The sequence below is a fragment of the Pseudobutyrivibrio ruminis CF1b genome (genome assembly GCF_000424005.1).
GTDB lineage: Bacteria > Bacillota > Clostridia > Lachnospirales > Lachnospiraceae > Pseudobutyrivibrio > Pseudobutyrivibrio ruminis_C.
The window spans coordinates 172424-230094 of sequence record NZ_AUJB01000009.1 but is presented as its reverse complement, the minus strand read 5'-3'; the positions used below and the strand labels follow the sequence as shown (position 1 = coordinate 230094).

56 protein-coding genes (2 of these 56 running past the window's edge) are annotated in these 57671 nt (G+C 40.9%); 14 read left to right on the top strand and 42 right to left on the bottom strand.

The window, feature by feature from the left end; translation table 11 throughout:
• The 15 genes from G592_RS0107735 to G592_RS0107660 all read right to left on the bottom strand — a co-directional run.
• Positions 1-326, bottom strand: the 5' portion of a protein-coding gene (locus G592_RS0107735) for an HD domain-containing protein (protein ID WP_028247322.1). The gene continues 238 nt to the left of window position 1, outside the view; 326 of the gene's 564 nt are visible here — the first part of the coding sequence; it begins with the start codon at positions 324-326; its stop codon lies beyond the left edge, outside the window.
• A 146-nt stretch (positions 327-472) separates the two neighbouring features.
• Positions 473-2824 (bottom strand): VirD4-like conjugal transfer protein, CD1115 family, encoded by a 2352-nt coding sequence (locus tag G592_RS0107730; RefSeq protein ID WP_028247321.1) that lies wholly within the window; start codon positions 2822-2824, stop codon positions 473-475.
• An 87-nt stretch (positions 2825-2911) separates the two neighbouring features.
• Entirely contained in the window at positions 2912-4360 is a 1449-nt protein-coding gene (locus tag G592_RS0107725) for a hypothetical protein (RefSeq protein WP_028247320.1), read from the bottom strand.
• A gap of 13 nt (positions 4361-4373) precedes the next feature.
• Positions 4374-5612 carry a C40 family peptidase gene (locus G592_RS17540; protein WP_028247319.1) on the bottom strand — a complete coding sequence of 413 codons (1239 nt, stop codon included), beginning with the start codon at positions 5610-5612 and terminating at the stop codon, positions 4374-4376.
• Positions 5602-8094 carry a VirB4-like conjugal transfer ATPase, CD1110 family gene (locus G592_RS0107715; RefSeq protein ID WP_028247318.1) on the bottom strand — a complete coding sequence of 831 codons (2493 nt, stop codon included), beginning with the start codon at positions 8092-8094 and terminating at the stop codon, positions 5602-5604. The genes G592_RS17540 and G592_RS0107715 overlap by 11 nt, the downstream gene beginning before the upstream one ends.
• Positions 8051-9085, bottom strand: coding sequence for a hypothetical protein (locus G592_RS0107710; RefSeq protein ID WP_028247317.1), 1035 nt, complete (start codon positions 9083-9085; stop codon positions 8051-8053). Before G592_RS0107710 ends, G592_RS0107715 begins: the two co-directional genes overlap by 44 nt.
• A gap of 9 nt (positions 9086-9094) precedes the next feature.
• On the bottom strand, positions 9095-9316 hold the full coding sequence (locus tag G592_RS0107705) for a hypothetical protein (protein ID WP_028247316.1): 222 nt from the start codon (positions 9314-9316) through the stop codon (positions 9095-9097).
• Between the two features lie 539 nt (positions 9317-9855).
• The gene (locus G592_RS17535) at positions 9856-10023 is read right to left on the bottom strand and encodes a hypothetical protein (RefSeq protein ID WP_155942173.1); all 168 of its coding nucleotides are present in this window, start codon (positions 10021-10023) and stop codon (positions 9856-9858) included.
• Positions 10007-10753 carry a M15 family metallopeptidase gene (locus tag G592_RS0107695; protein WP_278244633.1) on the bottom strand — a complete coding sequence of 249 codons (747 nt, stop codon included), beginning with the start codon at positions 10751-10753 and terminating at the stop codon, positions 10007-10009. The genes G592_RS17535 and G592_RS0107695 overlap by 17 nt, the downstream gene beginning before the upstream one ends.
• Positions 10729-11940: an ABC transporter permease gene (locus G592_RS0107690; RefSeq protein WP_028247314.1), complete on the bottom strand. Its 1212-nt coding sequence runs from the start codon at positions 11938-11940 to the stop codon at positions 10729-10731. The genes G592_RS0107695 and G592_RS0107690 overlap by 25 nt, the downstream gene beginning before the upstream one ends.
• Before the next feature lie 2 nt (positions 11941-11942).
• Positions 11943-12815 (bottom strand): ABC transporter ATP-binding protein, encoded by an 873-nt coding sequence (locus G592_RS0107685; RefSeq protein ID WP_028247313.1) that lies wholly within the window; start codon positions 12813-12815, stop codon positions 11943-11945.
• Positions 12799-13551, bottom strand: coding sequence for a hypothetical protein (locus G592_RS0107680; RefSeq protein WP_028247312.1), 753 nt, complete (start codon positions 13549-13551; stop codon positions 12799-12801). The genes G592_RS0107685 and G592_RS0107680 overlap by 17 nt, the downstream gene beginning before the upstream one ends.
• Complete coding sequence (locus G592_RS0107675; RefSeq protein ID WP_028247311.1) at positions 13548-14066, bottom strand: RNA polymerase sigma factor; 519 nt, start codon at positions 14064-14066, stop codon at positions 13548-13550. The genes G592_RS0107680 and G592_RS0107675 overlap by 4 nt, the downstream gene beginning before the upstream one ends.
• 342 nt (positions 14067-14408) lie before the next feature.
• Complete coding sequence (locus tag G592_RS17005; protein WP_196801826.1) at positions 14409-15923, bottom strand: ABC transporter permease; 1515 nt, start codon at positions 15921-15923, stop codon at positions 14409-14411.
• A gap of 10 nt (positions 15924-15933) precedes the next feature.
• Complete coding sequence (locus G592_RS0107660) at positions 15934-16653, bottom strand: ABC transporter ATP-binding protein (protein WP_028247309.1); 720 nt, start codon at positions 16651-16653, stop codon at positions 15934-15936.
• Between the two features lie 1189 nt (positions 16654-17842).
• Here G592_RS0107660 and G592_RS0107650 point away from each other — a divergent pair.
• Complete coding sequence (locus G592_RS0107650; RefSeq protein ID WP_002584949.1) at positions 17843-19063, top strand: MFS transporter; 1221 nt, start codon at positions 17843-17845, stop codon at positions 19061-19063.
• 80 nt (positions 19064-19143) lie between these two features.
• Here G592_RS0107650 and G592_RS0107645 read toward each other — a convergent pair whose 3' ends face one another.
• Entirely contained in the window at positions 19144-19944 is an 801-nt protein-coding gene (locus G592_RS0107645) for a helix-turn-helix domain-containing protein (protein ID WP_002575858.1), read from the bottom strand.
• Positions 19945-20054: 110 nt separating this feature from the next.
• Between G592_RS0107645 and G592_RS0107640 the strand changes: the two genes are divergently transcribed.
• Genes G592_RS0107640 through G592_RS15930 form a run of 3 tightly spaced genes read left to right on the top strand, consistent with a single transcriptional unit; the run spans position 20055 to position 22252 of the window.
• Complete coding sequence (locus G592_RS0107640) at positions 20055-20759, top strand: response regulator transcription factor (RefSeq protein WP_028247308.1); 705 nt, start codon at positions 20055-20057, stop codon at positions 20757-20759.
• Positions 20759-21910 carry a sensor histidine kinase gene (locus tag G592_RS0107635; protein ID WP_028247307.1) on the top strand — a complete coding sequence of 384 codons (1152 nt, stop codon included), beginning with the start codon at positions 20759-20761 and terminating at the stop codon, positions 21908-21910. The genes G592_RS0107640 and G592_RS0107635 overlap by 1 nt, the downstream gene beginning before the upstream one ends.
• A 48-nt stretch (positions 21911-21958) precedes the next feature.
• Complete coding sequence (locus G592_RS15930) at positions 21959-22252, top strand: DUF4368 domain-containing protein (RefSeq protein WP_081660341.1); 294 nt, start codon at positions 21959-21961, stop codon at positions 22250-22252.
• A 31-nt stretch (positions 22253-22283) separates the two neighbouring features.
• Here G592_RS15930 and G592_RS0107625 read toward each other — a convergent pair whose 3' ends face one another.
• The 16 genes from G592_RS0107625 to G592_RS0107550 form a co-directional block, all read right to left on the bottom strand.
• Positions 22284-23729 carry a hypothetical protein gene (locus G592_RS0107625; protein ID WP_155942172.1) on the bottom strand — a complete coding sequence of 482 codons (1446 nt, stop codon included), beginning with the start codon at positions 23727-23729 and terminating at the stop codon, positions 22284-22286.
• Between the two features lie 11 nt (positions 23730-23740).
• Positions 23741-24709, bottom strand: coding sequence for a hypothetical protein (locus G592_RS0107620; protein ID WP_028247305.1), 969 nt, complete (start codon positions 24707-24709; stop codon positions 23741-23743).
• Positions 24706-26376 (bottom strand): hypothetical protein, encoded by a 1671-nt coding sequence (locus G592_RS0107615; protein WP_028247304.1) that lies wholly within the window; start codon positions 26374-26376, stop codon positions 24706-24708. The genes G592_RS0107620 and G592_RS0107615 overlap by 4 nt, the downstream gene beginning before the upstream one ends.
• Positions 26373-26861, bottom strand: a complete 489-nt coding sequence (locus G592_RS0107610) for a hypothetical protein (RefSeq protein WP_028247303.1) — start codon at positions 26859-26861, stop codon at positions 26373-26375. The genes G592_RS0107615 and G592_RS0107610 overlap by 4 nt, the downstream gene beginning before the upstream one ends.
• Positions 26858-28099 (bottom strand): ATPase, T2SS/T4P/T4SS family, encoded by a 1242-nt coding sequence (locus G592_RS0107605; RefSeq protein WP_028247302.1) that lies wholly within the window; start codon positions 28097-28099, stop codon positions 26858-26860. Before G592_RS0107605 ends, G592_RS0107610 begins: the two co-directional genes overlap by 4 nt.
• Positions 28100-28140: 41 nt before the next feature.
• The gene (locus G592_RS0107600; protein WP_028247301.1) at positions 28141-29997 is read right to left on the bottom strand and encodes a relaxase/mobilization nuclease domain-containing protein; all 1857 of its coding nucleotides are present in this window, start codon (positions 29995-29997) and stop codon (positions 28141-28143) included.
• Positions 29998-30048: 51 nt separating this feature from the next.
• Complete coding sequence (locus tag G592_RS0107595) at positions 30049-30303, bottom strand: SpoVG family protein (protein ID WP_028247300.1); 255 nt, start codon at positions 30301-30303, stop codon at positions 30049-30051.
• 14 nt (positions 30304-30317) lie between these two features.
• Positions 30318-30686, bottom strand: coding sequence for a SpoVG family protein (locus tag G592_RS15925; RefSeq protein ID WP_051194810.1), 369 nt, complete (start codon positions 30684-30686; stop codon positions 30318-30320).
• Between the two features lie 11 nt (positions 30687-30697).
• Positions 30698-31714 carry a DUF5688 family protein gene (locus tag G592_RS0107585; RefSeq protein WP_028247299.1) on the bottom strand — a complete coding sequence of 339 codons (1017 nt, stop codon included), beginning with the start codon at positions 31712-31714 and terminating at the stop codon, positions 30698-30700.
• A complete protein-coding gene (locus G592_RS17950) occupies positions 31707-31835 on the bottom strand; it encodes a hypothetical protein (RefSeq protein WP_267287588.1) in 129 nt (42 codons plus the stop codon). Before G592_RS17950 ends, G592_RS0107585 begins: the two co-directional genes overlap by 8 nt.
• 95 nt (positions 31836-31930) lie before the next feature.
• On the bottom strand, positions 31931-32887 hold the full coding sequence (locus G592_RS15920) for an ArdC-like ssDNA-binding domain-containing protein (RefSeq protein ID WP_051194809.1): 957 nt from the start codon (positions 32885-32887) through the stop codon (positions 31931-31933).
• Positions 32888-32891: 4 nt separating this feature from the next.
• Positions 32892-33182, bottom strand: a complete 291-nt coding sequence (locus G592_RS0107570) for a hypothetical protein (protein WP_028247298.1) — start codon at positions 33180-33182, stop codon at positions 32892-32894.
• Positions 33183-33297: 115 nt separating this feature from the next.
• Positions 33298-33864, bottom strand: coding sequence for a JAB domain-containing protein (locus G592_RS0107565; RefSeq protein WP_036952187.1), 567 nt, complete (start codon positions 33862-33864; stop codon positions 33298-33300).
• On the bottom strand, positions 33839-33964 hold the full coding sequence (locus G592_RS17945; RefSeq protein ID WP_278244632.1) for a hypothetical protein: 126 nt from the start codon (positions 33962-33964) through the stop codon (positions 33839-33841). Before G592_RS17945 ends, G592_RS0107565 begins: the two co-directional genes overlap by 26 nt.
• Complete coding sequence (locus G592_RS0107555) at positions 33948-34259, bottom strand: hypothetical protein (protein WP_028247296.1); 312 nt, start codon at positions 34257-34259, stop codon at positions 33948-33950. Before G592_RS0107555 ends, G592_RS17945 begins: the two co-directional genes overlap by 17 nt.
• Before the next feature lie 12 nt (positions 34260-34271).
• Complete coding sequence (locus G592_RS0107550) at positions 34272-35648, bottom strand: hypothetical protein (RefSeq protein ID WP_028247295.1); 1377 nt, start codon at positions 35646-35648, stop codon at positions 34272-34274.
• A 483-nt stretch (positions 35649-36131) separates the two neighbouring features.
• Here G592_RS0107550 and G592_RS0107545 point away from each other — a divergent pair, with 483 nt between their 5' ends.
• The 4 genes from G592_RS0107545 to G592_RS0107530 all read left to right on the top strand — a co-directional run bounded on the left by G592_RS0107545 (position 36132) and on the right by G592_RS0107530 (position 39348).
• Positions 36132-36725, top strand: a complete 594-nt coding sequence (locus G592_RS0107545; protein WP_081660339.1) for a restriction endonuclease subunit S — start codon at positions 36132-36134, stop codon at positions 36723-36725.
• Between the two features lie 72 nt (positions 36726-36797).
• Complete coding sequence (locus G592_RS17525) at positions 36798-37868, top strand: restriction endonuclease subunit S (protein ID WP_242830152.1); 1071 nt, start codon at positions 36798-36800, stop codon at positions 37866-37868.
• Between the two features lie 44 nt (positions 37869-37912).
• Complete coding sequence (locus tag G592_RS15910) at positions 37913-38500, top strand: restriction endonuclease subunit S (protein WP_028247293.1); 588 nt, start codon at positions 37913-37915, stop codon at positions 38498-38500.
• Complete coding sequence (locus G592_RS0107530; RefSeq protein WP_028247292.1) at positions 38413-39348, top strand: site-specific integrase; 936 nt, start codon at positions 38413-38415, stop codon at positions 39346-39348. The genes G592_RS15910 and G592_RS0107530 overlap by 88 nt, the downstream gene beginning before the upstream one ends.
• Positions 39349-39438: 90 nt before the next feature.
• Here the strand turns inward: G592_RS0107530 and G592_RS0107525 are convergent, their stop codons facing one another.
• The 9 genes from G592_RS0107525 to G592_RS0107485 all read right to left on the bottom strand — a co-directional run bounded on the left by G592_RS0107525 (position 39439) and on the right by G592_RS0107485 (position 50671).
• Positions 39439-42522, bottom strand: coding sequence for a type I restriction endonuclease subunit R (locus G592_RS0107525; protein ID WP_028247291.1), 3084 nt, complete (start codon positions 42520-42522; stop codon positions 39439-39441).
• A complete protein-coding gene (locus tag G592_RS16990) occupies positions 42523-43812 on the bottom strand; it encodes a restriction endonuclease subunit S (protein ID WP_028247290.1) in 1290 nt (429 codons plus the stop codon).
• Positions 43805-46402 (bottom strand): type I restriction-modification system subunit M, encoded by a 2598-nt coding sequence (locus G592_RS0107515; protein ID WP_028247289.1) that lies wholly within the window; start codon positions 46400-46402, stop codon positions 43805-43807. Before G592_RS0107515 ends, G592_RS16990 begins: the two co-directional genes overlap by 8 nt.
• Before the next feature lie 21 nt (positions 46403-46423).
• Positions 46424-47575: a hypothetical protein gene (locus G592_RS0107510; RefSeq protein WP_028247288.1), complete on the bottom strand. Its 1152-nt coding sequence runs from the start codon at positions 47573-47575 to the stop codon at positions 46424-46426.
• Positions 47576-48013 (bottom strand): hypothetical protein, encoded by a 438-nt coding sequence (locus G592_RS0107505; RefSeq protein WP_028247287.1) that lies wholly within the window; start codon positions 48011-48013, stop codon positions 47576-47578.
• A gap of 8 nt (positions 48014-48021) precedes the next feature.
• On the bottom strand, positions 48022-48177 hold the full coding sequence (locus G592_RS17520) for a hypothetical protein (RefSeq protein ID WP_155942170.1): 156 nt from the start codon (positions 48175-48177) through the stop codon (positions 48022-48024).
• Between the two features lie 95 nt (positions 48178-48272).
• Complete coding sequence (locus G592_RS0107495) at positions 48273-49292, bottom strand: restriction endonuclease PLD domain-containing protein (protein ID WP_028247286.1); 1020 nt, start codon at positions 49290-49292, stop codon at positions 48273-48275.
• Between the two features lie 12 nt (positions 49293-49304).
• A complete protein-coding gene (locus G592_RS0107490; protein WP_028247285.1) occupies positions 49305-49964 on the bottom strand; it encodes a nitroreductase family protein in 660 nt (219 codons plus the stop codon).
• On the bottom strand, positions 49961-50671 hold the full coding sequence (locus G592_RS0107485) for a helix-turn-helix domain-containing protein (protein WP_028247284.1): 711 nt from the start codon (positions 50669-50671) through the stop codon (positions 49961-49963). Before G592_RS0107485 ends, G592_RS0107490 begins: the two co-directional genes overlap by 4 nt.
• 318 nt (positions 50672-50989) lie before the next feature.
• On the opposite strand from G592_RS0107485, the gene G592_RS0107480 reads away from it, so the two are divergent.
• The 6 genes from G592_RS0107480 to G592_RS0107455 all read left to right on the top strand — a co-directional run bounded on the left by G592_RS0107480 (position 50990) and on the right by G592_RS0107455 (position 57237).
• A complete protein-coding gene (locus G592_RS0107480) occupies positions 50990-52096 on the top strand; it encodes a tyrosine-type recombinase/integrase (protein ID WP_051194808.1) in 1107 nt (368 codons plus the stop codon).
• A gap of 139 nt (positions 52097-52235) precedes the next feature.
• Complete coding sequence (locus G592_RS0107475) at positions 52236-54125, top strand: tyrosine-type recombinase/integrase (RefSeq protein WP_196801825.1); 1890 nt, start codon at positions 52236-52238, stop codon at positions 54123-54125.
• Positions 54122-55609 carry a tyrosine-type recombinase/integrase gene (locus G592_RS0107470; RefSeq protein ID WP_028247281.1) on the top strand — a complete coding sequence of 496 codons (1488 nt, stop codon included), beginning with the start codon at positions 54122-54124 and terminating at the stop codon, positions 55607-55609. Before G592_RS0107475 ends, G592_RS0107470 begins: the two co-directional genes overlap by 4 nt.
• Entirely contained in the window at positions 55609-56001 is a 393-nt protein-coding gene (locus G592_RS15900; protein ID WP_051194807.1) for a DUF6262 family protein, read from the top strand. Before G592_RS0107470 ends, G592_RS15900 begins: the two co-directional genes overlap by 1 nt.
• Before the next feature lie 22 nt (positions 56002-56023).
• Complete coding sequence (locus G592_RS0107460; RefSeq protein ID WP_028247280.1) at positions 56024-56929, top strand: ParM/StbA family protein; 906 nt, start codon at positions 56024-56026, stop codon at positions 56927-56929.
• On the top strand, positions 56929-57237 hold the full coding sequence (locus tag G592_RS0107455; protein WP_028247279.1) for a hypothetical protein: 309 nt from the start codon (positions 56929-56931) through the stop codon (positions 57235-57237). The genes G592_RS0107460 and G592_RS0107455 overlap by 1 nt, the downstream gene beginning before the upstream one ends.
• A 41-nt stretch (positions 57238-57278) precedes the next feature.
• On the opposite strand, the gene G592_RS0107450 is transcribed toward G592_RS0107455, so the two are convergent.
• Positions 57279-57671 carry the 3' portion of a hypothetical protein gene (locus G592_RS0107450; protein WP_028247278.1) on the bottom strand. 300 nt of this gene lie beyond the right edge of the window, so 393 of the gene's 693 nt are visible here — the last part of the coding sequence; its start codon lies off the right edge, out of view — the gene reads right to left on this strand; the stop codon is at positions 57279-57281.

Below are 57671 nucleotides of genomic sequence, written 5' to 3'. Positions count from 1 at the left end.
GCTATGTCTTCAGATAATTCTGCAGGAAGCGTTTTTACCCACTGATTTAATAATGAATCTTCAACTTCTCTATCAGAGTCAGTCTTTACAAAAGTTGGAATATCGCCTGTAAAGCACTCGCCAAGATCATGTATAAGGCACATATCAACTACCTTATCTATATCTATATCTTTAAATTCGTGTCTTAACAAAAAAGCCATAAGCGAAATACGCCAACTATGTTCAGCTACGCTTTCTGTCCTGCGTTTTGTTGTTGTGCAATGTCTTGGGGTATCTTTTAGCCTTTCCGCAACATGCAATATTTCCAAATACTCTCTAGCATCCATAGTTATCCTCCCATTCGTTGTGCCTGTCCTACAAACGTCGATTTGTTTAATAAAACAATTCTAATTGTTCCCTCTGCAAAAATAAAGCCCACATTGCTGTGAGCATTATTTTCTATCCATATTTAACTGTGAATAGCAACACTACCTTAAGCAATCCCCATCTGTTTGATGAAATCTCTTATTTCCTCTGTATCCGAGTGCTGATTGAAAAGCTCTTTAATCTCTTCAAAGCTATATCCTGCTAAAACCAAGGGCTTTAAAAACCGGACATGGATGTTAGAAAAGCCATCATTGATAAGACTTCTAACCACTCTGCAGCGTTCACGATATACGGACTCTTCACAATCACTTCCGTCAGCGTTTTTCCGAAACTCATCCAAGGTGATTTTTTTCATCATGGCATGTTTCTCGTGATACTTTTCCGCATTCTTTTGAAGCATCTTTCTTTCATTTGCAGAAAGCACAATGTTTTCAGGCTTTACCTGCATATTAATAGCCTGATGATACGCGATTGCCTCATCTACTGTGATGTGGATAATCTCTTCTCCCTGGGCCAGTAACTTCTTAGCCTCCGCCTTTGCTCTTTCTCCTGAAAAGAATACCGGTGATAAGTCTGCCCGCTTCTCTTTTCTGATCTCCTGACGCTTCTTGGGATCATATGGATTGTGCTTTCGGCATAGAAGCTTTACAAAATCCGTTCTCTCCATACGGCACTTGGTCTGATATAAGGGATCGGCGCCCTTTACTACAATGGCACACTCCCCGTCTTTCTTCATAGCAAAGATATCTTCTGCTGATAAAAGACTCTTTTGCATGACATCCTCTGATCTGGAACTCTGCCCCTTATAATCCTTAGCATCAGACTCACTTGCCTTATGAATGGTCTGCGTACCAAAGTGTTTTGATAGATATTCACATGAATCCATATCCGGAGCTCCAAGTATATCTATGATGGAACAGTTACCGATAAGGTCTTTATCCATATCAAACTTTGGGAACTTCCTCTTAAGCTGAATCAGGTTCTGCACAATAATGACCGCACTCATGTTACGGCTACGCATGGTGGAAAGCTTTTCTACAAAGGAATCCGGCAATGTGACATTTGCAAACTCATCCATAAGAAACGTCAAATGCTGAGGCAATGTTTCATGGAGGCTTGGATCAATGGCTGTCAGATGGTAAAGTTCATCAAAGAATAACGAATATACCATTGAAGGGATCCAGTCATAATACCTCTTATCTTCACTTGTTACGATAAAAAGTATTCTCTTTCCTGTAGATGCTTCCTTGCATGGCTTTGAATACCCAAAACTCTTTGCAATCTGTATCTCATCCTCAGATAACAGGTCTATAACACATTCAAGCTTCATATATCTGCAATGTGCATCCAAAGATGCCACAATAGAGCTTGTAGTCTCTGCTGCTCCGTTATAATACTTTTCGATTGCAACATAGCCGGGGAAGTCCGACTCCATATGTCTTTCCTCTTTCCAGTTACTCTGTGCTTTCTTTGCGATATCAAGAATGCCGCCTTCCCTGTTATCAATGGAGCCATCCTTATTTGTATATACGCAGGTCGCATCAAGAAGCTTTACAAAGGTCTTCCAGTTCTGATCTTCCTTCGGATAATAGTAATGAATCAGATAAATGATACTCGTAAGAAGCACTTCTGCCGATTGCTCGAAGAACTGATCATTTCCTCCACTTTCCTCTGCAGGAGTTGTTGCTTTCATAAGGATTCCAGCAATGCTCATGATATCAGACTCGTTTCTGATGTATTCAAACGGGTTAAAGTGGATACTCATAGGCATGCCATCTTCAGATTCTACGTTCATGACCATGACTTCATAGCCGTTGTCCTCAAAATATTGTCCTGTCTGCTTAAAAAGTTCTCCTTTGGGATCTGTCACAAGAAAATTTCCGCAAAGCTGGGATAACATCGGACGTGCAAGCCTGAATGATTTACCGGATCCTGGAGGTCCTACTACAAGCATATTTAAGTTTGAAGTCCTCTCATTATGAATCGAAAGATATACCCCCTCTGCAATCCAGTAATTTGCCGTATTTACACGAAGGGGATGATCAAGATGAACATCCCCCGTAACAACATCAACAACGTTGCTCTCATCATGGTTTGCAAAGAGCTTTGTAAATTCCTTGGCATCTCCCCACTTGGCTTTACCAAATTCTTCTCCGGCAAATGGATGCTCTATCTTCGTAAAAATTATGATAAATGCCATAGACCATCCAATCACAAAGGTCAATACAATTTTCGGTGTTGCTGGTGTGACTCCTACTATAAAATGGTGCTGCTCTATAATGAAGGACTGAAAATTGTTCATGAACTCATTAAGATTATTCCCGTCCATCCACACAGCTCCCAAAAGAAAGCCAAGATATACACAAACAAAAACACCAATCGCATATATGATAAGCGTCTCTTTAACGCTCCTTGTATGCTTTTTTACCGGTCTTTCTCTTACAAACAAATCGCTCATAGACCTGCCTCCTATTCGTAAGCCTGATTCATGGCACTTGCTATAAGAAGAAACCCCAAGATACTTAGTGTGATCATAGCCCCCTCCTTATCTTGCAGCAGCCTTGGTAATAGCCTTTGCAGCGCTTTCTGACTTTGCTTTTCCTTCAAGTGCCTTAAGGATTTCATCTCCAGTGAGAGTCTTTTCCTTTCCATCAGCGCCGATAAAGGAATACTTCTCGTCAGAGCGGATTGAAATCTTTGCACTATCAGAATCGATGCCTACAAGAGACACTCCTTCCACAAGACCATCATCCAGCTCTAAAGACAAAATCCTGTTTTCACTTGGCATGATAGATTCCGATGGAACCGTGACAGTAGAATAAAAGCTTCTTGCATATGCCTCACGCTGAGCCGCATCATTTCTTGCCTGGTCGATCATGATCTGTGCTTCGCCTGAAATTTCATGCCCACCTTCCTGGGCACTGGTAAAATTTGTATCAAACCCAAGAATATAGTCATGAAGGTTTTCTTCACTTCTCATAACCGTCATAGGCTGATCTTTCATCATACCTGCATTTTTAAGGATTTCAGGCAGTTTTTCATTCCATGCCTCCATCGTAAGGCCTCTGTCTGATACAGGCTCGAACTTTGCTCCCGTTACAGGGTCTGAGACTTCATAGACAGAAAAGACCATGCCCTTATCATCCACTTCAAAGCTTCTCTTTACTGTGATAAGGGTGTCATCCCCGGTCTTTTGACTGTAATAGAGCTCTTTCGACTCTGGAACAAGCCCTGAATCACGGATAGGATACATGCAATCTTCGGGCATAAACTCTCTTACAACTCCACATGTCTGAGCCTGCAACATTGCAAGTTCAGGATTATCCAAAAACTCTGTGCCTTCCGCCTGCTTAAGATACTCCGCAAAATCAAGGACATTGTTTCTATCCATCTTTTCCTTGGACTCTGCCAAAAGCTCACTGTTCTGCGATTTACCCTGTTCAAGTGCTTCAATCTCTTTCTGAATCTCGTCCTTTTCTTCCTGGGTCTCAGCATTTGCAAGTCTTTCCTTCGCATCAGCGATTTTCTCATCATATGACTTATCCTGTGCTTCCTCACTTGCAACACGCTTTCTCATGTAAGACTTGATCTGTTCATCATGGATTCCGAAGTCCTGTGCAAGCACGGCAACAGGAACGTAATCATCATTTGGATTAAGATCCGGCATGATACAGTATCTGAGATTATTCTTCTGACAATAATATTCAAACGGGCTGATAAAGCCTTCTCCCTTTACATCAGGATCATTTGTAATATTGATTGTTGGCTCGAACATTTCCTTGGGAAACTCCAAAATAGGAGCCATCCCTTCACTTGCTTCCTGAATCTTCTGCCAGGAGCAGCTTCCGGGCTTATTAAGCCATTTCTGGTGATTCCACTCATGCAAGGACTTAACGCCGCTTACCATAGCTGCAATCATCGCCTTTGTTCCTTTCAAAAGGTAATAAATCCCCTTATATTCAAGATCTACAACCTGAGCAATTTCATCTGCCATTTCACATTCCTCCTTATGGTCTTAATACTAAAATCACGTTTTTTGTTCTAAGTGTCTGATATACAACGCCGTGGTCTTCATTTAGGGCTTCCACCACTTCGCCGTTTCCTACATAAACTGCCACATGGTATATGCCAAGAAACCTTCCGTTGTCATGTCCTCCATAAAAGATCAAATCTCCCGGCTCCATATCTCTTACATCAAGCCTTGTGGAATTTACGACCTCTCCTTTGCTGTATAGCTTACTTGCCTCAGCCGCAGCAGTCGGAGGATATCCGCCTCCATAACTTATGTCCACGCCGCCTGCCTGCCAGCTATAGTAAGCAAGGGATGAACAGTCATATGCATAGCCGCTTGCTCTGTTTGCCTGAGAATACGGATATCCAACTCTTGAAAGAGCAAACCTGATAACTTCCTCTTGTCTCCCTGTAGCTCCTGAATCATCCACAATAGCGTCTATTTCTTCATCTGTAAGGCTTTCTTCTGAAAGAATCCTTCCTCGTCCTGAAAACCTTGATACAAATCCTGTAACTGTGGTACTTACGCTGTTTATGGAAGTAAACATGCCAACCACCAAAGATACAAGGATCATAAATACGATAAGAAACATCAAAACAACCATTACATGCGGTGCAATAAGGGCTGCTATCTTGGCAAAAAGCCCCTTTAAGTACGTAGCAGGATTAAGAATCTCTGTCACTACTCTGACTGCCCCGGTATTTCCGTCCTTAAGTGCATCCCCTGTTGCTTTATCAGAGCCGAGGTCATTTCCTATCATGCCTTTTGCCCTAAGCATCTTGGCTACGGCTGTTTTATTTGCTGCCGCTCTTTTCTCCTTGGATACTGACTTCTTTGAAACATCTTTCGATACAGACTTTCCTGCATCGGCTTTTTCTGTACCCTTCTCTGGCTTCGAAGGAGTCTGTGCTGATGCCTCTGCCCCGATAGTCTTTTGGGGCGGGCTCTCAACTTTGGCTTCTTTCCTATTAACGTCCGTTCCTTTCGCTTTCTTCTCATCTATAAAAGCCTCCTTCTGCTTTAATTTAAGGAACTTCTTCATTTCCTTCGCTTTTGCGTTATGCTTATTTGCAGAAAGGGAGGCTACTCCGCTTAGTGTAAGATCCACTTTTGCAGATGCATCCTCCCCATCTCCTTTAGAAAACCTGGAGGCTTCACCTGCGGCAAAGTTAAGGGCATAGTCTTTGAATTTCACATCACTTGTAAACCGTGCTCCTTCCTCTTTAAACCCCATAGCCACCTCCGTCTGTGTTTACGATTTCATAAATTTCTGATTCCTTGCTCATCCTCATATCAAAGGGAACTGTTACGCTTCCCATCTTAAGAAGCCCTGTTCCGCTCTCTGCATTGTCAACAAAATTGAACATGGCAGGAGATATACTCGGCAAGAACTCCATAAGCTTTTTCTTATCCACGGATGACTGTGATAAAAGTGCAAAATACTCCGTATTTGAAAGAATCGCTGAAATCTTTCCGGCATTCTCATCATTCAAAAGATCAGACATGTTCTGAGTTATGCCATTTAAGATACCGCTCATCTTTCGAATCTCTTTCCAGAGCTTCAAAATAAAGTTTGCTACCTGGTCAACTGCCAAAAGCTCATGAAACTCATCAATATAAAGATGTGTCCACCTGCCGACCTTGGCATTTACCTTGATCTTGCCCCTTAATGTTTCCATCATGATGAGCATGCTGGTGATACGAAGATTGTCCTTGAGCCCTGCTATATCAAATGCAATCAACCTGTTACTAAGATCTACATTTGTCCTGTGGTTAAACAGATTCAGTGACCCGTTTACAAAAATCTCCATTGCTGCCGCCAAATGGTCTGCAAGGTCTGTTCCTTCATCCAAAAGCCCCTGATATACATCCTGCAGTGTCGGTGAATAGGCTCTTACCTGCTCTTCCTTGGATAAATCCTCTGAAAGACTTACCTCTGTGATCTCTTCCTTCATAAACTCCGGCACTTCATATTCGGCTGCTTTTTCTGTCTCCCCGTTAAGGCGTTTTCTCATGCTATAATTTGCCGAGTAGACCTTATCAATGACTCTATCAACAACGCCCTGCTCCTCTGCTTCCATATCTCTTTTAAGAAGTGAGGATATCAGCGTTAAAATAAAGTCTGCCTTTTCCGAAATAATCTCCCGAAGACCGGCATAGTCCACTCCATCAAAATCCACATCCATCGGGTTAAGGTAAAACTCCTTCTTTGAGTCAAAGCAGATAACTGTACCATGCATCCTCATAACAACAGGTCCGTATTCCGACTGCGGATCCACAATTAAGATCTGGTCTGTGGGATTGTTAAGATACATCGATATCATCTCACTCTTGGAAAACACGCTCTTACCTGAGCCGGACTGTCCAAGAATCATGCCATTATGGTTTTTCAGCTTCTTCTTATCTGCAAAGATTGCATTCTGTGAAAGCTGGTTGATGCCGTAATATACGCCGTTCTCATCATTAAGCTCCTGAGTCTTAAAAGGCATGAACATCGCAAGGCAGCTTGATGACAGATTCACTACTCTCTTAAACTCCTGTATTCCATATATAAGTGCAGAGTTAAGCGCCTCCTTTTGCATTGCAAAGCAGCTCTTAAGCGTAAGGCTTTTAAGAGAAGCAATATTCTTAAGCTTATCCTCGATCTGCACCAGTTCTTCTTTTGAATCAGCTAAAAACAACACAAGAATTGTTGTATTGAAGTAGTGGTCATCTAAGCTATCCAGTTCCTTCATAAACTGATCAAGCTTTTCTTTCTCGTTTAAAAGCTTCTGAGATGCATCCGCAAGATAGTCATTATTGTTACGGTTTCTTTGCTTCTCCCCCTCAATCTTCATACCCACTGCCATGTACTTTCTTGAAATCTCCTGCTTAAAGCCTGAAATATCAAGGAGTTCATTATTGACTGTTACATAGCTGGTACAGTTGATCTTGGAAAGAGAAGTTATGATGTCAGATTCCAAAGCCTTTGGGTAATCCTCGATATACATCACTTTTCCGTAACTTCCATTTAATACAAAGCTCTCATTATCAAACTCGATTGCGGCCGGAGACAGGATATTGATAAAATCCTGCCCCATAGATACCGCTTTCTGAAAGGAGAACCTATATCCGCTTTCAAGTCCTGTATGCATGAAGTTATAGATGAGCTGCATTCTTTCATCTATGGAAAGGGACTTCATAGATGATCCCTGCATACCGTTAAGCCCAAGTCCTATAAACGCTGACCTTATCGCACCTTCTATAGACATAAAAGTTGCCTTGGCATCTTTCACTCCATCCGCTGAAATGGTAAGCGTCAGATAGATAGTCTGATATAGCCCCTGCTTGGCATCAGATAGCTTTTCTCTGATTACCTGATTGTAGGAGTCTCTAAGTCTGTCATCCGCATCCCCACGTTTTTTATAAAGAACCTTTTCGTGAAAGCTCTTCTCATCCACGTGTTCATTGGCAATGCTATATGAAAACCTGCAGGGAATACCCTTTAATACCTTTGAAAAACTGACAATGATGGATTTCTGCTCCTCATCAGTCACACCTGCAAAGTTGATATCACTTAGCATGTATGTCTTTGAATACTTTCCTCCAGGCAGGGTAAATATGCCGCTCTCTTCAATAGCCTCTACAGAGAAGATATCCTGAACGCTATTTACTTCTGCGCAAACAGGAGTGTCATACATCTTCGTCTGCTCGTACTTCGTTTTGATTACCGCCATATTCCCTCCTAAAAATCTCATTCATTGTTTCTACGCCTACATTCCTTAGGTTCTTGTAATCCAAAAGTCCAAGTGAAATCTGTGATAAAAAGCTGTCTTTCTGTCCTCCGAATACCGGAGAAATCAGAAAACCTGCTCTTGCAAAGATGGTATCTACCGTCTTTTTTATGATCTCCATTGCATCCTTTGAATCACAAAGAAACGTAAGCTGTCCTGATACATTCAAAAATTCCTGTACCGAGTCACGGTTTAGAGTCCGTGAGTATCTTTTTTCAAGTGTTCTTACATAATCTTCCTTGTCGAGGTCACTTATCCCAACAAGATCAAATGTCACAAATACCGGGCATCCAAGTTCTTTTAAAAGTGACAGGGTATCCCCGGAAACCTCATCCGGGTATTCCATGAAAAACATGCTCATCCCGAAAGAACCTTCAATCTGGAAATGATCTCTATCTTCCACAATCTCCGGAGATATCTCCTTTAGTAAATCCCGCTTTGCACGGACGAATGATGCATAGGAAAATGACCTCTTTTCTCCACCAAGCTGCATAAGAATTACCTTTATCGCTTCGTCTACGGTTAAAGACCGTACCCCTATCATTTCCTGTAATATCACTTCATCTTCTTCAAACTGTTCCCGTACCGGCTCGTAAATATCACCCTCTGCAATAAGTGAGACAAAAGCCCTCGCTGTGTGTGATTCTCCTTTTGCAGGGGCAATTCTTTCCGTGATACGGATTCTGGATTTTACCTTTAGTGCAGCCTTTACTGCATCCTTAATGCTTCCTGTCACTTCAAAGACTTTGACCCATCTGCCGCCGTCAAAGCAAAAGGCACCGGACGGATCAAAACTAAGGAATCCCATGCTATTTGCAGATTTTTTCGGTGCGGAGATAAGCATCCTGTTTGCTTCTTTGATCAGGCGCTTTCTCTCTTTTTCCGCCTTTTTTTCCTCCCTGCTTCTCTCCACCCGTTCCTTTTTCTTTGTCATAGCTCCTCCTTACTTTCCGTCAAACCACTGATTGATCAGGGTTGTGATCTTGTTCTGGAAATTTGGAAGCAGAGTCTTTGTACCGAAGATGTACAAAAGACCAGCAATTCCGGCTGCTACTGCGATGATGATGAACATAATGATGATCTGATCTACAGCAGGCTTCTTCTGCGCAAGTCTCACCTTCATACCGATCAACATCTCATCAAGCTTTGAAACTACCTTTCTCATATCCGTTTTCTCCTTTCGTTTGGTAGGACTTCCTTGCCCTTCGTAAGTTATGTGGGACACCGAGAGCCCTAATCCGAAACTGGAAGATAAAAAATTGCAAAAAAATACCCCGAACCATGATTTCTCATGATTCGAGGTGTATTCCCTCAAAGGTTCACATTATCTTCCGATTTAACCTACTTGAACAAAGTAAGTACCCGTGGAGCCTATACATATGGGTTTTCAATTCCTGGAGCTTACCAGTTTTACTGCCTAATTAGATAAATTTTAAAACGTAAGATCCATAAAACATCCTCCAATCTGCTATTTTGACACAGAATAACAGAACTTATTTCTCCTGTTCGCAAAACGAAACAGACTGGTAGAAATTCGATACCAAGACGCAAAAAAGCCCGCATTCATCGGCTCATCACCGACAATCACGGGCACCTTGCCTCACATCAAAATAATACAAGCATTATCCAAAATACGGACAATGCCTGTGTTTCTATGAAACGTAATAATCAACTATAATATCTCTATGAATTCTTCGAACAGAACTATATTTTTATTCTTTCCACCGCCCCCTTCACTCTCAGATATATCCTCTCTTTTTCCTCTTCCGAAAAAGAAATCCGGTCAAATTCCGCTGCCAAGCTCTCCGCCAAGTATTCATCCTCTTCCGCCGTCTGATTCTTATAGGTCTCCTCCTTAATACCTTTTCCCAACATATTCTTCCAGCGTAATCCCTTCCTCATAGATCTCTTTCGCAACCTCCTTCCCTACATACCTGTAATGCCACGGTTCATAATCAATCCCGGTAATATCCTCTTTACCCTGCGGATACCTGAGGATAAACCCATATCTCCAAGCATTTTCCGCCAGCCAATTATAAACCTCTTCGTTACTTGATCGCTCCTTATCAGCATTGATATCTACTGCCAGGCCTAATTCATGTTCGCTGGTTCCCGGAATTGCGACCCATTGCTCGGCCATTTCCTCTGCTTTTCTTCTTCGATATCCCTCACGCATAAAAGCAGCGACTTTATCTTCAAAAACCTCTACTTGTTCCTCATGGGTTCTGAAGCCTTCTCTTACAACCGGGAAGACATCTTCTTCCCTGGCATCGTCAAACATTGACTGCAGATCGGGATAAATCCTGCTATCCACCCTCTGACCGTTGGACAACAGTGTAAATTCTATGTCGAAATCATCCGGTAACGGATTCCATTTGTTTACCAGTATAAGATTCCACGGAATATCCTCTGTCTCAACAACCGCATCCCTGTCAGTATCTCCATCATAGTCCAGAGAATCTCCTTCATAGCAATGTATTACATGTGCGACCAGAAAAACGCATAAAAACACAAACAATCCAGTCCAGATTGCTCTTATCCTTCTATTTTTCCTTCTTCTACGTCTTCTGCCGCTGTTCAGCTTTTTTGTATCTTTGCCCAACGAGAGACTGTGACAGGGATACATGCAATCATAAAAATCAATGGTGTCCAAAGCTCGACATATGGCAACCACACAGCTTTTCCAAATATATTCAGGGTATTCATTCTGAATATGTCAGCAGAACTTCCTGCCATCGGTATGAGACTTACTATAAGCTGCAGAGTATATGGCAGATACTCAGATATCACCATCGGTACAAATAACAAGGCAAATCCGCCGACGATAGACAGCAAATCATTTTTTGACAGTGATGAGATCAGCATTACCAGCCCAGCAAATCCCAACGTTCCAAATAAAGCAAACAAGTACTCATAAATCTCTGCTTGAGCCATATTCATCGGTGCGATCGCGATCATCTTTATACACTGAATTGGTGTATCCCATCCAGATGCCCCCAAATAAACCATCTGAACAATGATATTCGGAATAGCAATGAGCAGGAATATCTCTATCGTAAAAGAAAAGCCCACAGCCAACTTTGCAAGAGCATCTTTCCTCCACCCCTGCTTCATCGTTAGGATCATTGCTCCGGTTTTGGTCTGCCATTCACCTGAAAACATCGGCGCCAGACAGACGACTAGCACGATTGCGATCATCAATCCAAAATCCGGAAGCGAATCCCCCAAAACGGTTCTCCAGCCTTCCGTCCAGACGTATGAAAACGGAATCTCAACCTTTTCATTCATAGATAACAGGTATTCTTTCTCATCACCTTCAATCCCTGAAGCATCCATGAATGCTTCAATTGCTTTATTCCGCCGCTCATATATGTCCGTCAGTTTTTCTGGATCCACATAACTCAACATTAATAAATACGTGTCAGATTGTTTCAGTTCCGGAAATAGGGTTTCCAGCCAGGATGTCTTTACGCTCCAATCCGTTTTCTTGGTTTCATCATATGATCCGTTCTTCTCTATACTCTGGTAATCCGATACCATATCCGATAAAGTTTCATCCGTCAGCACTCCGTGGAATTGCTCGGCATATTCCTGTCGCTCCCGTATTACCTCATACCCGTCAAAGTGGTTCCCGAACGCGCTTGTAACATCCTTAGGGCTGCCAAAGGTGAACCACTGAAATTGAAGTATTCCGGCAAAAATGATCATATATACAAAGCATAAAAGCACGCTAATCCTTACATACTTTTTGCTCCACAGTTTTTTATGTTCTGCTAGGAAGATTTCCATTTTTATTCGCTCCTTTCTGTCGGGAAATGGTATAAATACAGGTCTTCCAGTGTTGCCGGGACGCAAGTTGCGGATTCAGAGGGAGAGTTTTCACTGATTATCCTGAGTATTGTCTTGTCATCCTCTCTCCTTAAGTTAGCAACTGTCATTTGCTCTTCCCATCTTCCCGTTTCTGAAGGATTCACGGCTATCTCCCATACATGTCCCTGTGCCTCTTTCACCAGCTCCCGAATGCTCCCCTGCGAAACAAAGCTCCCCTGTTTCATCACAAAAACTTTGTCTGCGATAGCTTCAACATCAGAGACAATATGTGTGGATAGAATAACGATCCTGTCGTTTGCAAGTGAAGATAAGAGATTACGGAATCTCACCCTTTCCTTTGGATCCAAACCTGCTGTCGGTTCATCAAGGATCAGTATTTTCGGATCATTAAGCAGCGCCTGTGCTATACCCAGCCTCTGTTTCATTCCCCCAGAAAAAGTCCTGATTTTCTTCTTTGAAACTTCAGAAAGTCCCACCACATTCAGCAGCTCCTTTATTTTCGCTGTTGCTGCATGTCTTGGAATTCCCTTCAGAACAGCAATATATTCCAGATAATCTTTCGCTGTATAACTCGGATAGTATCCAAAGTCCTGCGGCAAATATCCCAAAAGATCCCGATAATCAGCCCCCATATCCGACACATTCTGCCCATCCAGCAACACTTCTCCGCTGCTTGGTTCTAAAATCGCGCAGATCATCCGCATCAATGTCGTTTTACCTGCACCGTTGGCTCCCAAAAGCCCATAAACTCCAGGCTGTAGCGTGGCACTTAAATGGTCAACTGCGATTTTGCTCCCAAATGTCTTTGTCAGTCGATCAAGCGACAAAACCATATATTTTTCCCTCCTTAACATACGAGATAAGATACTCCATCTCGCGAATAAAAAAGACTCCAAATACAATAAAGCAGATCATCCATACGCCTACCGCTGAACCCACATACAGTCCCGGTATGGCAAACGCTGTAATGCCCCATAAAAAACTTGCTGTGAGCGCCACCATAGCTGAACTGATAATCTTCCCCTTTCCGCTTCGTATCATCCTTAACATTGCCGTTACGCATAGCATATAAGGAACAAACACATATAGTATCAGGTTTAACAATCCCATCCCTGACCGGAAACAGCAGATTTCTACAGCCAGCAACACTGTAAAACATATGATATCTGCCGCACCAATGATTATCAGTCTGGCAAGAAGCAGCTGCGCATATGAATTTCTTGTCGCAAGTTCTATCTCACTCATATGGTTTATCTCTGCCCGGAACAAAACCGGAAGTGCGGCAAGGATAAAAAATGGAATAAAAACAGGGATCAGTTTTGGATAATCACTCACCATCTGAATGATCAAACATATGATGACTAATGTAACCATCTGTCCGCCCAATATGATCTTCCCATTCATGCGTAAAACCTCAGATAAAAAATCCAGAAAACTGCTTCGTGGCCTTGATGCAGTAGCATTTTCTCTTGTAATCCTCCGGCATTCGGCAATGGTCTCTTCCATCTTTTGTGTATTCTCTGTTCCCTCGTATGAACTAAGGCATTTCTTTATTTGATCTACTCTCATCTATTTACTCCCTTCTGACGCAAGGTCTTTATGGCCAGATTCACCCTGCTTTGCACAGTTCTATACGGAATATTCAAGATTTCTCCTATCTCGCGATAAGAGAAGCCTTCCATGTAATGAAGGATGATCGCTTCTTTTTGTTCGTCGGGCAACCCGGACAGTAGCCTGTAAAGTTCATCCTCATCCTCCACATGCCTGATACCGTCATATTCGTCACCAATTTCGCTGATATCTATGTCCGGTTCATATTCAATCCGTCGTTTCCGAAGTTCATCAATACATACACTTCTCGCAACACAGAAAAGCCATGCCTTAAAGTGCCCTCTGTTTCTGTATTGGTCAAGGCTCTTGAATACCTTGAGAAATGTTTCCTGCGTCAGATCCTCAGCCAGATCATTGTTACTGCATTGCCATCTGCAGAATCTCATGACCTGAGCATAAAACTTTCGTACCAGTTCCTCCGCAGCGTCCTCATCCCCGGCGCGGATCCGCTTTATCAATAAATCGTCTTTCATGTAATTCTTGTTCTCCTAAGTGATCACTCTATATATTAAAACGAAAAACACATTTGATTTGATTAGTTTTTTCAAAAAATTTTTTTAAACATAAAAATCCCGCAGCCACCGGCTCATCACCGACAACCACGGGCACCTTGCCTCACATCATTTTACACCCCAAAATGTATCACAAACTTCCGCTCCCTCTCTGCGACCACCAGCATTTCCATCAGCCGTCTCATTTCAGGAACACCCCCGCCTCCCGTAATCACAGTTATGGCTTCCATATAAACAAGCCCTCCGCCATCGCTATAGCCTTTGTCAGTTCAAGCAACTTCTGATCAGGCTTATATTAATGATTTATTCGTTAGTTCTAACATCGACATGGCTCAAATATAAAATAGCGGCCATGATAAAAACTGTAATAAATATGACGGATGAAAAGGCAAATAAACTAACATCTGCCGCACCCAATTCTCTTTGATTCATAGCAAGATCGAATAAAGAGAACGGGGTGAGGTAAGGAATACCCTTTGCTATGCATGCAAGTCCGGCAAATCCGCCGAGGAATGCCAGTATTATAGGAAGGACAAAGTTTTTTATAACAAGTGAAACAAGTACCTGAAAAGCACATATAGTCCAGGACCCTACAATTCCCATTACTAACCATAAAAGCAGTCCTGACGGCAGTTTTCCATCCATGTGTATAATTGAGCCGGATATAAGATACAAAGCCATAACCCAGATAAGTGAAATTGATGTAATGAAGCATGTTGCCGCATATTTGCCGAGTACTGTGATTGCCGGTTTTTGATGAGTCATTAGAAGATTCATATTTGTTCCGCAGTGTTCTACTCTCCAGATGCATCCTGCAAAAATTCCTATGATCACCGGCATGAAGAAGTAGCATAAAAACAATGTGTGCTGAGTCCACAATGAATACCACCCATCTTTCAATATGCTAATATTGGCAAGATAGTTTATGGTTCCTATCGCTGCTGATATTGAAGGAACGATGAAGAAGGCAATCCATGCAGGTGAACCCTTCAGCTTCAGAAACTCAACAGGGAGTCTATGCAGAATAATTTTATCATTTCTTTTGCATGAAACCCTTTTTTCAGACTCTTCTACCCCGGACTTTTCGAGCAGTATAAGGGTAAGAACTGTAGAAAGGATGATCCAGCAAATGCAGATGATTACCGGAAAACAGTCCGGATTTTCAACATAAAACCGGCTTACTCTTGTGTCGGGGTTCCAGTCCAGCCTGGTAAAACCTGATGTAACAAATGCAGCCCATGGGATAAGCTTTTGGACAAAAGATTCCGGAAGGAATAAGGAGAAAAAGCTAATGAAACTTCCCATGATCCCTATAGAGATGCTGAGTGCCTGATTCCGAAAAAAGAATGCTAAAGGCAGCTGAACACTTAATAGCGTCATGCAGATTATAAATGTGGTCACACCATGAATTACAAGGTATCTGGTTGGGAAACTGCTGTCAAAACCAAGCATCCTACAGCATGCTAATATGGAGCCGCATTGCATTATTACAAGGACAAATATGCTTATTGCACCATAAAGGTATTTTGCAAAAAAGATTCTTCTGCTTGTTGAAAATGTGTATAAGCATTTAAGCATTTCTCCCTTATGCTCTATATCCATTAATCGTGAGGCAAATCCGGCAATTGCAACCGAAAAAAACATACAATTCATGATTGGGATGTTATAAAAAAGAAACATCCAACCTTCGGATGGATCAGTTTTTCCATGATAATTACCGTATATGAATAGCATTTCTGCCATGATTACCAAGGCGAATATCAATATATTAAAACGGCGCCTGTGCTTTTTGGTTTCTATAAAAAGTTCTTTTGCCATGCTCATTTTATTACACTCCTTTTGTCATATCGAGAAATACTTCTTCAAGAGAAGTATCAGCGGTTTCAATTTCTGATAAACGACCTTGATAGAGCATCTGACCTTTGTTTATAATTCCGACGTAGTCTGCCATCTGTTCAACCTCGGAGAGAAGATGGCTTGAAATAATAACTGTTGAATCATACCTCTCAGGGATGCTCTGAATCAGATTCCTAATTTCTTTGATACCGGCAGGATCAAGACCATTTGTTGGTTCGTCAAGGATGATGAGCTCAGGTTTTCCCATAAGCGCCATAGCAATACCGAGTCGCTGTTTCATGCCAAGTGAATAATTTTTTACTTTGTCATCCTTCCTGTCATAAAGATGTACAGTGTTAAGAGCTTCTTTTATGTCATCTACTCCAAGATTTTTGTACCTTGTGATTATCTCTAAATTCTCCTGTCCGGTGAGATGCCCATAGAATCCAGGGGTTTCTATGAGACTTCCGGTTCTGGAATTAATTTCAAATCTGGTTTTGGGAGACATTTTTTGTCCGAGAACTTCTATGGTTCCGCTGTCAGGCTGAATAAGCCCAAGGAGCAGCTTCATTGTGGTAGTCTTACCGGCTCCGTTCGGACCAAGAAAACCATAAACACATCCCTTTGGAACAGCTAAATTCACATCTTTCACCCTGTAGCCTTTTCCTCCTGATTTGCAAAGGCCGCAGGTTTCGGTTACATATTTTATCATTGTTAATACCTCCAAAATTTGTTGTGGAAATAGCGTAGCAAGGTTAGATTACCTGAACATGACAGCTACCTTACAATTACATTACGCAGGGGCTATGGTTATTTCATTAAGAAAGCCATATGTGTATACTGATTATTAGGTCAGTTTACAAGGAACTACACGCAGACCGTGAAACGGGCTGCTGACAACAAACGGCGCTATGCTCCCGGCTGGGTGCATAGCACCTGTTTGTTGCGGGGGTTTCCAAAGGGGGCAGCGCCCCATTTGGCACACGACTTTGCGGAGCAAAGTGTAGTGTGTTATACGCTCTGTCGGCGTTGCCCTGAAAATACCGTTGCCGCCGGGGAGGGCAAGGGCATTTGACGCGGCAGGAAAGCAGGGCTTTGTTTGGGGCTGGTAAGCCGGAAACAAAGGGCTGATTTCAGCAGCAGACAGGGCGTATTATGAAAGCCCCCGTCCCTCGTCCTCCGCCCCCGGCCTATGGGACAAAAAGTCCCAAAGCTCTGGACACCGTGACCAGATGTGTGGCCACACTCCGGGAAAAGTAGCAGGACGGCAGGAAACCGTCAAGGCTGAAATGAATGGGCTGACGCCCGGCCTTGACCGTTCCCCGCCGCCCCGCTGGATGGGTGGACAAGGTGGCCAATCCCTAAAAGTGTTTGGCCGCACTCGTTCATTTTGGGGCCTTTCTTCTCCCAAAATTGAAATGGGCGGGAAAGCCCTAAAATGGCTTTCCCGCCTTGATTACCCATTAGCAAAGACGGGCGAGACTGTCAACGGCGGCGCTGAAAGCGCCGTTCATCTTGACCGTTGACTGGCTCGCCTGGCTTTGCTACTGCCCGTAAGAGATGGAAAAACAAGATGGAAAACAAGGTTAAAAATGGTTGACAAGTCTATCGGATGTGTGTTATACTGTGCGACAGTTTGAGATTGGAAGGAGGCTTACGTGTGTTAATTTGTGTACGCTAATAAGCAATAAAAAGTAGAAGTACCTTTCCACATGATGGTGGGCTTTTTTTGCGTGCGTATGCAAAGGAACACGTAGGTTTGACACGAGCAGTCTTTGAACTGTATCGTGGTGTTTTTTCGTGCTTTGTTGTTATGCAGGCGTCTGCCCTCTCTGTGGGACAACGCCTGCTTTTTATTGCAGAAACAAAGGAACAATGCAATAAAAAAGGAGGTTCGCATTATGACCCAAAACAACAATTCATGGAGAAAAACTTATTTTACACTTCTTGCCGGACAAGCAATATCCTTTATTAGCAGCGGTATTTTGCAAATGGCCATTATCTTTTATTTGGTTGCGAAAACTAATTCTGCAATCATATTGACGGCGGCAACACTGATTGGATTTTTGCCGCAAGCCTGTTTAGGCCCGTTTGCAGGTGCTTTTGTTGACCGGCACAGCCGTAAAAGCGTAATGATTGGTGCGGATTTGATAATTGCCGCCGCTGGCGGTATTCTGGCGCTGGTGGCGTTTTACATGGAATTGCCCGTATGGTCTATTATGGTTGTCCTGTTAATCCGAAGTGCGGGAACTGCTTTTCATTCTCCAGCATTCAGCGCAGCAACACCTATGATTGTGCCAAAAGAGGAACTTACAAAATGCGCTGGTTACACGCAGACCATGCAAGCAGTAAGTGCGATTATCAGTCCAGCTGCCGCAGCGTTTTTATATGCTGTTTGGCCTCTTAATGCAATTATATTGTTAGATATTGTGGGTGCAATCCTTGCCTGTGTGACTGTTGCGATTTCGTCCATACCAACGCCTGAACTATGTCCAGAAACGAAAAGACAACAGTTTTTACAGGATATGAAAGAGGGGTATGTGGTATTAAAGCAAAACAGGGGCCTCTTTGCTCTGCTCTGGATTGGTGTAATTTATATGTTCTTTTATATGCCAATCAGTACGCTTTTTCCTCTCATCTGTATGTCATACTTCAAAGGAACACCGGCCCATGCCTCTGCCGCTGAAATTGCTTTTGCGGTTGGTATGCTGCTTGGCGGAGTCATTCTGAGCATTTGGGGCGGTTTTAAGAAACGGCGGTACACCATCGGTCTTTCCGTTCTCCTGATGGGCGTTAGCAATATGCTCTCCGGGCTTTTGCCGCCAGACGCATTTCTTGTCTTTGTTGTGTGCTGTACTGTTATGGGAATTTCCGCTCCATTTTACGGTGTGCAAAATGCGATTTTTCAAGAAACGGTCAAACCAGAATATCTGGGGAGAGTTTTTTCTCTACTGACAAGCGCCGCTTCCCTCGCCATGCCGTTTGGCCTTGTCATTTCCGGGCCTCTGGCGGAGCGGCTGGGAGTTGAGAAATGGTTTGTCATTTGCGGAATTGGCATTATCATCGTTGCGCTTGCCGTATTTTTACTACCCGGTTTGAGAGAGATTGACAATACGCAATAATCAACTGCACCTTTTTCTATTACTAAACAAAATGCCTGGATGGTGGTTCTGAAAAACCAGAACCGCCGTTCAGGCATTTTTTATCTTCGTCCTCTCTGCGGTTTTGGATTCTTCAGCAAGTCGGATTTTTCCGCAATCTTTTTCAGCCACTTCCGTTCTTCTACTGACAGCTTCCTAAAATTCAGCTTGAGCCGTTTGCAGATAAACGCCAAGTACGCTTGTTCCGTGTCGCTGTCCTGGCTGACGATTTCACCAGCAGTTTCCAGCATTTCTTTTAGCGGGTTATCCTCTGGGACGCTGAAAAAATCGTCCTTGTGTGTTTCCCGCAGAGCAAGGGCAATCCCGTTTATGTCCCGTTGTATCACATAGCGGCAAAACTCGTCCTCATCAATATGGGCGGTGATAAGCTGTCTTAACTGCGTATCACTCATGCCAGGATTATGCTTTTTTATAACAGTTGCGCTCATCGTGTCCACTATGGCGTTTGCACCCTGCGCCTGTTTCAGTGCCGTTCCGTTCACATAGATTTCAAGGTCAGCCATCAGCCGGGGGAAATCCGGGTGCGCCGCCAGCTCACACAGCAGGGTATTGTCTATCCTCCCGCTTTTCAGCAGGTCAATCATTTCATCACTCAAACGCAGGTCTGCAAGATCGGCGTTTGGGTGATTTTTCATTTCAGACAGCCCCAGCAGATAATCAGCGGTCACACCGTAAAACTTCGCCAGCCGGATAAGGGCATAGTGGCTGATGTCCTTGAAGTCTTCCGTTTCGTAACTGCCCAGCGCAGACTTGGAAAGCCCGGTCTGCTCCGCAAGCTGCCCCAGCGTCAAGCCACGCTCCACACGTAGGTCTTTTAATCGCTCTTGTATGGATAAAGACATATTCACCCTCCTTGCTAGCTCAACGAAAGAGAAGCCGTTATGCTATGTACTATGCTCATAGCATAACGGCATAGGCATTTACAGTTTTATTTTGGAAAGAGGGAAATAATATGGTGTTGACAGATTGCAGGATCCTATTGGTGGATGATGAGAAACATATTTTGGAAATCAATGAAAGACTCTTATCTGATAATGGGTTTAATAACATATTGTGCGCATTAAACGGAAAAGAAGCAGATGGACTCATAGAAAAAGAGAATGTGGATATGGTCGTGCTGGATATAATGATGCCTGACATAGATGGTCTATCGCTTTATGAGCTGTGGACAAAGCGTGGATTCAATATTCCTGTTATTTTTCTTTCGGCAAGGGACGAGGAAACAAGCAGGCTGAAAGGACTGGGGCTTGGAGCTGATGACTATGTGACAAAGCCCTATACTCCTGAGGAACTGCTGCTGCGGATAAAAGCAGTTTTGCGGCGCACTTATCATCTGACGGAGAACAGGATAGTTGAGCTTGGCTCAGTAAGAGTCGATCTTTCATCGGGAATTGTCATAAGACCTGAAGGGGAGACGGAACTGACTGCGAAAGAGTTTCAGCTTTTTTCCAAACTATATGATAATCAGGGGAAAATAGTATCGATTAACGTTCTTATGGATACGCTCTGGCCTGATGGAAGTTATGGACTTGAGAATTCACTCATAGTCCACGTCAGAAGACTCAGGGAAAAAGTGGAAGAAGATCCATCTAACCCGGAATATCTGCAGACTGTCCGCGGGCTCGGATACAGACTAAATATACGAGGTAGAAAGTGATGAAAAAAATATCAGGATATCTCTTTTCCATGCTGCTGGTTTTGACATCGCTTCTCATTTTTGATGGTGTGGTAATATTTTTTATCTGTGTTCAAAAACAGAATGAATATCTAAATACATTTCATATAGAAAAAGTATCGGATCACATTATAAATGCTGATGACCATTATCAGGTCGAACAGTCAGTATACGAACTTCTGGATAAAACAGCTTCTTTTGCCATGATAATAAATGATTCCGGGAATATAGTGTGGGAGTATAATAAACCATCAGATGTTCCGGATATTTATAGTATAAAAGAGGTAGCTTCCTTTACACGTTGGTATCTGAATGGCTATCCTGCATATACCTGGACGAGAGATGATGGGATTCTGGTTGTCGGACATCCAAAGAATAGTATCTGGAAATATGACTTCGAGGTCAACATGGAAACCCTGTACGGTCTGTTTAGAGTTGGACCATTTTTATTTATGGCTAATATGCTGATTTTACTTCTTTTACCGGTTTTGATAACGCGAAAGTGGATTCAGGCCAGGGAGAAAGCAAGGACAGAATGGATTGCAGGTGTATCTCATGACATAAGGACTCCGCTAAGTATAGTTATGGGATCGGTGGAAAAAGGGAGCATAGAGGAAAAACAGTGTTTCAAGATCAGAGACCTGATAGGCAACCTTAATACAGAGAACAAGCTGGAGGCAGGAACCGGTAAGTGGAATGATGAAAAGATAAATCTCACATCTCTCTTAAGAGCTATATTATGCGATTATATAAATACCTATGATGACTATTCTTTTGAGCTGCAGATTGATGAAGAGCTTGAAAATTACAGCATTATGGCAGATTCTACGCTGGTCAGGCGTATGCTCGAAAATATCATTATCAATTCTATTGCTCATAATGAGAAAGGCTGCGAAATAAAAGTATCCCTATCCGATTATGGCAAAGGAAAAGCTAAGCTGACAATATGTGATAATGGGCAAGGCACTAATGAGCAGAAGATAAAGGCGTTGAATGAAAAAATAAAAAGTACATATCTTCCGGAGCATGGTCTTGGAATCCGTGTTGTAAAGCAGGTGGCGAGAAGATATGGATTTAAGGTAATGTTCTCCTCTGTGGAGGGGGAGTCTTTTTTGAGTGAAATAGTATTTTGATGAGGAAATAAAGCAAATAAGAGCAGTTTTAAGGCTTGATATGTTCCTCTGCATGAACTGGTAAAGGCGATATATGTGGTTGCCCCGGATAAATCCTCTGGCAAGCGCACACAGCATATCCACATCCAGTACTACGGATTAGGATTCATCCCTCTGAATGAACTCTTAAGCGACCCTTATCACTATCAGACTTGCATCGCCTCTCTTTATGATGTTGTTCTTTATATTGTGGGGCATGATGAATACCAGATGAGAAACCGCCATAATGTCAGTGTGGAAGAAGAAAAAAGAAGCGGTTCCTATTTCTGGAAGCTCATTGATATTTACGGTCTTACAGCATAAAAGCTCCGGGATTTCTCCCGAAGCCTTGTCTTTAATATGCTCCTCTATCTATTGAGGTATGAAAGAGTGTAAGCAGAGTCCTTTGACTTGTCAGCTTTTTCTTTGTCCTATTCCCAGCAAAATCCTCTGTGATCAGAATATAATAATCCACCATATCATCCGTAAGATTAATGTCATAGTACACATCAAAATATGAATGTGTGTCAGGGTAATCAAATCTATGATAAGTTGAATCGGAATAGATAACTTCTTCATCCGTGCCTGTTACCTTATACAGGATGACGCTCTTTATTCCACTGCTCATGTTTGCGCCATGTTCACTTCTTATGATCTCATCATCTATATGCTGATCAATGATATTATCCTGGCAGTAACCGGAAATAACTTTTCCTTCCTTTGTCACAAAGGTAATCTCCGTTCCGTCAATCCCCGGAGGCGTGATGTCATATCTTGTCGTAACATAAACATCTGTCACATGCCCCACATTATCAACAGCCTCTATCTTCCAGATATGCTCGCCTTCATACTTTTCTTCAAGTGTATAAGCTGTAGAACTTCCTCCACTTCTAACTGCATGCCCAGTATCATCATAAATTGTAAGACTCCTTACTCCCGATCCTACTGTACTTGTTCCATACAAATAGTCGGTTGACCTTACTGATATCACAGGCGCAATGTTCGTCCAATCTGTTTCCGTATTCTCAGCACCTATAATCACAGGATTAGAGTGATCAAGATGAACCCTGCCTGTGCTTGCCTGAATGGAATGCCCCTGTGTATCCGTAGATATAGCATAGAAGTAGTAAATTCCTTCATCTGTCTGTGTGAAACTATCATTCGTCCATCCATGAGCACCGCCATGACCGTAACTACCCACGGTAGTTGTTGCTCCGGTAATGCAATTTACCCTGTACAGCGTAATACTTGAATTTCCTTCTCCTTCATCATAGCCGCTTACATTTACAGTTACATTTCCTGCAGTCCAGTCGGTTGTAGATACTGACAAGAACAACCCCTTCGACTGTGAATAACCGCATATCGGACAGTTCCTGCTATAGTTACCATCACCGTGAGAATGCCAGCTCGACATAGAATGATTTTCATACTGGGTAAGACCACATCTTCTGCACGTTCTCATGTGCTGCCTTGAATTTACGCAGGTCCAAGGCCCCCAATCATGTCCGAGTGGAGGCGTTGTAAAGATTCTCTCTCCCGGGCAGATAGAGCATTTATAAACAACTCTTCCCCCTGACGTACACGTAGCCGATGTTGATTCATAAAGATACCAACTATGACCGGAACATCCATCGCCATCGTTATACCAACAGGTCATACCGACATAACAGCTATTGATACCATAATTCCTGCATCCACAATCAGCGTTATGACAGCTTCCTGCAAATGCAGGCATGGCAGGGAAAAGAACAAACGTCAGCAGTATGCTAAGCCCTGCCAATGCTTTTCTTATAATCTTCATAAGCCCCTCCCTTACTTACAGCAATTTCCTGTGCAATCTTCTGTACAGCCGCCTACTCCTCCACATGAAGGACAAGCGCTATCAGTATCACCACAGCATCCATCTGTCCCTTCGCAGCTTTCTTCTTCACAAGAGCCGCAATCAGAATCAGATCCGCAGCCACATCCTCCGGTCTCACCTTCCTTGTAGTATGAGAATCCAAGATAAGCGGTCTTTGTGTAAGTAATGTCCCCTTTTACATACTGCACAATAGCAGTAAACATCGTAGGGTACTTGGTGCCATCCTCCAGCTCAGAAAGGCTGTAATAGCATGTGGATTGAATCAATCTGTCATAATCCATGTCTCCAAGCATGGAATAGAGAATGCTGCAATCTCCATTAAATTCATAGCTTTCCTCTTTCATGAGCTCATACTTTTCTTCGTCATAGGAAGCATCTGTCATGTCATAGTCAAAGCCCGATGACTTCCTTGCAAGTTCAAAAAACTCTGCCATATCAGTACATCCTTGATAGCTAAAACCAAAGGCATCTGCAAAACTAACCTTTTCTATCTTAGAATCATCAAACCCGTCTTCTGTAATGCACTGCGTATAATCTGCCGTTGAATCGGAAAGAGCCGTGAGATTTACATCTGACATATAGTAGCTGGTATATTTAAGCTCCTGGTTCCCCTTCCCATCGTCTGCAACCTCCGTTAAGATTTTTTCAACCTGAACACTAGTGTTTTCACTGACTGCCTTATCTGCTGAAATCTTCTCATAGCCATTACCTGCGCTTACTACCTTGCTTTCATTATCAGCTTCCTTGGTTTCCTCATCATCCACCATTTTCCCGGATGTTTCTTCTACTGCTGTTTCTACCTCTGGGGAAGAATCATAAAGTCCCTTCTTTTCCATCACATGTCTTAAGATCAATGCTGCTATAATCGTGATTGCAAACACTACAATAAGCATTTTTATAATTCCGGAATCTATCTTCATATCGCATATCCTCCAATTCGTATCATTGTTTGATTTAGTTTCTGTTCTATTGCTTCAAAATAAGTTCTTTCTTCCTCTATCCAGGCATTCCTTACATCGCTTGTAATAGCCGAGATTGACATGGCTCCTGTCTTTCCTGTAAAGAAATAGGTTCTTACCCCTTCCTTTTCAATGCCAATTCTCTTAAGTGGCACATCTTTTCCGAGGTAATCAGTGACTGCAATTTCAAGATTGTCCGATGAAAACAAGGCTTCATCGGAAAGTCTTCCAGCTTCATCCAAGACTTCAACCACTATCTTTGCTCCCTTAAAATCAACGGGATTCTCTGGAATAGAAGTCTCTACTTCAACTGTCTCAACCATGCCATGAAAGTATCGAATGCTTTCTGAAAGCTCCAAAAGCTTCTCTCTTGCCTCATCACATACAACATGATTTTCAAGAATAAGCTCCAGGTCTCCGACATAGTTAAGGCTTTTCCCTGCTATTATGTTTCTTATAATGTCTTCCTTATCATCTGATACAGTAAGGTCATAACCTTTCATGTAACCGACATAGCTGTCAGCAACTGCAAGAGCTCTGTAGTAATCGCTTCTTTCCTTCTCTTCAAGATCAAACATCATAAGCACTAGCCTGTTATAGTAATCCTTAAAATGCAGATATTCCTGTACAGAAAGATTCTTACCTATATGCTTTTCAAAGCACACGCAGATATAGTTGAAGTAGAGCTGCATCGCCTTTTTCTCACTGTCTTCAAATGGCTTTAGGATATATTCCCCGGAAAGAAGGTCTGTTGTTAGAAACTGGATAAAGTCCTTACTTACATTCATAAGTTCTAAAAGGCTCTGATCCCTGTTGTCATACACCCCTGCTGTAGCATTCCTCGTATATCCGAAATAAACATTTCCCTTACGAAGAAATATTGAAAACTCCGGGATATCCTTACATACATGGCTCTCTGTATACTTAAGTGCTCCATCATAAAAAGGGATCTCTTCACATCTTGAATCTGCCATTTTTCCCTCTTCCTCTTTTAAGAAGGATTTGACTTCCCTTTTATGCCGGATATTTTCAAAAAATCCTGCAAGCTTCTCGACTATTTCTGAAAAAACATGTCTCTTTGGCTTAAGAGGTTTTACCTCTTCTTCCACAGAAGGAGTAACCTCTTCTTTTGCCTTTATCAGACTCTCAGGCTCTTTTTCGATCTTCTTTTCTGCCCGTTTTATCTCATCCTCAAAAGCTTTCAGATACTTCTCTGACTTATCAAGCGTCTTTTGGATCACCTCTTTCTGATAATCCTCTGCTGTAAGGGCATTTACTTTTGACAAATGGATGATGTTTACAACCTTGGTCTTCTGAGCATGAAATTCCTTTATAAGCTCTCTTATTGATACCTGATCAAAATCAGTCTTTCCTGCTTCACAAAGAGTCTTGATCTTTACAAAAGAAACTGCTGCGTTTGAAAGTTCTGTTACGCCCGGCGAGCCCTCCTTTGAAAATAGGTGCGTATACACGGACAGCTCCCTTTGAAGCTCTGTATCTTCCATACGCCTCTGAACAATAAGAAGTGTCTGGGCTCCTTTAATCTCAAATCTTTCGCCGGGGATAGCATTTAGAATCCCAGCCATATCAGGAAGCTGCTTTTTTATGATTTCTATCTCATCATTCATATAATGCTCACCTCCCTACTGATTCCATATAAAATGACCATAGTAAGAATCATTGCGAACCCTGGAACAACCGCTATATCAGAGTGCCTGTCAAGCTTTCTCTTTTTGATAGCTGCCTCTATAAGACCAGCTTTAAGAGCAATCCCCTGAACACCCACAAGTAATATGCAGACAACAAAGCCAAACTGCAGCATGTTCTTAAGTTCAAAGGTGCTTAAAATGACGCCCGTAAAAAGGAGCCACATGTCACTGTCTCCATCTCCCCACATGCCACTGATTTTGTAGGCCGTAAATAGCGCAATAGTCGCACTCCATGCCGTTATCACAAATATGGGGTTATCCTTATAGAGAATTACTGAATGAGTTGCCCATGCTCCTGATAAAAAAAGCACCGGGAAACTGTAAATCATCCGTTCCTTCAAATCCTGGGCTGCCAGGAATACGAGAACGGGAATGGTTGCAAGTGCAAGTGAAAAGTAAGTCATGCGTCCTCCTTCCTGAAGATCTCGTTAAACTGTAGTCTCTTTGTCTTTTCATCAAAGCCGCTTACTTCAAGGATTTCATCTATCGAAAAATGGCTCATATGGATAAGCACAAAGGGCGTGCAGGTAAGCATCTCACAAAGCGTCTCCATAGGATAATCCGAAATATACCTTGCACACTGAGCCAGCCTTATTACACTACTTGCCGCATCATTGGCATGAATCGTTCCAAAAAATCTTGCGCCTGTGCTCATGGCTGTGGTGAATACATATAATGCCTCACCGCCTTTGATCTCTCCGATGATGAAATTATCAATGTCCTGTAATAGACCAAGCCGAAGCTCGTCCTCCAATGAAAAATCTGTTACTGTGTCTTTTTTCCGAACCGTCATCGTATGCTCAAACTGAATCTGAGGATGTACATTGGAATACAACTCATCCGACTCCTGCGATACAAGCACTGACTCCCCAAATGGGATGCAGTCAATCATGTTGTTAAGGAGTGTGGATTTACCGGATCCGCCTCTGCCTGATATCAAAAATCCGTAGCCTGCACATATTCTGTCCTTCAAATACGCAATCATTTCTTCATCAAGCATTCCATTCTCAATAAGGTAATCCCAGGAAAGCTTTGACTTCGGCATCTTTCGGATATGAATATTGTTCTTCTCTGTGGAAGTGATACAGGATAGCTGTACATCAATACGAAGATAGAAATCCTTTACCCCTTTTCTGTCCGTGCAGTGTGAAAGAGCATATTCCTCACTCTTTCCAAGTCTGTGAATACGAAGGATCCTTGAAAACCAATCTTTATAATCTGTCTGGTCAAAGAACTGGCACTTTGCCACATATCTTCTTCCATTTGCCTTTACTACGATATGGTCATAATCAAGTACCTTGATATCAGATACTTCCTTTGCTTCTACAAGCGGAGTTAGGACATAATACCCAAACACACACTGCCGGAACATTTCTAAGAGCTTCCTTTCCTCTTCCTCGGAAATCCCCCTGAGGCGCTCCCTAATAAAGTCCTTTGCTCTGTCCATGAGCATTATGAAATCCTGCTCCGTTCCCGTAATGCACTTTGTTACAAGCGCAGGGTTAAGATCACAGATATTTGCCTTTAGCTGCATAAACTTCGCATTCAATTCCCTATCAGAAAAGAGCGAAAAAACAGGGTAGAAATCAGATTCAAGTTTGAGCGGAGCCTTCGATTTAGGTTCATACCTAAGCTCGCTCATAAAATCCTCCTTTCTACCCTTTATGTGGGACACACCTTGGTCTAATCCGAAACCTGGCGTCTTACTTTTTTCGCTTTTTCTTCCTGCTGCTTTTCTACAAAACTCTCTGCATCCTCCCTCTTATCAAATGAATGGCATTTATATAATCCGTACTCTGCCTTTAGTTCTGAGATGCTACGGTTAAAGTCTTTTATAGACATGTCCTTTGAAGAAATCTCAGATAACTGTTTCCCTGATTTATCAAATACGGTAACAATAGCCTTTTCAGTACGTTTCCCTTCAATAATGTCTGGTGTGATAACAACTCTTATGTATGCCCCATCAGCTCCATCCGCAGCTATGAACCTTATACTGCTTTCAAATACACCCATCTGCATGGCTCTCGTCCTTGCCTTTGAAAAGCCGATTGCATCATAAAGGGATGTATATTCTGAAATGCCCTGTTTGAGCTCATTTTCCTTGAATCTCAAAATAGTTTTATATTCATCAGAAAGCTCCTTTGACTGTGCCGTGGCATACAGTATCTGATTCTCCTGATCTTCAATATAGGCTGATACTTCAAGAACGCTCTTTCCATATCCGTTTTCTAATCTTTCACAGAGCTTTTTATATTCCATGTAGGAAGATAAATACTCATCACAGGCAGCAAACTCATATAGGTACGCTTTTCTTGCATACTTTTTTATCTCCTTGTAGAGCCTTATGATTGGCTGATAGGTCTTTAGGTTCTCCCTGACAGCCTTCTTTTCTGCTGCTATTTCCTTCTGACGGGCTACAATATTATCCAAGGCATCCTGAGCATTACCGGTATTTGGCGCATATACCCTTATAAGCTCATATACACCCGCCGTGCGCCTAAACTCATCAGAAAGCCTTTGAAGCTGCCAGTTTGACTCCTGCCTTTCTCTCCAAGGATTCCTGCCAAGTTTTAAAGCCCTAATGCATTCCTTTTTTTCATCCTCTGACATATCCTTAAACTTCTTTAGCGGAGATGTCTTTACAAAGACTGATGCAGGGTCCTTCTTTCTTCCTATATGCTCTCCGACTTCGCTTCGTATCAGTTCCTCTCGCTTATTAAGAATCCTGTCTCTGATTGCCTCAACCGTATACAAGGAGCCAAGCCGATAGCTTCTAATACCTCTTGTCATCCCCTCTGCCTTAAGACTTAGATATTTTCCGCAATTAACCACAATCCCCTGCTTTTTTAAGTCTTTTAAAAACTCATCAAAATCCTCAGACCGCTCTACCGCCTCATCAACAGCCTGCCTTAGCTTAACTACTCTCTCTCCAAAGGAAACCTTATCCATCTGCTTTTCTTTTACCCAAGCTTCATTTGGCGTAAACCCATACTTCTCAGCAAGCCTGTTAAGAGCCGGATCAAATACCTTACTCATAAAAGACTTATCCATATGAATCTTCTTTCCCCCAAGCCCAACAGTATTTAATATGAAATGGATATGAAGGTTTTCAGTATTGGTATGCACTGCATAAACCGCCTGATTATTTGAAAATATCTCCTCCAAAAGGTCATTTAGTAGCATCATGAGTTTCCCGGCATTCTTCTTATCCGACTCTGCTGCGTCAAGAGATATAATGCCATGTAGTGCAACCCTGCCTCCAAGCTTTCCGTGAAATTCCTTTACCTGCATCATTTCATTTGTAGCATTCTTAATGTCTGAGATATTGCGGCATCCGACATAAAGCCCCTCCAAAGTCTTAACATCATTCGTGACATAGGTAAGTTCTCTTCCTATTTGAGCCTGGCTTCCTCCAAGGGTCTCATCACATTTTTCGCTATTTGTTATGTAGTCAATGGAATCCGAAATCTGTGCTCCGGCGCCTCTTCCCTTTGAGCCATCCTTTATATTCCAGATTTTTGCAACAATACCTTTTGCCATAAATACCTCCAAAAAAACAGGGCCGCCTATTATGGCAGCCCCGCTTACATCTTAAAGTTCCTCGTACTTGGAAAGCACCTGCATGTTGATATCCTCTCGAAGAGCCTTTGTCATAGGAAAACATACATCCTTGTACTCCCCATCTGAGTTCTTCCATGAAGGATATGCCACAAAAAGGTCTCCGCTTTTTGCTCTCATAACCTTGATACCGGATACAACAAACATTCCTTCAAAGGTGATGGAACCACTGGCAAGGAACTTATCATCACCATCCCTCTTTTTAAGCCTCACTTCGGAAATCTGCATAACAAGGATCCTCCTTATCGTCCACGTCCCTTATGGGGCTTAGCTGCATCTTCCGCCTGAGTCTGCTCCTGACCTTTGGACTCATCCTGATTGTGGCTTTTGTCCTGAGCCTTCTGGGCAACTTCCTCCTGCTTACGATGAAACTCTTTCATAATGGCATCGGTGATCTCATGATAGAACTCTTTGCTAAGAGGGAAAGCAATGTCTTCATACTCACCGTTTGCACGTTCTCTGGAGGGAAAGGCAACAAAGTTTCTGCCTTTCTTATCCTCCATAACTCTCATACCACGGACAGCAAATGCATTATCAAGCGAAAAGCTTCCGATGGCTTTTACACCGCCTGCATTATCAAGCAGGTTCATTCTGATATCTGTAATCTCCATACCCTTACTCCTTATCTGTGGTGGCGAGGTCTCGAAACCTCTGTATTTGCTGCATCATAGGTCTGCTTATCCTCAGATACCTTTGAGATATCCTGGCTTAAGCCCTCTACGTCTGCTAAAGACAGGGTCTTTGTCTTAGCATCGTACTTATAAACGTGATCAGAAAGCTGCTCTTCCTGAGAAACCTGAGTCGCGTTTACTTCTCTTACCATCTGTGCAAGTTCCTCGGGTGTACCGAAGTTTGCAGAAATGGCGATTGTCTCATGGATCGATGAAGGTAAGATGTACAAATCTGTACCAAGCTTTTCAGAAAGCTTTTCAAGTGCATCTGAGTAGATAATACTTGCAGCACCGTTTACCTTCTGTTCATTGCTGATGACATACATCATCTTATCTTCCGCAACCATAGGCATCATGTCTTCCGGCATACCACCCATCATCTCGGCAAGCACACTTCCCATGTCCTGAACTTTAGCAGGCATGATAGTTTTACTGTTCTCCATGGCACATGCATGGAGTTCATCCAGCGAAATATCCCACTGCTTCATATGTTCATCCTTGATGGTAATAGTTCCGATACCATCTGAGCCGCCACCAAGATATACCTTATAAATGATGGCCAGATCCTCTGTCAGCTTATGAGGTGTGTTCTGGAGCATCTCGGCATTTTTCTCGGCATTTACGATTGCAACAACAACATGAGACTTGATAAACTCTACATCCTTAAACTTCTCAGCAATGCTGCTAAAGTCTTCGGAAGGGTTCATGTGCTCAAGCTCAAGCTGCGCTACCCTTTCCATGACTACATCAATATCCATGCCCTGTTCCTTATAGTTCTCATAGAACTGATCCAGGTAGATATTAGGGCATACAGGGTTTTCGCCTGTGCGAATCGTGATGCCGTGGAGCTGCTTTCCGTTATTCTTGTTTACGGTCTGCAAGTTTACCTCTGCATCCGCAAACTCGGAAGGCAGAAAATCTTTGATGTTGTCCTTCACATACTGCTGAAATGACTCGAAATCAAGCATTGTCCTTTTCCTCCTTCTCCTTGATTTTTTCTGCAACTGCCTTTACAGTCGCCTTTACCTGCTCATTTTTTGTGAAGTTCTTTTCTACCTCCACATGAGCATTTCCAAAAGAATAATCCATATCGCTACCTCCTTATCTTTGTGTGCTGGATTTTTTCCTTTCATCCTATTTGTGGGACATGTATCTTCCTAATCCGAAATGCAAAACAAATATTTTTATCTTTTTTTGTGTGGTGTCGGTATATATGGCTCTTTTTCCTCTGATACCATAGGAAGAGACTCCCTTTCTTTTCTTAGTTCCTTAATCTTTTCTTCTATAGAAGAAGAGAGCTTATCCGCTGTCTGTTTGATTACATCCAGGCTTTCCTTAAGCTCAGAAACTTCCTTATCCTTACTCCAACCGGATATATACCCAAAGGAATAGTCAGATGTATCGAGCCCTATCATCTGCGTTACCCAATACGCTACCGATTCCGCCTGAACCTCTTTGGTCTGCCTGTCCCACTTATCCTCTTTACTGCCGTGACCAAGGGTTGCATGCGCAATCTCATGAACCATCGTCTTTAGCATCTGAAGCTGCGGCAGACGTTCATCAATCACAATCTTTCCTGCAGTCGGAGAATAATATCCGTTGGCACCGCCGTTTATTGTTTCAAATGACACCGGTACTGGACTGATACTTATAAGAACACTTTTCATTTCCTCAAAAGAATCAACAGTTTCATTTAGTTCCGATGCAAGAGTAGGCAGCGGATCTCCGCTTGTCTGTGAAACATCAAAAACATATACCGGTCTGAAAGTCTGATACTCTCTTGTTACCTTCTCTGTCTTTTGGTTCCCGTTCTCATCGACAACAGCCTTGTTATTCTCATCGAAGACCTCTTCTACAACCTCAGTCTTACCTTTGATAGGAGCCAAGATCATAATCCCGTGCTCCCCTTTATTGACTGTCCTGTTAAATTCGGTCTGCCATTTTCTGAAACCGCAAACAAGGCTTGCTTCCGGTAACTGACTTGCGATAAGTATGCAGTTATTGATGGAATACCTCGGAAACTTTGACATGGCCGAGATATATTCCTGATACTTTTCAGAAGTAAAGATTGCCCTGACGCCATCCTCTAATTTCTTTTGGATAGCACTCATCTTCTCTTCACGGGTTTGTCTTTCTGCCATATGATCACTTCCTTACCGGATAAACCTTGTTTTGCTCAATCATTTGGTCAACAAGCTCGCATAGGTTTTCATCAAAGTACTCAGAGACAGATAGGATCACGCTGATAACCGCAAGATACTCGCTACTCTTCTCATCATGTGGATGACTTAGATAATCTCTTGAATACCTGTCATAAAGATGGTCAAGCAAATCTATCCCGTTGATGCGAGCACATCTTATGTATGTCTTTTGCCCTTCTGAGAACCTGATACCATTTTCTTCTGCCGCTTTGATTTTCTTTTCAAACTTGTACATTAAATACCTCCCTTCTTAAGCGCCTTTGATTGTTCTCATAAGGTTAGTGGGACATGCATAGCCCTAATCCGAAACATAAATAAAAAAATCCCTGACATCTCTGCCAGGGAAAATATCACCTATGCCGTCTTGGCCTCATGGTCACATGCTCTTCTGCAACACTCGGTGTGTTCATATCCAGTTTGTTATAATCACTTTCAAGTTTTATCGCTTTCATAGGAAGGATACCCTTCTCTCTAAAGCTGAAAAATTCACTGTTATCGCCTCCAACAATAATATGATCCACAAGTGGAATCCCTAAGATCTCACAAACTGTGACCATCCTGTCTGTGAGCATTGTATCTTCCTTACTTGGATTAAGATTAGAACTTGGATGGTTATGCATCATTACAATATTTACTGCATTTGAGAGAATCGCTGTTTTCATGATTTCCCTTGGGTGAGCTATTGCCTGATCTATTGCACCCATACTACAAACACTACAGTTAATAGGAATCCCGTCCGTTCTAAGGTTAATTACGCAGATAACCTCTCTATCCATCTGACACAGATACTCGCCCAATGCTTTAACCGCATCCTCCGGGGAACGAATCGGTGTTTTACTCATAAGAGGTTTATCTTTAACCAGCCTTACTGATGCCATATCAAGCTGATTCTTATACACTTCCTTCACTGTCGCCATCATCCACCTCCAGCTTGATATTAATAATGAAGTCTTCCTCCTGAGCATTTACAAGCTCAACGACCTCATCCATCGTATATTCTTTATCCTTTATTTCCATCCGAAACCTCCTTATGAAATCTCCCTGAAAACAACTCTTTTAAATCCGAAAGTTTTTGCATGATAAGAAGCTTGTCTGTATCGGAAAGATCATCTTTCATTGCAATAACCTTTAGATCTCGCTCTATGCTTTCAAGTGCATGTATCATTTCCCTGTACTGTAATACTGGCGGTCTGATATCACGCCTGCCATTAAGCAGGCACTTAAGATACTGGGATCTTGTCATGCCTGCTTTGTCACATGCTTTATCAAACTGTTTTACTTCCGCTTCCGTCAAACTCATAAAAAGCCTCATAATATCCCTCCCTTAAAAAGGTAATTCCTCATTGTCCATTGGCGGCATCTCAAATCCATCATCAGGAATATCAATATCGCCATAAGAACCGGGAGCAATGTCTTCAACAAAATCCGGCTTCTTAGGTACTTCCTCTTCTACATCGTCAGGGAAAGGATCATCTTCCTCTTCTTCCTTATAAGAATACTTACTTATTGGAAGACCTACTGCTTTACGAAGTTCATTGATCTCATCAATAGGTACAAGCTGAAACTTTGTCTTTCGTCCGTTATAGTCTGCTGTGATATACCACTTTCCCTCGATAAGTTCACGAGCCAGGTTGAGCTTCATTCTATACTCGCTTGCATCTGCGAACTGGCTTAAGAATGCCACTGTATTTTCATATGTTGAGCAGGTATCCGGATCTTCCAATATATAAATAAGGAAATCTGCATTGATACAATGAGCCCCGGCATATGTCAAAAGCCTCTCAATATGCGTGTTATGGTACTCAGAGTTCATGGCATACATCATGAGCTTTTCCTGATTGGTAAGCCTGTCAGACTTGATAATGTTATTTAAGGAAATGAATCTGTTGCGGAGAATCTTATCCCTCTCTTTCTGACGCTCACTCTTACCATCCCCATGCGCCGGGAATAACTGCCCTACTCTTGATTCCACCTTCTTGACCTCAGCATTATCCCTGACTCTCTTTGAAAAGAACCTCTTTGTTCCCACAGTCTTCATTGTTCTAAGTGCATGATTTTTCTCTGTCAGCTCATGCCCCGGCTCAAATCCTGCATCTTCGGTATCTGTCGGTATCTCTTCATAGAAAGAATCGAGCTCTCCGCCATACCTTGCAACACAAGCATCTACATCCAATAACTCGTCAGGATCCACAAGGAAACATTCGTCTGATGGATGCACCTTTGGACCCACAGATATGCTGCTTGCCACAAGTACTTTTCTTTCCAGTTCTGTCTTTAAGGATCCCCCAGCCCTCTTTGAAAGCTCTGCCTTAAGCTTGCTAATATAATCTTCCTGCTGCGTAATCTTTTGTGAGTACTCCTGCAGCTCAGATGTCAAATCAGCAATCTGCCTTTTTAGCATCTCAATCTCTTCTTCCAGTTCCTGTTCAGAATCCTGCCCATAGCCCTTTGGAATAAGATTTTCTGTCAATGTTTGAAGATCCTCTGCCAAAGTCTGGTAGTCATATGACAACTCATCTCCGTTTATTGAGATATATGCAGGCTGCCCTGTCAGGTACTCCGTTCTTCTCTGAAAGGTTCCACCAGTAGCCCCTTTCTTTTTTAATGCTGTTTTCATTTCTTCTACAGAGCTAATCCCAAGAGCCGCCACTTCATAAACATCTGAGTACTCTGCTATTTTTTTAAGCACTGCGTAATCCATCCCAAAACCTCCTTTCGTGCTTTCTACCTATATGTGGGACATATTGAAAGCAAATCCGAAACAATCCTTACAAAAATCTGTACGCTCCCGTACTACGCACCCGTATAATCTCCCTGCTTTAAAACGGCATAAAATACGCACCCGTAACAGGCTCAAAGCCGCACAAATACTTGGTTGTACGCGTCCGTACAGCCTTTAAAAACAGGCCTTATAAAATTGTAAAAATGAATTTGGGAAAATTACGGTGCCGTACCACCTTGACCCCCTGAAAAATAGGGCATGTACGACCCCGGACAGAAATTATGAAAAACAAGAAAAAAAGAATAACAGGATACGCCTAAAGTTGCAGGCTAACTTTACGCAGACCGTCTGCCTATGGCATCCGGAACAGGGAGTGCCCTATGACCCCAGCGTACAGAAAAATAGGCAAAAAGAAAGAGCGACGTCATTTCGGCGTCACCCTTAATCTTTCATGGCGTCATTTTGACGTCAACACTTACGCAGGCACGCAGAAAACGCCAATATGCTCTAAAAATAGTATCAAAAATATACTTTAAAATAAGTTGTTCTTGGGAACAGCGTAAGCTTGGCGAGGTATCAGAAAGAGTTCAGGGAAATGATGGCAGAATGGATTTGCCAACACTTACTATTTCTGCAGCAAATGGTTGGATGAGCCAAGAAGATAGATTTTCTGGAAATATAGCTGGTAAAGAACAAAAGAACTATACATTACTTCATAAAGGTGAGCTTTCATATAATCATGGAAATTCAAAGCTTGCCAAATATGGCACTGTATTTTCACTTGAATCATACGAAGAAGCGCTTGTACCAAGGGTTTATCATAGTTTTAGAATGATAGATGCTGATGCTAGTTTTATAGAATACTATTTTTCTACGAAGATTCCTGATCGAGAACTTGCAAAGCTTATTTCATCTGGAGCAAGAATGGATGGTTTATTAAATATCAGTTTTGATGAGTTTATGGGAATTAAAATAAATCTTCCTTCTATTCAGGAACAACAAAAAATTTCATATTATTTACGTCAGTTGGACAACCTTATCACCCTTCATCGGTGAATGTATTTCGCCTCATTTTCAAAAAGACATGCTACTAATCTCTCTTGGGAACAGCGTAAGTTAAACGAATACTTGGAAGTATCAAAAGCAAAGAACAAAGATGAAACGTATGGAAAAGAGGATGTTCTCTCTGTATCTGGGGACTATGGCATAGTAAATCAGATAGAATTCCAAGGGCGATCATTTGCCGGAGTTTCTGTTGCACCGTATGGAGTTGTTGAGACCGGAGATGTTGTATACACAAAGTCTCCGCTTAAATCTAATCCATATGGAATAATCAAAACAAACAAAGGAAACCCGGGCATTGTATCAACTTTGTATGCAGTTTATAAACCGCTGGATAATGTGTATTCTGAGTTTATTCAAATCTATTTTGAGCAGGATGCAAGAATGAACAATTATATGCACCCATTAGTAAATAAGGGTGCAAAAAATGACATGAAGGTATCTGATGAAAATGCTTTGAAAGGTGAAGTTTGCTTCCCGAGTAGAGAGGAACAGATTAGGATTTCAGAGTATTTTGCAAAGCTCGATAACCTTATCACCCTTCATCAGTGTAAGCACAACTACACCCCTATTGCTTTTGCACTTCAAAAAACAAATAATTCTACTCCTTCTTGGGAACAGCGTAAGCTTGGTGAATTATGTGAAAGAGTTACTAGAAAAAATAAAACTGGAGAATCCGATTTACCCCTTACCATTGCTTCGCAATATGGTCTGATTGATCAGCGGGACTTCTTTAATAAGGTAGTTGCAGCTAAAGACATGTCAAATTATTATCTTCTGAAAAAAGGAGAATTTGCATACAACAAGAGTTATTCAAATGGTTATGATTTTGGTTCTATAAAACGTCTCAATGCCTATGAACAAGGCTGTTTATCTACTTTGTACATTTGCTTTGGGATTACATCCGATGACATAGAATCAGATTACCTGGAGTGTTTCTTTGACACCCTTAAGTGGTACTCAGATATAACCATGATATGTGCTGAAGGTGCTAGAAATCATGGACTTTTGAATGTTGATACAAAAGCATTTTTTGACGAAGTAACTATCGAAATGCCTTCATCGAAAGAAGAACAAAGAAAGATTTCATCATATTTGAATAACCTTGATAACCTTATCACCCTTCATCAGCGATAGTCACACCTATAAACCCTTCTTGGGAACAGCGTAAGTTAGGAGATTTGATAAATGAGACTCGTGATAAGACAACAGTTGAAGATGAGGATACATTACTTTCTTGTGCAATAGATGGAATGTTTCTTAATTCCGAGTTGTTCAGTCACTTTAGAGGTTCATCAAATATTGGATATTTGAAGGTCAAAAAAAATGATTTGATTTTATCAGCCCAAAATTTACATCTTGGAAATTGCAACGTGAATTTACGCTTTGAACATGGCATAATATCGCCAGCTTACAAGGTCTATGAGCTCATTGAATGTGATCCATTGTTCATACAGGCTTGGGTAAAACAAGATAAAACAAAAGATTTCTTCTTAAAAGCTTCAACTGAAGGTGCAAGCGTTTGTAGAAAAAATATCGTTTGGGAAGAATTATATAAGCAGGAGCTACCGGTTCCTAAAATAGATGAACAAATAAAAATAGGAGCATTTTTCGAGAATATTGACAACCTTATCACCCTTCATCGGCGTATGTATTATCAGCAGAAAAGGAGGACTTACATATGTATACAACGACAACCAACAACAATACCATGTTGTTCAGCGAGTACTATAAACAATGGATTTCCGTTTATAAAGAAGGCGCCATAAGACCTATAACCATGAACAAATACAACATGGCATATCAATGGCTTTTAAAGCTTGCACCCACACTTTGTCTTTGTGATCTAGATAGAACTTCATATCAAAAAATTCTGAACGATTATGCTGCCGAGCATGAAAGACAAACAACAATGGACTTTCATCACCATTTAAAATGTGCGATCCTTGATGCCGTGGATGAAGGTCTAATCCAAAGAGATCCTACCCGTAAAGCAATAATTAAAGGAAGAAGCCCTCGCGAAAAAAAGCCAAAATATCTCAATCAATATGAACTCCACAAGCTAATTGATGATCTCGAATTATCTTCCGAGTTAAACATGGACTGGCTAATATACTTAATTGCCAAAACAGGAATGCGTTTCTCAGAAGCGATAGCACTGACCCCAGCAGATTTTGATTTGGTAAGACAACAACTATCAGTATCTAAAACATGGGATTACAAAGGCTCCGGTGGATTCCTTCCTACCAAAAACAAATCTTCTGTTCGAAAGATTCCTCTAGATTGGCAAACAGTTATGCAGTTTGCCTCTTTGATAAAATCTTTGCCAGAAGATGAACCTATATTTGTTTGTGGTAAAATATACAACTCTACTGTTAACGATCTTCTTGCGCGACACTGTAAGCATGCTGAAATACCTGTAATTTCAGTGCATGGTCTTCGCCACACTCATGCATCGCTACTCCTTTTTGCCGGTGTTTCGATTGCTAGTGTGGCCCGTAGGCTCGGCCATTCAAATATGACCACAACACAAAAAACATATCTCCACATTATTCATGAGCTGGAGAGCGCCGATATTGACATCATTATGAGGTCATTATCTAATTTAAACCAATAAGCAATATATCTCTGCGCCGATGATGGATATATAAAAAGCTTGTAGGTCATTACACCTACAAGCTTTTTCAAAAAACTCACATAACATCAGTTAGGTCTTATATTTTCTTCTCATTTCTGCCATCCATTTTGGTAATTCTTCTGTCAGATCAATATTATGTAGAAGAGGTGATACAACATCTCTTTTCGCTTTTGTTATTTCAACCGTATCAATAATCTCATCTATCCTCGGAACTACATCAGGTTCAAGATTTGAATATGACATAAGGGAATTATATAGCAGATTAGCATCCGCTCCCCATTCAGAAGCAAAATCATCTATTTCATGTTTCAATACATTATTCTTCCATAATTCGTATGACTCATCTATAGGTTTTGACGCTTCAACTTTTCCATTTTTTATGTCTTCTACAAATTCCTCAAGAAGTTTCGCATGTTCTGCCTCTCCTAAGTTCGATAATTCCTGAATCTGCTCTAGGATTAGACGTAAGGATTCATCATCAACAATTCTTGCGTTTCCACTAACTGTAGTTTTTTCTCCAATCAAATTTATAATGTAAGCGGCATTAATCACTTGTGTTCCCACAAGTTTTGTTTTACCTGGAAGTGGTCGAATTACAACAGGTGGCGGATCAACTGGTGTCTCATGCGTCAAGTTTTTATATGCGCCAGTATACTTCATCCACGTATGCTCATCAATTCCAAAAGTTTTATCATTCCATTTATACTCATAATACTGAGAAACAACATTTAGTTGTATTGCTGCCCTCTTATATGAAATTACAAATCTTTTCTTTGCATCCTCATCATCTTTTATATTTATCCAATCTGCCGGATCTTGCAGTTCATTACACATATCGCTTAGTAATGCATTTAGTTTTCCTACCGCAACATCATATGTATCAACAATAGCCGGAGAACTCTCTCCTCCGCTTCCATATAGTTTTAAGGCTTCATCGACCGCTTCTTTAGTCATACGGGGATATATAAAATTAATAATTGTTCCAAATTCTTTGGCTTCACCATATATTCTATTCGTTCTAGAGTACGCTTGTACAAGTCCTTGCAATTCTAGTTTTCTATCAACATATAATGTATTAAGATATTTAGAATCATATCCCGTTAGCATCTGGTCTGCTACAATTACTAAATCAATATTTTTTTCGTTTCGTCCACTTCCTCCTCTTGCTGTCCTTAAAACTAAATCTTCAAAATATTGAGATTCCCCATGTTTAGAATCTCCTGGAGCAAATTTAATCCCTGTGAATGCATAATAATACTCAAAAATTCTCTCTGCAAACTTTCTTGCTTCATTATCAGTATCATTTTCATTTCCAAAACTCACAGTCACAGCCACATGAATCGGATCATCCACATGCTTTTGCTGTTTCTGAAATTCTTCTGCGTAAGCAATCGCCCTACTTATCTTACCAGTAGTAAGTATTGCGTTAAAGAAACGATGCTGCGATTGTTTTTCCCAGGAATTCAAGATTTCTGAAACAACTCTAGGGATATGCGTCTCATCTTGATAAACAAACACATTCCTCTTACTACTCTCTTTTTCAACATCAAGTTCTGACAAAGCCTGTACCTTGTGCTCTACATCTCTTAAGTCTTCATCTGGCTTTTCCTCTATAATTGCTTCAACAAGCTTATCTCGTAAATCTTCGTAACTTTTAAACTCACCAGTATTTATGTAATCTACATGGAATCCCAAAACGTTTCTATCTCTTATTGCTTCATCGATAGTATATTGATGAAGTTTGGGCCCGAATAGCTTTTCAGTAGTATTGATCAATTCACTCTTTTCATTTACCTTTCCCTTAGCTTTATTTTCATCAAATAAAGGCGTTCCGGTAAAACCAAAGAAAAGACCATTCTTCTTAAAGAATTTTTGAATTGTCACCATCATGTCTCCCATCGTTGTTCTATGGGCTTCATCTATGATGAAAACAAACTTTTTCTCATTAAGTGCATGATCAGACGTTTCAAGAAGATCTTTTACTAATGCATTCAGCTTAAAAGTTGTTGTAACTACTATTCCATTATGACCTGCCATAAGATGTTTTTTTAATTGATAAGTATGTTTTGTATCATCCACTTTCACAGACTCATATGCGGAATAAGCTTTAAATCTTGTCGAAGTATTGGTATCTAGTTCTCTTCTATCAACGAGGAATACAACCTTATCAAAACCTGCTCTTTTTGATAAAAATAACGCTGTTTTAAAACTCGTTATAGTCTTTCCTGATCCGGTTGTATGCCAAATAAAACCGCCATGAGGAAAGCCTCCACATTTCCCGTCTTGGCCTGTGGCTGCCAATTCCACTGCCTGAAGAGCATATACTTGATATGGGCGCATTACCATATGGCATTTTTCATCTTCTTTTTCGGACTCATTTATAACTAGATAATCGCCTACCATCTGATGTGCCATTGGTATTTTTAAAAATGTTGATGCTATTTGTCTCCAATCTGTAATTCTATTATTATCTTTATCCGTCCAGTGAAAACAAAATGCTCTATTAAAATCGGATAATGATTTGGGCGTAGCAAAATACTCTGTATCAATTTCAGTACATATCACCATCATTTGCGAAAATGCCATGAAATTATTCGTATATTCACCATCCTGATAATATCTTTTGAACTGCCCAAATGCTTCATCTATAGTTTTATCAGTTCTCTTCTGTTCAATATTAATAACCGGAAGACCACAAATAAGAAGAACAATATCAAAACGGTTATTGTTTTTTGTAGTGACCTCTCTGGCAATTTGATACGAAGAATCCCCGCCAAGCACCTGTGCTTTTCTATAAATTGTAAGTGTAATTTGTTTTTTTGTTACTTCCGGGTTATCATCGCGCCAGATACCATCAATTTTACCTTTCCCATTTTCAGCAGCCAATATCTTTGCAGCTTCATAGCTGTTGTTAATTTGGTTTACACGTGAGAGCACTTGTGAAAACTCATTATCTGTAAGTGGGACACCTTCCAGAACATTTTTATTAATTCTGTTCAGTTCACTACGCCAATTCTCTATTAGAGTTTCCACCGTAACCTTATGTAGATTTCCATTTAATTCATCAGGAGCTGACCAGCTATATTTCTGTAACTCATTTACCAAGTTTTCCTGAAATGCTTTTTCAGTCGCATTTTTAGGTGCATTGCTCATTTATTTTCCTCCTACAAACATCGCATCAAGGTAGGCTGCTTTAAGTTTTTTAAGTTTGTCAAGCTCACGCTGATGAAGGGTGATAAGGTTGTCGAGGTTTGAAAAATACTCCCCGATTTTAATCTGCTCATCTATGGATTTCGGAATAATCATATCCGTATCTTGAAGAGCTGACTTTGAAATTGAAGTAACTTTTATTCCCTGCATCAACGGTTTTAGCTGATTGTGATATGCAGGAGAATTGATATAGTATCCCAAGAACATCGGACCATATTTTTCCTTTGGACGACAAGCTATCGTATGAAGTCCAGACAGGAGCTTCATTCCTTCGGAGCCCCGTATTTCTGTACATTTGCCAACAGTATCATCCTCTGCTGTATCTGCGATTATAATGTCCCCATCTTGCAAAAATGAGTTCTTAAACTTATCAGCTTTTGCATCATCGGATATGTACGGCAGCTCAGTTTGGGAGGCATCAATATAGTCTCCAAACTTTATCAGAACATCACCGTAATGCACATTCTTTATTGTTCCGCTCTCATAGTTCAATTCTGCTCTCGATAAGGTATTATTCTGCAATCCATCAAAGACTGAAACAAACTTACGCTGTTCCCAAGGGTCAGTAAATCCCGGAAATCTTCGCTTTGGAAATCTTTCTCCATTTTTTGGAAACATCTCATCAAGATATGCATTTTTTACCTTTTTTAGTTTTTCATACTTACGCTGATGAAGGGTGATAAGGGATTCAAGCTTTGTAAGAAATGTTCCAATTAGCTTTTGCTCTACTATATCTTGTGGCATTGATATAGGCATCTCGTTAAAGATTTTATCTGTGATAGCAAATCTATCAGAACGGGCACCAGAGTTCCCATTAAACCTCATAAATGAATGCCAACACGTTGTCTGAAAGTACCATTCCAAGTAGCTTAAATCGATATCATAAGGTCTAAATACATAGTAAAGCGGAGACATTGCTCCTGTTCTTTCCAGCTTGTTTCTTTTAATAGGTCCAAATGGAGCTGTTGCGGAAATACGAGGGTTATACACAAAATCATCTGGCTCCACAACATAATATCCATCTATATTTTCGGCATTAGCAATATCTTTTTCAAAAAAGTCTCTCTGAGAGATAATTCCAAACTCTGCAGAATTTGTGAATACCTCATCAACTACAGCATCTTGATTTTTCTTAGTTACCTTATTAGATATTTCACCTAGCTTACGCTGTTCCCAAGGGTCAGCTTTTTCAAACTCTTTAAATCTTAATTTTGGTGTGTTTTTTCTATTCATTTACAATCACCAACTCTTTCTGAAAATCTTCAATTTGCTGCGTAAGAGCACTAATTTGATTTTCTATATCGTCTAAAGTATCAGAGTATCGGTCGTAAAGGTCTTTTACAATTTCTATTTCATTAGCCAGCGGTAAGACTATAAGCCTTGTCATCTCTTCTTCTACATCTCCAAACCACTTCTCATGCATAATAGTATCAATCTCTTCATTTGTAAGAAGAAGTATTCGTTCTTGAACCGCTTCCTTTAATTCCTTTTCTTTTTGCTTTTGAATCTTAGATTTCTCGGCCTTTTCCGCAAATAGTTTTTCACATGTTTCAAGAAGTTTTCTTTCTTGGCTTCCCTTATCCGCCGACTTTATCGCATCCTTCACTTTCTTTCTGTCTAGTTCATCCCCAGAATCCTTAAAGCATTCTGCAAAACATGAGTAATCTTCGTTAGATTCATCTCCAGCAAAATCTGTTATTTCTGCAATCTCAGAATCAACCTCGGCTATTTTGGTCTCAATTCGATTGATTTCCTCTAATTCTTCCTTAAACAGAATTCTCTCAATTAGCTCATTTGGAACAATCGCACCTATGAATCCATCTTGTTCTTCATGTTTTTTATCTCCAGACCCTTTAGTTACCATATTGGGAACCCGAGTCCTTCCTGCTTCATAAAACCCCTTTTCTCCAATAATTCCAGCATCATGACTAAGCGAATCTTTCCATATATCTGCCACTACTTGATACCCTTCATATATATCTACAAATGAATAGGCACTCAAAATAGCTTTAATTTCGTTCAGCATATCATCCTTGATTTTTGCTATCGCTTCACTACCGTCACTTTGAGAAATCTCTTTTATTTCATTCCAATACTTCTCAATATATTCATCAATTTCCTTCTTAAGCTTATCGGATTTAAGTGTGACCGTTTCAGAATTGATGACTTGTTTCTCAAAATCAGCTGGTGCACATTCCATTTTCAAATATCCAGGTCTTAAAGTTGAAAATGTATTCTTTATTATTTCTGGGACGCTAGAATTCAAAACAGTTAAATTTGCAATGTTACTCTCTGGAATCCCTCCGAACAAATGTCCATCCACATCTTCTGCAATCGTATCTACAGTACTATCAACATACCTCGGAATATTTAGATTATAGTCATTCTCAATAATCTCTTTTTTCGTTGCAACATGTGAAAAGCCCTTTTCTTCTTTTCTTTCTAGGTATGTGTCTACTATCCTTGCAATATCACGTTCTCTAAGAACGTTTTGCTTTCCCTGCTTTGAGTACCCATTGGACGCATCAATTATAAGTACAGGCTCATCGAATTTACGATCTTTGCGCAATATCATTACTATTACTGGAATACCTGTATTTGTGAACATGCCTGCCGGTAGTCCAATTACTGCATCAATACAGTCTTTATCTATAAGTGTTTTTCTTATATCGCCTTCGGCAGCTCCTCTAAAGAGAACTCCATGCGGAAGAACAATACCCATTATGCCTCCATCTCTATTCAAATGGTACAATCCATGTAAGAGGAATGCATAATCTCCTTTGTTATCAGGAGGAAGAATACCGTCAACAAATTCAAATCTTGGATCTGATCCCTTTATCTTTGAACTGTTCCAGTTTTTTAGCGAATACGGAGGATTCATAACTACCGCATCAAAGAGTATCCCTTCTCCCGGTCTATTAGGATCTTCTGGCCAATCTTCCGCCAATGTATCTCCATTTTTAATATCAATTTTATTAGGTCGAATACCATGGAGCAGAAGATTCATACGTGTCAGGTTATATGTAGCTGTATTCTTCTCTTGTCTGTAATAATGGAGATTCTTTTTATCTTCTTCGGAAAGATGTCCTTTAACAGTCAATAACAACGAGCCAGATCCAACAGCTGGGTCATAAATCGAAGAAATCTTGGCACACTTTGCTGCAATCTGTGCAATTACTTCTGACACATAATGTGGTGTATAGAATTCACCAGCCTTCTTACCTGATTCCATAGCAAACATGCCAATCAAGTACTCATATGCGTCTCCCAGAATGTCATTTTCTTGAAGTTCAACCATATCTAGATCTGCAAAAAGAAGGATTAGTTCTTTTATATTATCGCTTCTCTGTTTTAATGTGCTTCCTAAAGCTGTATCAGTGAGATCAAGATTTGAAAACAATCCCTTAAAATCATCATTATCCTTTTGTGCGTCAACATTTCTTTCAAAGCTATTTAATGAATCAGATATTTTTTCTAATTCAAATTCACCATTATTGATGTCATTTATCCAAGATTGGTATAACTGATCCGGCTGTACATAGTATCCCAAATAGTCTTTTACAAGATTCAACACCTTATTATCTGCTATCCCTGCATTATCTTTTTGAACAGCCTTTACATTATCAGCATAGTACTTGACTAATTCCATGCCTATAGCAGATGATTTTGAAACCGATTTAAAGGCTTGCAATGTTTTATCACTCAAAAACTTATAAAACATAAGACCAAGCATATAATCTTTATAACGGCTGGCATCCATTGAGCCTCTAAGCTGATTTGCTCCATTCCACAGTCTTCTTTTGATCTCATCTGATGTAATCATTTTTTGTTCCACCTTTGCTTATTATTTGTTTCTTTTACTCTTCCAACTAAAAATATTTCTAAATAATGCCTCAATACGACCAATAAGGCTCTTTTCTCTCTTTATCCTTGCTTCCTCAGCTCTTTGTTCTTCAATTCTTGCCTGCTCAGCTCTGTCCTCTGCTTCAAGATGCTTGTCGAAGGTATACCCACAAATATATTCAAGCATGGAATAAAGCTTCTTTCCGTCAAGCTTCTGATTATGAAAGCCTTGGGTTATATACCGCTCTCTTGGAGCTGTCTTTACATAATTGTTATGCCATAAGGACAGGAAGTTTTTATCAAAGCCCTTAATGATCCAGGTATCTTCCTTACCCTTTACAGTTAGCTCTCCTGCTGTATCAATACGAAACTTAAGCCCTTCCTCAAAAGCAAACTTTTCAAGGTGAAAGTCCATGATTCCGCCTCTAGTCAGAAGCAGATCTACTTGCGGTATCTGTTTTACATATGGGCTACACGCTGCCCTTAAGTACATTTTCCTCTTGCACTTTTTACATGGTCTCATGCCCTCCGGCACGATATCAGATGCCTCAAAGCTCTCAGGCGCAATTGCTTTTATGCACTCGCAGTCTCTGTCATGATACACATCACCGCCTGCAGCATAGTAAAATTTATACTTCTGATTATCCAAAAGGCTCTGTTTTCTTCCAAGCGCCTTCTTTTCGTCTTCAGAAACTTCCCTGGCTATATATGTAAGCTGCCCTTTACTTATAACAGGCTTACTTCCTTTTCTTTCAAGAAGCGTAAGATCAACAATGTCTTCCTTCTGATCTACCGGAACCTCATTTCCGTTTTCTTTTTGGATTCTGATTCCAAGGTCAACGCTTTTCTGAAAGAACTTCCATATGGCATTAAAGTTTCCTTCTGCTATATAGACTATCTGCCTGTCCCAGTCGAATCTTACAATGCTTGACTTTATATAGTTTTCACTTGAAAAGTCGAAATACACAAGTGCTGCATTAACAAGACTTTTCTTTATATCTTCATAGCCCGGTATCGCTGAAATCTTCTTAGGATACAGGACAATCTTCATATCATAAAAATCTTCTCCCCAAAGAATACATTCACAGTCCGCATCCATAAGGGCTTCATTTACTTCTCTTTCATAGAAGACCTTCTCACTTTTTAACTCCATTTATTCTTTCCTGTATGATGTAACACCATCTTTGGTGTATTTCTTATATCCGCTTGCTTTAATCTGCTGTATTGTAGGCGGTCTGCTTTCATCCCTTCCTTCAAGTGTCACGTCTGTAAACAGTGAAAGCTCAAGAAGTATAAAGACTACGATTGCAGCTATCCTAAGAATTATCCTTACAATCGGATGTCCTATATGCGCAAGCAAACTCCATGCAGTAAAGCAATTCATAAACCCTGCGGCTCCTGCCGGAATTATTACTATCTTTGGAATAAATTCCAAAATTCCAAAGATGATAATAAATGCAATCTGCACCGGTATCCTTATCCCACCTTCAATATGCAGTTTGTCTACAATAGCTATACTGTATATAAATGCTGCAAAGAGGTTAAATATAGCTATTCCTATTGTTCCCGCGTTTAATGGTTTCGATCTCATATACTCCCTTAAAAGATTCCGAACAATCCTTTTTTCTTGTCTTTATCCTTATCCGGACCTTTGTCCTTCCCTTTTTTCTTCCTATCGTTCTTTTCTTCTTCGTCCAGCATTTCCATCATGAAAAAATCGTCAATTGCATCATCCTCATCTTCAAATATTCCCATAGCTTACCTCCAGTTAGGTACACTGACCCATGATTTTACATGTGTTTTATGTTTCTACTGTAATGGTAGCAGATAGGGTGTCCTAAAAAACGGACTCATAACGTCTCATTTAGTCTTTTAAGCACATAATCTGCAAATTCCTTTGTGAGCTGGAACGGACTTCCATAGCTGATGGCATTCAAATTATCTTTCCCTCGCATGGTCACATGATCTTCTTCATGCAGACGGTGTATTATAAAATCCTCTGGCAATTCTAATGTTTTTATTTCTTCCTGCCACCATTTCTTACTAAAATCCGGTGTCAGACAACGAAGCATATATTTATATGGCCATTTATCCCATGTATCTTCTGTATATTCCTCAGGTATATCTTCGAGTACCATATAAATTCCCACTACTAAGCCATGCTCTTTGGCATGAATCACCATAACATCACCTTTATGATATGTGGCTTTTTTGAATCCAAGCTTCACATCATCCACAAATGGCTTCTTAGGATGAGGCTTTCCATCTCTCCCGATTGTCTTAAGAAAGTACCTTGTTTCCTTTGTCTTTTCAGACCGCACAAACTTTGCAGATTTAAATGACGGTTTTTCTTGCTTTGGATGCTTCTTCTTAAACTCCTGTGCCTTCCCATAAAGGTAAGACAGATATGCCGCTGAAAGTGTATGTGCAACATTGTTTCTCACATTCTTAAGCATTTCATTTTGGAGAGTTTCATCCTCTATTAAAATGCCGTACTCAATATTCTTAGTAAGTCCCTTTGTTGTAAAATTTGCTGAGGCGGTGACAAATCCTGTTGCCTTTTCTCCCTTATAAAAGAGATAAACTTTCCCGTGTAACCCGTCGTCATAAAACATATTAAGAGAAATGTTTTCCTTCTCGCAGTACTTCTGGAGCCTTGATAAAGCCTCTATGATTTCTACGCCCATGTCAAAGCCATCTATGTTTGTGTACACATAAAGATTCTTTATGGTTGACATTTCCTCAATGATCTTCTCTATATCAGGAGCCAAGAAAGGTGATACCAGATAAAATGTATCTGACTTTTCAGCCAACGCTAAAAGTTCCTCTTTATGATTAAAGCCACCATTCCATGTAATTTCCACATTCATACCATCACATCCTTAAATCGGAAAGCTTTTCTCTGCTCCTATTTCAAAATGACATCTTACAATGCCGAGATCTACCTGGCTAAATATGCCGCCCTTATCCACGAAATCCACACTTTCATCCTCATTTAGTCGGATTGTAAACTTCTGCTGGTTGATAGCGGTAGGTGCTAAAAGTGCCATATCAACGCCTTTATTAAACCAATAGGGCCTATCACCCTTTGCTTCAATTACCTGCTCAGGACTCTTTGACTTATGGGGCTTACCCTTATCTTTCCCATATCCTACGGCAATACTGATGACAAGCTTTTTGTTGTTCCCGACTTCAGCGCCGATATTTTTCTGGTTAAAAGTTCCTGCCCAACAGGTATTAAGTCCAAGCTCCTGTATGAAAAGCACAAGCTTTTCTCCATAGTACCCAACTCTCTGCTCCAAAGTTTCATCATCGATTCCTACACAGGCAATAACACTCGGTGCAGATCCAAGCCCTGCAACTTTGTTAAAGAGCTTATTATAGGTCTTTCCGGCATCCTCCATAAATTGCAAATGAAGATTCCCTTCCTTGTTAAGCTCTTCAATCTTAGCTCTGATCTTTTCGACCTTATCAGCTTCAATCTTTTTTGCTTCATAATTTCTTACGGAATGTCTTTCTTTGATAGCATCTATCTCACTCATTGGTTCTCTCCTATGGCAAATGGACGTATATTGTCTTCATTTTTTATCGTAATATCCGTACTGATGCTGGTCTTTATGCTCACTTCATCTATGATCTCCTGCCCCAGTACCCTTACTACAGATATATACAGGGAGATTAAAGGAAGCTCGATTGCCTTTAATGTTTCAAAGATACCTGCATCATCTGTCACAAAACTTACCTTGCTTCCGGGCGTAAACTTCGGCTGGTTCATGATGATGCTCTGGATCTCATCCTTTGTGATATCCGCTTTTGTTACAGGCACAAAGAACCACTTATTTACTTCATTTCTTTCTATGATGATCTCAAAAGGCTCGTTATTCTGATATCCCTTGGATTCAATCCGCCAGTCATAGTTACTGTTCGCCATTCCAAGAAATACCGGATGAAAGAAATCTTTTCTTGCCACGCCTACAGGCCTGTCATCCTTATATTTCTCTGCATTATAGCCTGCAGCGTTCAGCAGCTCTTCATATGAAACTGCCCTGGTTGCAAGTGCAATCTTCTTTAAGGTGCTGATAGTCGGTGCATCCTCATTCTTTGCATTTGCATACCGGTTCATATAGGCGTAAGAAAGCCCGCACTCTTCACAAAAGGTTGCCTGGCTCCTATCTCCTCTTGCCTTTATGATCACTTCCCTGAACATCTCTTTATTAAAAGGATAGTCTGTTAACTCTTTTCTACGCATTAAGCATTCCTCTTAAAATAGCACAATAGTACAGATTGTATTTTACTATAAAGCACAGTCGTTTTCAAGAATAATGTGCTTTATGTTGATTTATTATATTAATTATCATTTAACATAATATGCTCTATTTCACTCTAAAGCATATTTCCCTATTGACATATACTGCTCTATATGCTTTATTATTGTTTAGAGCATATTTTATGTGTTTCAAGTTATGCTCTCTTGTGATTTAGAATTTTTTACACAAAAATTGTATTTCCCGTTACGGATTACGTGTTTTATGTCCCACATATCTGATGAAAGGAGAAATCAGGACACATGAAATATATATATGGTCAGGCCAAAAAAGGCAGAAAAACATACTTCTATGTAAAAGATTCCGAAACGGGACAGATTGAGCCACAATGCACCAGATACTTAAAGCACAAGGTCATGCAAAACAGAGCTCACAACACAATCCTTCGCATTGCAAGAATCCTTCCGTATTACATGGATTTTCTCTATGACAGAGACCTGACATTAAATTCCGTGGCTTCTATGAAGTTCGCAGAACAGTCAGAGCACTTTTACGACTTTTTAATGTATGTAAAAAGCGGCTCTCACACAGGTTCCTACAAAGAGGTAAAAAACAATACCGCCAACTCATATTTGCAGGCAGTATTCGGACTATACAACTTCCTGCACAGAAATGGCGAGGTTCCATTTTTATCAGTGCTTGATGACAGAAACTTTTCATATGTAACACCTGTGGGCACAACAGTAAGTTCTTCTTTTCTTACCTATGATGGGTACCTTAAGAAAAATGAACATAATGCCCGGATTGCCACAAAAGAAGATGTTCAAAAGATTTTGGCCGCCTGTAACAACAATAGGGATAAACTCCTTCTCATGCTCTTAGAGGAAACAGGACTTCGTATCGGTGAGGCACTTGGAATCAGATATACGGAGGACATTGATTATGAGAAAAAACGCATCTTTGTAAGATATCGTGATGCGAACCAAAACCGCGCCTACGCAAAAAATGCAGAAGAACGTTACATGAAAATATCAGATGCCCTGTTCTCCCTATTAAATGTTTATCTATCGGAGAATGCGGATCTTTTTGAGAAAACAGATTATCTCTTTATTGTCCTGCATGGAAAAACGAGGGGTACACCTCTAACGGCAAATACGTTTTATTCATCACTTGAAACCATCGGCAGACGCTGCGGCTTGCATGTAACAAACCATATGCTCCGCCACTATTTTGCGGATGAAAGGCGCAAAGCAAACTGGGCGATTGTTGAAATCTCCAAGGCTTTAGGACACAAAAACATTGCAACCACAGAAAACTACCTGCATGTATCACCGCGCGAAATCGAAGATGCCCAGGATCTTTACCTTAAAAAAGCTACTGAAGGCGTTAATATCTCCGATTTCCTGTAGCGACAAGTTTATCCTTTTTCTCTGCCTTGTAAAGCCACCTGCCAAAACATCTTACTGACTTGACAAGGCTCCAAAAAAGGACTTTTAGCACCTAAGAGGAAAATGGATAAAACCCTTAAGGTTTAAGAAAGGAATGACTATGGCTCTACTTAAGTTAGTCGAAAGCGAAAGTTCATTATATGAAGAAATTACCCTCTCGCCTTCTGTTTTAGGCAAAAGGGTTGACTTCTTATACTCATTTTTGTCATCGCTTGGCTTTTCATCCCTTTCAGAAATTTCTGTTAATACCCTAAAAGCCTTTATTACCACTGTCCGTCATGAATTTGCTTTCTCACCAAAACAGTATTCAGCATACAAAGGAGACCTTGAGACCGTCTATTTTGCTTACATGAAAGAAAATGGACATCCGCTTACCGTATCATCCTTTGCTGAAACAGCCCGTGGCAGAAAATGTCTTACCTTTCTTATGGTGTCCGGCATAGAAAGCTTTTCTGAAATCACAGCAGATACAAGGGCTTTATATGATGATTACCTTGCTCTTTCTGTTCCGGCAAAGCACTCGGAATACTTAAAAGCCTTAGACCAGATGGTTTTATCAGAAATAAAAAAGATCACCATCCGAAGAACACCGCCCTATGAAAATAGGCTCCTCTTTCTTGGATACTTCCCGGATCCCTACATTGCAGAGAGGCTTTACTACACAGCGCGCAAGGAATTTCTTTACTTTGACTTTTCACTGCCTGCATCTGTGACTGTAAAAAAACAAATTTACAAAGTCCTGCTTTTTGACCTTTCACAGATTAAGGATCGAAAAAACCACTACATGATCCAGCACTTCATAACGCCCCTTTACTATCTCTATAAGTACTGCGTTAGTGCCGGTATTCAGGACTTAAAACATATAACAGACAAGGAAGTATCTGATTTTCATGCTTTCCTTGAAAAAAACATGGATGCGATATCAAAAAATGCTCCACAGGTTTTATACAGGGCCAGACGATTTTTATTTCTTTCAGATAGTAAGCCAGACTTTACAGCAACACTCTGGTTCCTTGAAAGATTCTCATTATCTGAAAGAGCAAACCCTACACGAGGAATTGAGTGCTTTAACTTTGGAGACGTTTCCTATGAGCACAGAGAAATCCTGCAGCACTACATGAAATATCTGCTTGTACTATCGCCCAAGTACTCTATGCAGTCATTACTTGAAAAATACTACGGAGCTAAAGAATTTACCAAATACCTTGAAGAAAAGCACAGTTCCCTATCCGAACTATCATATTCGGACATTGAAGGCTTCATAGAATACAAAGACTCTCAGGACCTTAGACCGGAAACCTATAACAGGACGCTCACCATGCTTTCCTTTTTTCTGACCACGCTTTCCGTCAGAGAAAAGCTTTTGATCCCATCGTTTCCTTTTGACTACTTCTATAAAAAGGCAAGATATCTACATCATGACAGGACTGTTGAAGAAGAAACGATTGATCAGATTTTTACAGTACTTTCCGACTTCCCCGAAACCCTTGGTCTTATGTACTTAACCCTCTATTCCACAGGGCTTCGTATCAATGAGGTCTGCTCCCTAAGAAAAGACGCCCTCTTTTCTGATAATGGAGCCTTTTGGCTTAAGATTTACCAATATAAATTGCGCTCTGACAAGCAGATACCGATACCGGAAGAAGTATCAAGGCTCTTAAGACGCCACATAACAGAAGATGATTCCGGGTCAGAATTTATCTTCCCTTCATGCAAAGACAAGAATAAGCCTTACCAGGCAGCTACTTTTGTAAAACAGATGAAGGCTCAGCTCCTTCTATATGAAGAAACAAAGGACATAGATTTTAAGTCCCATGACTATCGCCACACCATAGCTACAGACCTTCATATGTCTGGAGCTCCCCTTGGCACCACAAGAGCTTACCTTGGACACACTAGGGATGATATGACAAAGCAGTACATTGACCACCTGCCGGGTCGCATCGACCTTTTACAGGAGGAATATTTTAAGGAGAACCACATCGAATGAAACTGTATTTTAAGGATCTGCCCTGTTACAGGAATTTAACACCGGATCAAAGAAAACATAGCCTTTACGCACCAAAGCATGCCTTTGATTTATCAAGGCTCCCACCTACAGATATAAGAAATGACTTTGCCGCCTTTATATATGACAGGGCAGAAAAGATATCCTATCTCTCCCTGCGTAGCGAGCAAACAAACTTTCATAATTTTGCTGACTTTATTACTGATACCTTTCCGGAAATAGAGCACCTTACAGACCTTCCTCTTAAGGACATAGAAAGGCGGCTCCGTGTATATCTTCTCATGAACGAAGAAAGACTTTCCTATGAAAAGTACCGGTCCGAGCTTGGAAAAACCTATAGGGCAGATAACCCAATGTTTTACTACTTAAGAGCAGCCTATAATTACTTTCTTCCAAAGGAAGATGAAGGCTTTTCACTTGAAAATGATATCTGGAAGTTAGAATCGCTTCCTTTCCCTGTACGGGACTCCCCTATCAAGGAAAGAAAACAGATAAACTTCTCAAAGATCAGGCAAGAGGACATAAAAAAAGAAATCAAAGATGCCGCTCTATATCACTTAAAAAGACGCTCTGTAAGCTATGTATCTGTGGAAATCATGGCAGTAAATTTTCTCTCTGAATTTTTACAAAAATCTTTCCCGGAGATCATATCCTTAAAGGACTTTAGCCGGGAACTTTTAGAGGAATACCTGTCATACCTCTACCTTGAATCAAAACGTAAAAAGGACTACAGGACAGAACTGTCTGCCCTAAAAAGCATCTTTATCGTGGTTGGAAAGCTATACTCCTATGACAACCTAAAAGGAATTTTCCTAAAAAGTGACTTTTCTAAGCACAAAAGAACCATATACAAAAGCTACTCTGATGCAGAGCTGCAAAGACTCCACGCAGGCTATAAGCTCCTTGATAAGCAGACTGCAAGGCTCCTGCTAATCCATGAGCTTTTAGGGCTTCGTATATCCGATACCATGACGCTAAAAAAGGAAAATGTCTTCTTTGGAGAAAAGCCACACGTAAAGATATGCCAGCCCAAAACCGGAAATACCTATGAAAAGACTATCAATGAAGAACTATGCTCGCTCCTTAAAGCCAGCATAGAGGAAACTGCAAGTATATACGGCGATTGTGATTATATCTTTGTCTCAGACAAGGATCCCACAAAGCCCCTGACATATGCTTCTCTTTCCTACCGCTTTAGAACTATGGTACAGACCCTTGACCTGCTTGATGATAACGGAAAGCCCTTTACTGTTGGAACGCATCTTCTAAGGCATACATACGGAAAACACCTTTGTGACCTCTTTGCTGATGATGCAACAATAGCAGCTCTTCTTGGGCACAAGTCCATAAGCAGTGTGGCATATTACAGGCAGATGAGTCCTAAGACCTTAGCAGAAAGCACAAAGCCTGTAATCGACAAACGTAATGAAAAAATCAAAAAATTTAAGAAAGGATGGATGGAATAATGAACAACTACGACAACATGCTTCTTGCAAATAAGAAGCTATCAGAGGAAAAGAAGATCCTCGCAATTGACACTATAAGACGCATGGTAAAAGCAAACGAACACATATCAATCGTTGAACTTACCAAGCTTACTGGACTTTCAAGATCATTTTTCTATAAAAACGAACAGGTAAATGATGAACTTATGAAAGCCCTTAAGTCTCAGGAAGGAAAAATCTTATCCTCCCGCAGGGACAAGACCTTAAATGAAGCCCTTAAAGAAACTGTGAAAATGCAAAAAGACGAGATTGACCGCCTGCGCATGGAAAAAAGCCAGCTTGCCTTTGCTCTTAAAAGGCTTCAGGACGAGAAACAAAACGATGTTGATTTTGCACTTATTGAAAAACTTTAATTTACAAGGAGGATTTTAAACTATGGCAGCATATGTAATCGGAGTAGATGTAGGATACGGAAATACCAAGACATCACACAACTGTTTTTCTTCAGGAGTAAAGAAACTCCCCGGAAAACCGCCCCTTGCTACAAGGGTAATTGAAACCACAGAGGGCTTTTATGCAATCGGAAACGGCAAAGTATCCGTACAGAAATCAAAGACAGAGGATGAAAACATGAGAGTCCTTACAATGGCAGCTATCGCTGAGGAACTTAAAAAGACCGGCACCACTGTTGCAGACGTACATCTTGGTGTGGGTGTTCCCCTTACCCGTATGGGTGCAGAGAAAAAAGACTTTGTGGAATACTACACCAAAAACCGCCGCCTTATTTTCAAATATGAAGATGTGCAGTACTCTGTGACACTTCTTTCCGTTGATGTATTCCCTCAAGGATATGCCGGGATTGTTTCTTTCATGAAAGACTTCCACAAATCAGCCCTTGTCATTGATATCGGCTCCTGGACAGTGGATATTCTGCCTCTGACAGAATTTATCCCTGATCAGACAAGATGTAAGTCACTTCCACTTGGAACTATCACCTGCATGAATGACATCAACGAAGCTCTTCGTCAGAACCTCGGGCAGGAAGCTGATGAAACCACCATCAAGGAAGTCATGATCTACGGAACAAGCGATATCCCTAAAGACTACCTTGATATCATAAAGACAGGTCTTACATCCTATGCTACAAACCTCATGGATCAGATCAGAGCCTTAAACTTTAACTCTGACCTTACCCAGTTTATCTTTATCGGAGGCGGGGCAACCATCATGAAGCACTTCCTCTCCGAGGCAGATAAGAAAAATGCCCTCATCCTTGATGATGTATCTATCAATGCCAAAGGATATGAGGAACTTATCCGTCATAAGATGGGAGGCAGGTAATGAACGTCAAAAGGAAGACCGTTCGTTTTCAGGACACTCTTTCAGATCTTGCTGTATACGATGCCATTACAGACTATAAGAAATACGGCTACCGTTCCGAAAGCCACATGGTAATTGAAGCGGTACGCCACCTTATAAATGAGGACCCTGCACCAAATGATGCTGAGAAATTGGCTGACCTTATAGCAGAAAGACTTTCCGGAAAGCTTACGCTATCTTCCCCAAATACAGATACCTCTCCAAAAGAGGATACAAAAACAGAGGAAGCCGCCTTTGATGCAGCTCTCTCATTTCTTGATAGTTTCTAAAAATTATGAGCCAGGAGAACAAGTCTCTTGGCTCATTTACATTACTGGTTATTCAATTTCTCAGCAAGCTTCTTTCTCTGTCTTCTTTCGTGTTCAAGTCTTTCCTGAATTTCATCCATTCTCTTAAAGATGTCCGCGATTGCTTCTGTCTCATCTTTAGGACGCTCCGCAGATGCATTCTTGTTTCTGGCAGCTATGTCTTTTGCAAAGAGCTTTCCAAATGCCCATCTGACAAAGGGCTGTATAAAGAATACTTGTGAAAAGAATGCAAACGGAAAGTTATGACATACAAGCTCTACCCAGTTTGCAAGAAGTGTAAAGACATTAAACCCGTTATAATATGGATAATACAAAAATGCAGCAATAAAGCTCATTGCCGGGCACATGATAAGAACAGTACATGAAATGATAGCTGTTTCAAATATCATTGGATG

What these genes read in the sequence shown, in the direction of transcription:
- G592_RS0107730 (WP_028247321.1), bottom strand. Translation starts at nt 2,824, where the DNA reads ATGAGCGATTTGTTTGTAAGAGAAAGACCGGTAAAAAAGCATACAAGG.
- G592_RS0107725 (WP_028247320.1), bottom strand. Translation starts at nt 4,360, where the DNA reads ATGGCAGATGAAATTGCTCAGGTTGTAGATCTTGAATATAAGGGGATT.
- G592_RS17540 (WP_028247319.1), bottom strand. Translation starts at nt 5,612, where the DNA reads ATGGGGTTTAAAGAGGAAGGAGCACGGTTTACAAGTGATGTGAAATTC.
- G592_RS0107715 (WP_028247318.1), bottom strand. Translation starts at nt 8,094, where the DNA reads ATGGCGGTAATCAAAACGAAGTACGAGCAGACGAAGATGTATGACACT.
- G592_RS0107710 (WP_028247317.1), bottom strand. Translation starts at nt 9,085, where the DNA reads ATGACAAAGAAAAAGGAACGGGTGGAGAGAAGCAGGGAGGAAAAAAAG.
- G592_RS0107705 (WP_028247316.1), bottom strand. Translation starts at nt 9,316, where the DNA reads ATGAGAAAGGTAGTTTCAAAGCTTGATGAGATGTTGATCGGTATGAAG.
- G592_RS0107690 (WP_028247314.1), bottom strand. Translation starts at nt 11,940, where the DNA reads ATGGAAATCTTCCTAGCAGAACATAAAAAACTGTGGAGCAAAAAGTAT.
- G592_RS0107685 (WP_028247313.1), bottom strand. Translation starts at nt 12,815, where the DNA reads ATGGTTTTGTCGCTTGATCGACTGACAAAGACATTTGGGAGCAAAATC.
- G592_RS0107680 (WP_028247312.1), bottom strand. Translation starts at nt 13,551, where the DNA reads ATGAGAGTAGATCAAATAAAGAAATGCCTTAGTTCATACGAGGGAACA.
- G592_RS0107675 (WP_028247311.1), bottom strand. Translation starts at nt 14,066, where the DNA reads ATGAAAGACGATTTATTGATAAAGCGGATCCGCGCCGGGGATGAGGAC.
- G592_RS17005 (WP_196801826.1), bottom strand. Translation starts at nt 15,923, where the DNA reads ATGGCAAAAGAACTTTTTATAGAAACCAAAAAGCACAGGCGCCGTTTT.
- G592_RS0107660 (WP_028247309.1), bottom strand. Translation starts at nt 16,653, where the DNA reads ATGATAAAATATGTAACCGAAACCTGCGGCCTTTGCAAATCAGGAGGA.
- G592_RS0107650 (WP_002584949.1), top strand. Translation starts at nt 17,843, where the DNA reads ATGACCCAAAACAACAATTCATGGAGAAAAACTTATTTTACACTTCTT.
- G592_RS0107645 (WP_002575858.1), bottom strand. Translation starts at nt 19,944, where the DNA reads ATGTCTTTATCCATACAAGAGCGATTAAAAGACCTACGTGTGGAGCGT.
- G592_RS0107640 (WP_028247308.1), top strand. Translation starts at nt 20,055, where the DNA reads ATGGTGTTGACAGATTGCAGGATCCTATTGGTGGATGATGAGAAACAT.
- G592_RS0107635 (WP_028247307.1), top strand. Translation starts at nt 20,759, where the DNA reads ATGAAAAAAATATCAGGATATCTCTTTTCCATGCTGCTGGTTTTGACA.
- G592_RS0107625 (WP_155942172.1), bottom strand. Translation starts at nt 23,729, where the DNA reads ATGAAGATTATAAGAAAAGCATTGGCAGGGCTTAGCATACTGCTGACG.
- G592_RS0107620 (WP_028247305.1), bottom strand. Translation starts at nt 24,709, where the DNA reads ATGAAGATAGATTCCGGAATTATAAAAATGCTTATTGTAGTGTTTGCA.
- G592_RS0107615 (WP_028247304.1), bottom strand. Translation starts at nt 26,376, where the DNA reads ATGAATGATGAGATAGAAATCATAAAAAAGCAGCTTCCTGATATGGCT.
- G592_RS0107610 (WP_028247303.1), bottom strand. Translation starts at nt 26,861, where the DNA reads ATGACTTACTTTTCACTTGCACTTGCAACCATTCCCGTTCTCGTATTC.
- G592_RS0107605 (WP_028247302.1), bottom strand. Translation starts at nt 28,099, where the DNA reads ATGAGCGAGCTTAGGTATGAACCTAAATCGAAGGCTCCGCTCAAACTT.
- G592_RS0107600 (WP_028247301.1), bottom strand. Translation starts at nt 29,997, where the DNA reads ATGGCAAAAGGTATTGTTGCAAAAATCTGGAATATAAAGGATGGCTCA.
- G592_RS0107595 (WP_028247300.1), bottom strand. Translation starts at nt 30,303, where the DNA reads ATGCAGATTTCCGAAGTGAGGCTTAAAAAGAGGGATGGTGATGATAAG.
- G592_RS15925 (WP_051194810.1), bottom strand. Translation starts at nt 30,686, where the DNA reads ATGGAGATTACAGATATCAGAATGAACCTGCTTGATAATGCAGGCGGT.
- G592_RS0107585 (WP_028247299.1), bottom strand. Translation starts at nt 31,714, where the DNA reads ATGCTTGATTTCGAGTCATTTCAGCAGTATGTGAAGGACAACATCAAA.
- G592_RS17950 (WP_267287588.1), bottom strand. Translation starts at nt 31,835, where the DNA reads ATGGATTATTCTTTTGGAAATGCTCATGTGGAGGTAGAAAAGAACTTC.
- G592_RS15920 (WP_051194809.1), bottom strand. Translation starts at nt 32,887, where the DNA reads ATGGCAGAAAGACAAACCCGTGAAGAGAAGATGAGTGCTATCCAAAAG.
- G592_RS0107570 (WP_028247298.1), bottom strand. Translation starts at nt 33,182, where the DNA reads ATGTACAAGTTTGAAAAGAAAATCAAAGCGGCAGAAGAAAATGGTATC.
- G592_RS0107565 (WP_036952187.1), bottom strand. Translation starts at nt 33,864, where the DNA reads ATGGCGACAGTGAAGGAAGTGTATAAGAATCAGCTTGATATGGCATCA.
- G592_RS17945 (WP_278244632.1), bottom strand. Translation starts at nt 33,964, where the DNA reads ATGGAAATAAAGGATAAAGAATATACGATGGATGAGGTCGTTGAGCTT.
- G592_RS0107555 (WP_028247296.1), bottom strand. Translation starts at nt 34,259, where the DNA reads ATGAGGCTTTTTATGAGTTTGACGGAAGCGGAAGTAAAACAGTTTGAT.
- G592_RS0107550 (WP_028247295.1), bottom strand. Translation starts at nt 35,648, where the DNA reads ATGGATTACGCAGTGCTTAAAAAAATAGCAGAGTACTCAGATGTTTAT.
- G592_RS0107530 (WP_028247292.1), top strand. Translation starts at nt 38,413, where the DNA reads ATGTATACAACGACAACCAACAACAATACCATGTTGTTCAGCGAGTAC.
- G592_RS0107525 (WP_028247291.1), bottom strand. Translation starts at nt 42,522, where the DNA reads ATGAGCAATGCACCTAAAAATGCGACTGAAAAAGCATTTCAGGAAAAC.
- G592_RS16990 (WP_028247290.1), bottom strand. Translation starts at nt 43,812, where the DNA reads ATGAATAGAAAAAACACACCAAAATTAAGATTTAAAGAGTTTGAAAAA.
- G592_RS0107515 (WP_028247289.1), bottom strand. Translation starts at nt 46,402, where the DNA reads ATGATTACATCAGATGAGATCAAAAGAAGACTGTGGAATGGAGCAAAT.
- G592_RS0107510 (WP_028247288.1), bottom strand. Translation starts at nt 47,575, where the DNA reads ATGGAGTTAAAAAGTGAGAAGGTCTTCTATGAAAGAGAAGTAAATGAA.
- G592_RS0107505 (WP_028247287.1), bottom strand. Translation starts at nt 48,013, where the DNA reads ATGAGATCGAAACCATTAAACGCGGGAACAATAGGAATAGCTATATTT.
- G592_RS17520 (WP_155942170.1), bottom strand. Translation starts at nt 48,177, where the DNA reads ATGGGAATATTTGAAGATGAGGATGATGCAATTGACGATTTTTTCATG.
- G592_RS0107495 (WP_028247286.1), bottom strand. Translation starts at nt 49,292, where the DNA reads ATGAATGTGGAAATTACATGGAATGGTGGCTTTAATCATAAAGAGGAA.
- G592_RS0107490 (WP_028247285.1), bottom strand. Translation starts at nt 49,964, where the DNA reads ATGAGTGAGATAGATGCTATCAAAGAAAGACATTCCGTAAGAAATTAT.
- G592_RS0107485 (WP_028247284.1), bottom strand. Translation starts at nt 50,671, where the DNA reads ATGCGTAGAAAAGAGTTAACAGACTATCCTTTTAATAAAGAGATGTTC.
- G592_RS0107480 (WP_051194808.1), top strand. Translation starts at nt 50,990, where the DNA reads ATGAAATATATATATGGTCAGGCCAAAAAAGGCAGAAAAACATACTTC.
- G592_RS0107475 (WP_196801825.1), top strand. Translation starts at nt 52,236, where the DNA reads ATGGCTCTACTTAAGTTAGTCGAAAGCGAAAGTTCATTATATGAAGAA.
- G592_RS0107470 (WP_028247281.1), top strand. Translation starts at nt 54,122, where the DNA reads ATGAAACTGTATTTTAAGGATCTGCCCTGTTACAGGAATTTAACACCG.
- G592_RS15900 (WP_051194807.1), top strand. Translation starts at nt 55,609, where the DNA reads ATGAACAACTACGACAACATGCTTCTTGCAAATAAGAAGCTATCAGAG.
- G592_RS0107460 (WP_028247280.1), top strand. Translation starts at nt 56,024, where the DNA reads ATGGCAGCATATGTAATCGGAGTAGATGTAGGATACGGAAATACCAAG.
- G592_RS0107455 (WP_028247279.1), top strand. Translation starts at nt 56,929, where the DNA reads ATGAACGTCAAAAGGAAGACCGTTCGTTTTCAGGACACTCTTTCAGAT.